The sequence below is a fragment of the Achromobacter sp. T5-5 genome (genome assembly GCF_055397965.1).
Genome location: NZ_AP027919.1, coordinates 4,849,514 through 4,905,139, shown reverse-complemented (window position 1 = coordinate 4,905,139; position 55,626 = coordinate 4,849,514). Strand labels below are relative to the sequence as shown.

Genomic DNA, 55,626 nt, shown 5'->3' with positions numbered 1-55,626 from the left:
AGTTCTGGGTGACACAGCTCAACTACATCGGTCTGGCCAGCCTGGTCGTGCTGGGTCTCGTCCTGCTGACCGGCGTGGGCGGCCTGACGTCCTTCGGCCAGGCGGCCTTCGTGGGCCTGGGCGCCTACACCACCGCCTACCTGACCACGCAATACGACGTGTCGCCCTGGCTGGCGCTGCCCGCCGGCCTGGTGCTGACCGCCGTGGTGGCCTACCTGCTGGGCGCGATCACGCTGCGCCTGTCCGGCCATTACCTGCCGCTGGGCACCATTGCCTGGGGCCTGTCGCTGTATTACCTCTTTGGCAACATCGACTGGCTGGGCAAGCATGACGGCATTGCCGGCATCGAGCCCATCAGCATCTTCGGCATCTCGCTGGCCAGCGGCCGCCACATCTACTACCTGATCTGGGTGTTCGTGCTGCTGGCGCTGTGGGCCACGCGAAATCTGCTCAACTCGCGTCCGGGCCGGGCCATCCGCGCCCTCAAGAGCGGGGCGGGCATGGCCGAGTCCATGGGCGTCAACACGGCGGCCTACAAGATCGTGATCTTCGTGTGGGCGGCCTTGCTGGCCTGCCTGTCGGGCTGGCTGTATGCCCACATGCAGCGCGCCGTCAGTCCCAGCCCCTTCGGACTGAACTACGGCATCGAATACCTGTTCATGGCGGTGGTCGGCGGCGCCGGCTACGTCTGGGGCGCCTTGCTCGGCTCCAGCGTCATCCTGGTGCTGAAGGACCAGTTGCAGAACCTGCTGCCCAGGCTGCTGGACACCAACGCCAACTTCGAGATGATCGTCTTCGGCGTGCTGTTGATCCTGATGCTGCAGTTCGCCCGCAACGGCCTGTGGCCGATCCTGGCGGGCTGGTGGGGCAGCGTCACCGGCGCGGACGGATCGCGCCGCAACCTGGCGCCGCCCGCATCGGCGCCGGCGCTGCCGTCGCGCGAGCGCCCGCAAGCCGGCCAGGTGGTGCTGGAGGTCGACGCCATCCGCAAGGAATTCGGCGGCCTGGTCGCCGTCAACGACATTTCCTTCAAGGTCAGCTCGGGCGAGATCATGGGCCTGATCGGCCCGAACGGCGCCGGCAAGAGCACCACCTTCAACCTGATCAGCGGCGTGCTGCCGGTGACGCGCGGCCAGGTCACCTTCATGGGCCAGCGCATCGACAACCGCTCGGCGCGCGAAATCGCCAAGATGGGCGTGGGCCGCACGTTCCAGCACGTCCAGCTCCTGCCGGGCATGACCGTGCTGGAAAACGTGGCGCTGGGCGCGCATCTGCGCTCGGACGTTGGCGTGCTGTCCGGCGCCCTGCACTCGGACCGTGCCCGCGAGGCGCAGCTCCTGCATGAAGCTGCCCAGCAGCTCAAGCGGGTGGGCCTGGGCGAATTCCTGTACGAGCAGGCGGGCAACCTTGCGCTCGGCCAGCAGCGCATCCTGGAAATCGCGCGGGCGCTTGCCTGCGATCCGGTGCTGCTGCTGCTGGACGAACCGGCTGCCGGCTTGCGCTACAAGGAAAAGCAGGACCTGGCGCGCGTGCTGGAACAGCTCCGCGCGGAAGGCATGAGCATTCTGCTCGTCGAACATGACATGGATTTTGTGATGCGCCTGACCAACCACCTCGTGGTGATGGATTTCGGCACGAAGCTGGCCGAAGGCGTGCCGGCCGACGTGCAAAAGAACCCGGCGGTGCTGGAAGCCTATCTTGGCGGCATCGACGACGACCTGCCCGAAGCGGACCAGGCCAAGCCCGTGCCCGCGGGAGGCGTGTGATGAACGCAACGACGACTCCCGTTCTCGAAGTCAGTAACCTGTCGGCCCGCTATGGCAAGGTCGGCGCGCTGGCGGGCGCCACGCTCAGCGTGCCGGCCGGCAGCATCGTCACGGTGATCGGCGCCAACGGCGCCGGCAAGTCCACCATGCTCAACGCCATCATGGGCTCCTTGCCGCAGACCGGTCACGCGGCCGGCACGGTGCAGTATGCCGGCGCGGACGTGTCGGGCTGGCAGGTCGAGCGCCGCGTGGCGGCCGGCATGTCGCTGGTGCCCGAACGCCGCGAGCTCTTCGGCACCATGTCGGTGGAAGACAACCTGCTGCTGGGCGGCTTTCGCCGCTACCGCGCCCGCGAAAGCGGCTGGCGCGACACGCTGAACGAAGTGTTCGACCTGTTCCCGCGGCTGCGCGAGCGGCGCGCCCAGCAGGCCGGCACCCTGTCCGGCGGCGAACGCCAGATGCTGGCCGTGGGGCGCGCGCTCATGGCCAAGCCCAGCCTGCTGATGCTGGACGAGCCCAGCCTGGGGCTTGCGCCGCGCATCGTGCGCGAGATCTTCCACATCATCGCGCGGCTGCGCGAGACCGGCGTGGCGATCCTGCTGGTCGAGCAGAACGCCCGCGCGGCGCTGCAGGTGGCCGATTACGGCTACGTGCTGGAAACCGGCGAGGTCATCCTGCACGGCCCGGCGCGCGAACTGGCCGGCGATCCCAAGGTCATCGAAAGCTACCTGGGGCTGGGCAAGGGCGCCGAGGCGGCCTGACCGGGGACCGCACCGCGCGCAAGAACGCCGGCCGCCGAGAGGCGCCGGCGTTTTCTTTGGCCGGCCCGTTCAGGGCAGCGGCGTCCATTGCAGGATCAATTCGTTGCCCATTGCGGGATCCGACGTGGCGTGCGCGCCGGTTTCGATGCGCCCGGCCAGGCGGCGCAGGAAGGCCGCGTCGTCTCCATCGTGCACGCTGATGTCGTACCAACCGCCGCTCGCGGACATGTCCCAGGTGAGCTCGCGCGTCTCGCCGGGAGCCAGCGCGACCTCGGTTGTGCCTGGGTGGCCGTAGGCATTGGCGGCGATGCGGCAGGCGCGCGGCCGCGCGTCGGGATTATGCAGCGACAGTCGCAACAGCGCGCCAGCGCCTGGGTAGTCAGCCGTCACGTCCAGCGCGGGTGACGCGGGCCGGACCTGCCCGGCGCAGTGCAGGTGAAAGCCATTGGGGCCCAGCACCCAAAGGTCATAGCGGCCGTGCGGCGCGGTGTTCCATGCGCCTTCCAGCGCCTTGCCCGCCTCGACCGTATAGCGCCGCGGCCCGCTTGCGAGGTCAAGCCGGTCGTACACGTGCAGCACCGCGCCCGCGGCGCCCGTGTTTTCGAACCGCAGGAACACGCGGCCGTCTTCGACGCGGGCGTGGGCCTGCAGCGCATAGGGCAGGGCGCGCGACGGCCGCACGCCGGGATGCTGGCGTGCCGGCGCGGGCGCGAGCGGCGCCGGCGGCTTGACGGTGCCGGGCAGGGCTGCGGCGCGCGCCGCGCGCTCGGCGGTGGCGGGCAGGGTGCGCAGCAGGTCCTGGTCGTCCGGCGCGGCGAAATCGAACACGGACATGAGGTCGCCGCAGACCGCCCGGCGCCACGGCGAGATGTTCGGCTCGTCCACCCCGAAGCGCTGCGCGACAAAGCGCAGCACCGAGGTGTGATCGAAGACCTCCGAATTGACCCAGCCGCCCTTCGTCCAGGGCGACAGCACGTACATCGGCACGCGCGGACCCAGCCCGTAGACGCCGTGCAGGTGCGCGGGCGTGTCGTCCTGTTCGACGCCGGAAAGATGTTCGTGATATTCGCCCCGGGTGTCGACGGTGGACGCGCCGGCCAGTTCGCCCGCGGCGTTGCGCGAGGGCGGCGCGGGCGGCGGCATGTGATCGAAAAAGCCGTCGTTCTCGTCGAACATCAGCAGCAGCACGGTCTTGCTCCACACCGCGGGATTGGCGGTCAGCGCATCGAGCACGCGCGCGGTGTAGTCCGCGCCCTGGGCCGGGCTGGACGGGCTGGGATGTTCGGAGCCCGCGCGGGTCGCGCAGATCCACGATACCTGCGGCAGCGTGCCGTCCAGCACGTCCTGGCGCAGCAGATCCAGCCCGCGGGTGGTCAGCGCCTTGTCCTTCAATGCCGCGACGGCGCCGGGCAGGCCGCGACACGCGTCGCGGTAGGCCTTGAACCCGGCGGTGGGATTGAGCGAGTAGTTGTCCGCCATGTCCTGGTAGATGCGCCAACTGACGCCGGCGCGTTCCAGCCGTTCGGGATACGTGGTCCAGGTATAGGCGCGCGCCGGATCGCCGCCGGTGAGCTTGTTGTACGCGTTGCCCAGCGCCGGGCCGTTGCCTTGCGCCAGGCCGTCGTTGGTGCCGGTCCAGAGGAACAGCCGGTTGGTGTTGGTGCCGCCGGTGAACGAGCAATGGTAGGCGTCGCACACGGTGAAGGCGCGCGCCATCGCGTACTGGAACGGCAGGTCGGCCTCGCCGTAGTAGGCCATCGAGTGGTTTTTCTTGGCGGCCGGCCAGTTGCCCATGCGGCCGGCGTCCCAGGCGTCCTGCGCGTTGGACCAGGTGTGCGGCGTGCTGGCCAGGCGCATGGCCTCGTAGGCCGCCCGCGTGTCCAGCCGGTACGGCAGCACGGTGCGCGGCGCCCCTTCGTCCGGTTTGTCGTTGTACTGGGCCCAGACGGTGCGGTGACGCGCCTGCGGGCTGTCGGGCACCGGTATCGGAAAGCGGTCGCCAAAGCCACGCACCCCTTCCAGGCCGCCGAAATAATGGTCAAACGACCGGTTTTCCTGCATGAAGATCACGATGTGCTCCACATCGCGGATCGACCCGGTACGGCGGTTGGCCGGGATGGCCAGGGCGCGGCGGATGGCCGCGGGAAACAGCGCCAGCGCGCTGCCGGCGCCTGCCAGGGTGGCGCTGCCGCGCAGGAAATCGCGTCTGCTGTGCATGGGCTGGGCTCGCGGTCCAAAGCCCACAGCGTACGCCCGCCTTCCTGTTATTTGCCTGACGGCCAGCGGCCGCCCAGCGCGCGGGTGGCCTCGGCCGCCGCGTCCTGCACCAGCTTGCCCATTTTCTTGACGGCAGCGGGGGAATAGCGCTCTTTCGGACCGGACAGGGAAATGGCGCCGCACAGGTCCCCATCGGGGCCGAACACGGGGCTGGCCACCGCGGCGCAGTTGGGATCGCGCTCGCCCATGGACGTGAGCATCAGGCCGGCCTCGGCGGGGGATTTGCCGTCGACCAGATAGGCCGTCAGCAGCTTGCCGGCCGCGCCCTTGTCCAACGGCAGCAGGTCGCCGACCCGGATGCGATCCAGCGTGGAGTGGTGCGAATCCACCCGCAGCAGGCACACGCGCGTCTGCGCGTCGTGGTAGACGTGGAACGACGCGCTTTCAGTGCCTTTGTCGACCAGCGCCTGCAGCAGCGGCAGGATGGTTTCGGTCAGGCGATAGGTGGCCTCGTAGGCGCGGCCCAGGTGGTGGGCGTAGGGGCCGAGGGCATAGCGCCCGTCGGCGCGGCGCACCACCAGGGCGGCCTTTTCCAATGAAGCGATGAGCCGCAAGAGCGTGCTCTTGTAGAACCCCGTGGCCCGGGAAAGATCGGCAAGCGTGATGGGATCGGTGCGTTGCGCGACGGCCCCGACGATGGTCAGGGCGCGTTCGACGGCGGCGACGCCGTCGGTGGAATTATCCTGAGTAGGGGTACGACTCATGGGAAAGATAGGGGGTGATTACGTGGGGGTTCCCGACTCCGGATCGATCACCCGGCTGATGACCGGGAAATAGCGGTTGCCGTGCCCCTGGGCGATCGCTGCGTCGAACCAGTGATCCACGTTGCGGGCTCCCAGCGCCTGTACGCCGGTCTGTTCCGCCAGCGCCAGCGCATAGCGCAGGTCTTTGCGGGCGTAGTCCACGGGGAAGGCTTTTTCGGGAAAGTCTGCGGGCAGGATAGCCTTTAAGCCGTGGTTGCGCAACGCGAAGCTGTCCGCCGATCCGCGCGTGAAGGTCTCCAGCAGGACGCGCGGATCGACCCCCGAACGGCGCGCGATCGCACGGGCTTCGGACAGCGCCAGCACGGTTTCGAACAGCACCATGTTGTTCAGGATCTTCACGACCTGGCCGCTGCCGATGGGGCCGCAATGCGTGATTTCGTTCGCAAAGGTCGAGACCAGCGGCTTGACGCGCGCGAACGACGCTTCATCCCCGCCGATCATGACCGACAGCGTGCCGGCCTCGGCCGCGGCGCGCGTGCGGGCCACGGGCGCGTCGATGAAGGTCGCGCCCTTGGCGGCGAACTCGCCGGCCAATTCGCGCGTCACGTCGACAGGCGAGGTGCTCAGGTCCACGATCAACTGGCCGCTGCGCGCGTTCGCCAGCAGCCCGTCGGCCGCGCGGGCAAGTTGCGCCACGACCTCGCCGGACGGCAAGGACAGGAACACCACGTCGCACTCGCGCATGATCTGCGGGGCCGTCGCCGCGGCCACGTTGTGCGGCGCCAGGCGCTGCAAGGGGGCGGGGTCGTTGTCGCAGCCCAGCACGGGCACGCCGCCCTTGGCGGCCAGGTTGCGGCAGATGGGTTCGCCCATGACGCCCAGGCCGATGAAGCCGGCTCGTTGGAATTCAGGCATGAGGATGGTCTCCGATGAGGTAATGGATAGGCCGCGGCGCGCGGCCATGATTGGTCTTGGGAAAAGGCGCGCGGCCTACATGCCGAAGTAGATGCCCTTGGACTGCTGGTACAGGCGCAGCCCGCTCACGCCTTTCTCGCGGCCGATGCCGCTCTGCTTGAAGCCGCCGAAGGGCGTGGAGATGGAGAGCTGCTTGTAGGTGTTGATCCACACGCTGCCCGCTTCCAGGCGTTTGGCAACGCGCCAGGCGCGGCGGTAGTCCGCCGTCCAGATGCCCGAGGCAAGGCCATACGCGCTGTCGTTGGCCTGATCGACCAGGTCGTCCTCGTCCTCGAAGGTCAGCGCGCACAGCACCGGCCCGAAGATCTCTTCGCGGACCACGTGCGCGTCGCGCGACAGGCCGCCGAGGATGGTGGGGCGGTAGAACGCGCCCGCCGCAAGCGCATCGCCTCCGGGTCGTTCTCCGCCCAGCAGGACGTGCGCGCCGTCGCGCCGCGCGGCATCGACCATGCCTTCGATCTTCTCGCGGTGGCCAAAGGATGCGATCGGCCCCATCTGCGCGCCGTCGGCGTCGGGCAGGTCGACCTTCAGGCTGCCGGCGCGCGCCACGAGCCTGTCGATGAAGCCTTGGGCGATGCTGCGCTGGACATACAGCCGCGAGCCCGCCACGCAGGACTGTCCGCTGCCTTCGAAGATGCCCCCGATGACGCCTTCAATGGCGGCGTCCTGGTCCGCGTCTTCGAACACGATGTGCGGCGACTTGCCGCCCAGCTCCAGGGCCACGGGCATCAGCTTTTCGGCCGCCGCATGCGCGATCGCGCGGCCGCTGGCGGTGCCGCCCGTGAACGACACCATGCGCACGCCGGGGTGTTCGACGAGGCGCCGGCCCACCGTCGCGCCGAGTCCGGTCACGACGTTCAGAATGCCCGGCGGCAGCCCGGCTTCGAGCGCGATGCGTCCCAGCGCCAGCGCGGGCGACGAGGTGATTTCGGACGGCTTGAGGATCACGGCGTTGCCCGCGGCCAGCGCCGGCGCGACCTTCTGCGCCTCCATCGTGAGCGGCGAGTTCCACGGCGTGATCGCCACGACCACGCCATACGGGTCGTAATGCGTCATGGACAGGTAATTGCCGCGCGGCGGCGTGACTTCCGCGCCCAGCGTCTCGCACACGCCGGCGTAGTAGCGGAAGGTGGCGGCGGCGCTGGCGACCTGGGCCTTGCATTCGGCCCACACCTTGCCGTTCTCGATCATCTGCAGGCGGGCGAGCAGGGGCGCGTTCTGGTCCATGCCGTCGGCGATGCGGCGCAGGATCGCGGCGCGCTGATGCGGCAGCATGTCGCGCCACGCGGGCTGGCGCTGCGCTTGCCAGGCGGCCTGCACCGCCTGGTCGACCTGGGCCTCGGAGGCCGCGCTGATCAGGTAGTTGCGGGCCCCGGTGGCGGGGTTGACGGATTCGAACGCGGCGTCTTCCTGCGCGATCCATTCGCCGCCGATCAACATGGATTTAAGGGTTTCCGATGATTCGGACATGAAGTGTCGTTCCTCTCTTGATGGGCTCTGTTTCGCCCCGGCGGCAAACGGCCGGGCGCATTTATTCGTTGACAGCCTGGGTTTGAAAAAATATAAAATAGAATAAGCGTTCTGCCTAATGGAACGATAAGAATAAACCGAATCTTCAACCGATGACAAGAGGAGACCTACCCATGCAATGCAATTGGCTGCGCGCGCTGGCTTGTGCCGCGACCCTGTTCGCGGCGACGGCGCACGCCGACACCTATCCCTCGAAACCCGTGACGATGGTCGTGCCCTATCCGGCCGGCGGCGCGACCGACGTCGTCGCGCGCGCCGTGGCCGAACGCCTCACCCAGTCGTGGGGGCAATCGGTCATCGTCGAAAACCGCGCTGGCGCCGGCACGACGATCGGCGCAAGCTCCGTGGCGCGCTCGAAGGGCGACGGCTACACGCTGTTCATGACCACGTCCGCGCACACGATCAGCGGTCATCTGTACAACAAGCTGAGCTACGACCCGGTCAAGGATTTCGCCCCGATCACGCTGGTCACCAAGGTGCCTTTGGTGCTGGTGGTCAACCCAGCCGTTCCGGCGAAGACCTTGCCGGAGTTCCTGGCCTACCTGAAGCAGAACGGCGGCTCGGTGAACTTCGCCTCGCCCGGCAACGGCACGGCGCAGCACCTGAGCGGCGAACTGTTCAAGATCGCCACGCAATCGGGCATCACCCACGTGCCGTACCGCGGCGACGCGCCCGCCTTCACGGATCTCGCGGGCGGGCAGGTGCAGATGATGCTGGCCACCATCACGTCGGCGCTGCCGCTGATCGAATCCGGCAAGCTGCGCGCGCTGGCCGTCGCCAACGGCAAGCGGGTGCAGGCGCTGCGCAACGTGCCTACGTTCGCCGAAGCCGGCATGCCGGGCTTCGAGGCCGCGACGTGGTTTGGCCTGCTGGCGCCGGCGTCCTTGCCGCCGGAACAGGCACAGCGCATCTACGAAGACGTGTCGAAGATCGTCGCGACGCCCGAAATGCAGGCCCGTATCGAAGGGCTGGGCGGGGACGTGGTCAACAGCACGCCCCAGGCGTTCGCCGCGTTCATGAAGCAGGAAGAGGAGAAGTGGGGCCGGGCCGTCAAGGCATCCGGCGCCGTCGCGGCGCAGTAGCGGTCAACGCTTGCGCCGCCCGCCGGGAAGCGGGCGCGTCCCGGCGGTATGCCCGCGTGGGCGCCGCAATGGAAATTGCGGCCGCCACGGGGACGTGAAGCGCGTCTCAGCCCCGGCGGGTGCTTTCCGCGTAATCCATGTACAGCTTGTGGGCGCGGCGCGCCATCGGGCCGTATTCCAGCGTGCGCGATTCGACGCGGTTCACGTGCACCACCTTGCCGTAATTGCCCGACGAAAACACCTCGTCGGCTTCCTCGACGTCGGCGCGCGTCAGGCTGCGCTCCTGGACCTCGACGCCGTCGGCCTTGAGCAGGGCCAGCACGCGGCGGCGGGTGATGCCGTTCAGGAAGGTGCCGTTGTCCACGGGCGTGGACACGACGCCGTCCTTGGCCAGCCACAGATTGCTGGTGGCGAACTCGGCGATGTTGCCGGCGCCGTCCAGCATGATGGCGTTGTCGAAGCCTTTTTCAGCCGCTTCGCGGATGGCGCGCTGGCCGTTCGGGTACAGGCAGGACGCCTTGGCGTCGGTGGGCGCCATGTTGGGCCACGAACGCGCAAAGCTGGAGAAGCAGGCCGAGAATCCCTGGTCGCCGGGCATCGGGACCTTGAAGACGTGCAGCACAAACTGGGTCTTCTCGGCGTCAGGCAGCAGGAAACCGTCGGCGCAGAAGAACATGGGTTTGATGTAGAGCTCAGACCCTTCCGGAAACTTGGCAACGGCCTGCAGGCACAGGTCCTGGATCTCTTCCCAACCCATCTGCGGCTTCATCAGCATCTTTTCCGCCGAGCGCACGACGCGCTGGCAGTGCAGGTCCAGGTCCGGGGTCAGGCCGCGGAATGCGCGCGCGCCGTCGAAGACCATGCTGGCCATCCAGAAGGCGTGGTCGGCCGGGCCGAGCAGTTTGGGGTTTTCGGTGGTCCAGTGACCTTTGTGCCAGAACAAGGCATCCATGATTGTTTTCCTTCGCGTGAATCGGGTTGGCGCTCGCGGCGCCTCGGCGGCCGCGCGCAGGCGGCCCCGCCTCGGCACCCCGCCGAAACGCCAGGATACATGATCCGGGGGGCGCTATTCCTTGGCCAGCGCCGCCTGCACGCGGTCGGCAACGTCCGCGGGCATCCATTGCCGCCAGACCGGGCCGTACTGCTTGAGGAAATAGCGCGCGGCGTCCTCGGGTTCCTTGCCCTCGTTCTCCAGCCAGCCCAGCGTGGCGTCGATGGCCTCGTCGGGCACGGTCAGCTTGGACAGGAATTCCGTGACGCGCGGCGCGGCCTTCGCGAAATCGGCGTTCATGCCCGTGACGACCGGATTGGGCTTGAATTCGGTGGCCACGGGGTTGGCGCACTTGGGATCGGTCATGCAGGTGTAGGCCGCCTGGTCGAACGCCGGCAGTTGTAGCTTCACCAGGTCCAGCGCGCCGACCAGCGACGTGGGCGTCCAGTAATAGAAGACGATGTCGCGCTTGCGCTTGTAGGCCGACACGATGGCGGCCTTTTGGGCGGCGCCAGAACCGGGGGCGAACAGGGTGTAGTCCTTGTCCAGCTTCAGGGCGCGCAGCAGGTTGTCGTTCAGGGTGCCGCAGGCCCAGCCCGCCGGGCAGCCATAGATGCGGCCGCGGCCGGGATCCTCGGGATCGGCAAATACCTCCTTGAAGCGCGCCAGGTCGGCGGCGGACTTCAGGTCCGGGTGCCGTTCGGCCGTGTAGCGGGGGATGTACCAGCCTTCGCCAGCGTCATAGACATGGCCCACGCCCAGTACCTTGCCGCTGGCCAGCGCCTTCTTCCAGGCGCCTTCGATCTGGCCGGGCCACACTTCGGGCGTGACGTCGACGTCGCCGCGCTGTAGCGCGGCCAGCATCGGCAAGGTTTCGCCGATTTCAACCGTGGTCTTGCAGCCGTAGCCGTGTTCCAGCACGTAGCGTTCGATGCCGGCCAGGACCAGGTTGGATTCCCAGTTCAGGCCGCTGAAACGCACGGGGCGGTCGACTTCGCAAGTTGGGGCGGCGGGGGCGGCGTGGGCCGCCAGGGGGGACAGCAGGGCGGCGGCCAGCGCGAGCGCGCCGAGGCCGGAAACGAGATGCGTGTTGCGCATGGTCGGCACCTGTGTAGTGGAGTGCCTGCCATTGTACGGGGCGCTCCCCGCGCGCCCCAATGCAGCGGGGCCGCGCTACGCGGCCCCGTGGGTCATGCTGCGGCGACCGGACCTCAGGCCCGCGCGGCGCGGCGCCGGTTGAACAGCGCGCCCAGTTCGCCCACGATGCCGCGCCGGAAGGCCAGCACGCAGATCACGAAGATCAGGCCGCTCACGATCGTGACGGACTCGCCCAGGCGCAGGAACCATTCCACGCCGGTCAGCTTGGCCATCATCTGGCCGAAATCCCCGACCTTGTTTTCCAGCAGCACGACGATGAACGCGCCCAGCACCGGGCCGGTCAGCGTACCCAGCCCGCCGATCAGCGTCATCAGGATCACCAAGCCCGACATCTGCCAGGTGGCGTCCGACAGCGTGGCGGACACGAACACCAGCGTCTTCGTGGCGCCCGCCAGCCCGGCCAGCGCGGCCGACAGCACGAAGGCCACCAGCTTGAAGCGGTCCACGTCGTAACCCAGCGAAATCGCGCGGGGTTCGTTTTCGCGCACGGCTTGCAGCACCTGCCCGAAAGGCGAGTGCACCGTGCGCCAGATGATGAAGTAGCCAATGATGAAGATGGCCATCACCAGGTAGTACAGGTTCAGGTCGTTGGACAGATCGACGATTCCCAGCAAGGTGCCGCGCGGCACGCTTTGCAGGCCGTCCTCGCCGCCCGTGAAGCCGGCTTGCAGGAAGAAGAAGAACACCATCTGCGCCAGCGCCAGCGTGATCATGGCGAAGTAGATGCCGCTGCGTCGGATGGCAAAGGCTCCCATGGCCAGTCCCAGCAGCGCCGCCACGGCCACGCCGAACAACAGCCCCAGCTCGGTGGGCAGGCCCCAGACCTTGATGCTGTGCCCGGCGGCGTAGGCCGCGCTGCCCAGAAAGGCGGCATGGCCGAAGGACAGAAGTCCCGTAAAGCCCAGCAGCAGATTGAAGGCGCAGGCAAAGAGCGCGTAGCACATGACCTTCATGGCGAAGATCGGGTACACGCCCATGAAGGGGAGCGCGGCCACCACGACCGCCAGGACCGCATAGCCCAGGAATTGACGATTCATTTTTCTTTTCCGAACAGCCCGGCCGGGCGGATCAACAGAACAATGGCCATGATGATGAAGACGACCGTGCTGGACGCTTCGGGCCAGAACACCTTGGTGAGGCCCTCGATCACGCCCAGGCCCAGCCCGGTGACGATGGCGCCGAGAATCGACCCCATGCCCCCGATCACGACCACCGCGAACACGACGATGATGAGGTTGGACCCCATCAGCGGCGAAATCTGCAGCACCGGCGCGGCCAGCACGCCGGCAAAACCCGCCAGCGCGACGCCGAAGCCGTACGTCAGCGTGATCATGCGCGGCACGTTCACGCCGAAGGATTCCACCAGCCGCGGATTTTCGGTGCCGGCGCGCAGCAGGGCGCCCAGCCGCGTGCGTTCAATGACGAACCACGTGGCAAAGCACACGATGATCGAAGCCGCCACGACCCAGCCGCGGTAGTTCGGCAGGATCATGAAGCCCAGGTTGGTCGCGCCGCGCAGGGCGTCGGGCGTGGGGTAGGGCTGGCCAGAGACGCCGTAGAAACTGCGGAACAGCCCCTCGATCAGCAGCGTCAGCCCGAACGTGAGCAGCAGGCCGTACAGGTGGTCCAGCTTGTACAGGTGCTTGAGCAGCAACTTTTCGATGATGATGCCGAACAGCCCCACGATCAGCGGCGCCAGGATCAGCATGATCCAGTAATTCAGGCCGAAGTACGACAGCCCCATCCAGGCGATGAAGGCGCCCAGCATGTAGAGGGCGCCGTGAGCGAAGTTGATGACGTTCAGCAGCCCGAAGATAACGGCAAGTCCGAGCGACAGCATTGCATAGAAGGAACCGTTGACCAGGCCCAGTAACAACTGGCCGAACAAGGCCTGTATGGGGATGCCGAAAATGTCAGTCATCTTGTGAAAATCCTGCGCGGTACGGAAGGAGGCGAGCTAGTCAGGATGAAGGCGGCCGGGCTGTCTGCCCGGACCGCCGCCGGGATCACATCGGCTGGTTTATTTCTTGACCAGCTTGCAGGTGGACTCGGACAACTTGGTGTAGACCTCGTCGCCGGGCAGCGTCGCCACCACCTTGTAGTAGTCCCACGGTCCCTTGGACTCGGCCGGGGTCTTCACTTGCATCAGGTACATGTCGTGGATCATGCGGCCGTCTTCGCGCACAAAGCCGCCCTGGGCGAAGAAATCGTTCACCTTGTTCGACTTCATCCACTTCATGACGTCGTCGCCGTTGTCCGAACCCGTCGCCTTGACGGCATTCAGGTAGAAGGTCGCCGACGAGTAGTCGCCCGCCTGCAGCATGGACGGCTTGCGGCCGACCTTGGACTCGAACTTCTTGGCCCAGGCGCGCGAGGCGTCGGATTGGTCCCAATACCAGCCGTCGGTCAGGTACATGCCCTTGGTGGCTTCCAGGCCGAGCGAGTGCACGTCGTTGATGAACACCAGCAGTCCAGCCAGCTTCATGGTCTGGGTCACGCCGAATTCATTGGCGGCCTTGACCGTGTTGATGGTGTCGCCGCCCGCATTGGCCATGCCCAGGATCTGCGCCTTGGAGGCCTGCGCCTGCAACAGGAAGGACGAGAAGTCGGAGGCGCCCAGCGGTGCGCGGACCTGGCCCTTCACGTCGCCGCCGTTGGCCTTGACGACCGCCATCGTGTCGCGCTCCAGCGCGTGGCCGAAGGCGTAGTCGGCCGTCAGGAAGAACCAGCTCTTGCCGCCGTCCTTGACCACCGCCGACCCGGTGCCGCGCGCCAGCGCCACGGTGTCGTAGGCGTAGTGCACGGTGTAGGGCGAACACTGTGCATTGGTCAGGTCGGACGAGCCAGCGCCGACCGCGATGAACGGCTTTTTCTTTTCGGCGGCAACGGCCGCCATGGCCAGGCTGGTGGCCGAGTTGGTGCCGGCGATGATGACATCGACCTTCTGCTGGTCGAACCATTCGCGGGCGCGGGCCGATGCCACGTCGGCCTTGTTCTGGTGGTCGGCGGAGACCACTTCGATCTTCTTGCCGTTGACCGAGCCGCCGAAATCCTCGATCGCCATGCGGACCGCGTCCAGGCCGGCCTTGCCGTCGATGTCGGAGTAGACGCCCGACATGTCGGTGATGAAGCCGATGCGGATGACATCGTCGGAGATACCTTGAGCGTGGGCGGTTGCCCCCGCGAATCCCAGGCCCGCCATGGCCAGTGCAGCAGTGATGGTGTGCAGCTTCATGGGATGACTCCTCTTCCCTACGGTGTGGTGTTTGCCGGGGTTCCGGCGGATGACAGGTTGTTTTAGACGCCCAACAGTTCGTTGAGCGTGTCCTGTTTTTCTGAAAGTTCGGCCGCTTCGAAATGCTCGACGATCTGGCCGTGCTCCATGACGTAGAAGCGGTCGGCCAGCGGCGCGGCGAAGCGGAAGTTCTGCTCCACCATGACGATCGTGTAGCCGCGCTGCTTGAGCGCGGTGATCATGCGGGCCAGCGCCTGCACGATGACGGGCGCGAGGCCTTCGGAGATTTCATCGAGCAGCAGCAGGTTCGCGCCGGTGCGCAGGATGCGCGCGACGGCGAGCATCTGCTGTTCGCCGCCCGACAGGCGCGTGCCCGGGGAATTCCGGCGCTCCAGCAGGTTGGGGAACATGTCGTAGATCTCGGCCAGCGACATGCCGCCGCCCAGCGAGCCCACGACGGGGGGAAGCAGCAGGTTCTCTTCGCACGAAAGGCTGGCGAAGATGCCGCGTTCCTCGGGGCAGTAGCCCACGCCCAGATGGGCAATCTTGTAGGTGGGCAGGTCGATGGCCTCGGTGCCGTGGATGCGCACGGAACCCTTGCGCGAGCCGGTCAGGCCCAGGATCGCGCGCAACGTCGTGGTGCGGCCGGCGCCATTGCGGCCCAGCAGCGTGACGACCTCGCCCTGTCCCACGCGCATGTCCACGCCGTGCAGGATATGCGATTCCCCGTACCAGGCATGCAGTCCCGAGATTTCGAGTGCGGGGGTGCTCATGCGTGCGCTCCTTGAAGTTCGCCGTCGGTCGTGCCCATGTAAGCCTGCATCACGGCCGGATGGCGGGAGACTTCGGCGTAGGAACCTTCAGCCAGCACCGAACCGCGCGCCAGCACGGTGATGGTGTTGGCAATGGAGGACACGACATTCATGTTGTGTTCCACCATGAGGATGGTGCGCCCGGCGCTGACGCGCTTGATGAGTTGCGTGACGCGATGCACGTCTTCGTGGCCCATGCCCTGGGTGGGTTCGTCCAGCAGCATGAGCTCGGGCTCCATCGCCAGCGTGGTGGCGATCTCGAGCGCGCGCTTGCGGCCGTACGGCAAATTGACGGTGGTCTCGTCGGCGAAGTCGCCCAGGTCCACTTGTTCGAGCAGCGCGCGGGCGGGCTCGTTCAGGACGTCCAGACGCTTGGCGCTTTGCCAGAAGTGATATGACAGGCCCGTCTTGCGCTGCAGCCCGATCCGCACGTTCTCCAGCACGGTCAGGTGCGGGAACACGGCCGAGATCTGGAAAGAACGGATGATGCCGCGCCGGGCGATCTGCGCTGGCCGCTCGCCGGTAATGTCGATACCGTTGAACTTGATGCTTCCCGAAGTGGGAGAGAGAAATTTCGTAAGCAGGTTGAAGCATGTGGTCTTGCCCGCGCCGTTAGGCCCGATCAAGGCATGAATCTCGCCCCGCTTGATACGCAAATCGACCCCATTGACCGCGACGAAGCCGCGGAATTCCTTGGTGAGGCCTTTTGTCTCCAGGATTGTGTCATCCATGTTCGCTGCACCAGCGTTGTATTTATATGGTCTCTACCTGGCGTCGTTGCGTCAGGCCCCCGCAGGGTTGGAAAACTGTCTGCGTGCTCAGTTTTCTTATGAGTTGCCGGCGAGTATGCGGACGTCGCAATCAAAATTCCATGAGGGTTTGTCATAGGTTTTGCACTGCGGAAAGGCCAATTGTCGGCATGCCGACAATGCTGTGCCGACATGGGAAGAAAGCCTTTCCAATATGGAAATGCGATGCAGCAAATACGCATTGACCGTCATCAGGATGACATGCGATCGACGGCCAGGGAAAACCCGGTTTTTTGTTCGTGGCCGCGGGCGTTTGAAATGCAGCGCGGCAATATGCGGGAAGATTCAGGCGGGGGTTTTCTGCTTGAATTCGCAGAGATCGGAGATGCCGCATTGCGGGCATTTGGGCTTGCGCGCCACGCAGACATAACGGCCATGCAGGATGAGCCAGTGGTGGGCATCCAGCAGATATTCGCGGGGCACGAGTTTCTCGAGTTTCAGCTCGACTTCCAGCACATTTTTTCCGGGCGCGATGCCGGTGCGATTCGCGACGCGGAATATGTGCGTGTCCACCGCCATCGTCGGTTGTCCGAACGCGGTATTGAGCACGACGTTTGCGGTCTTGCGGCCCACGCCGGGCAGCGCTTCGAGCGCCTCGCGGGTTTGCGGCACCTGGCCGCCATGCTGCTCGATCAGGATTCTGCAGGTGGCGATCGCGTTCTTTGCCTTGGTGCGGAACAGGCCGATGGTCTTGATGTAGTCGGCAAGGCCTTCTTCGCCCAGCGCCAGCAGCGTCTCGGGCGTGCCGTACTGCGGGAAGAACTTGCGCGTGGCGATGTTGACCGACTTGTCCGTGGCCTGCGCCGACAGCAGCACGGCGATCAGCAGCTGGAACGGCGTGGCGTATTCCAGTTCGGTGGTGGGGGTGGGATTGGCCGCGTGCAGGCGGGCGAAGATTTCTCGGCGTTTGGCGGCGTTCATGACTGCGTGGGATTGCGGCGGGCCCGGGCGCGGGCCAGCGCGGATTCGATGACGGAGCGCTTGCGGTCTTCCTTTTGTGTGTCGTCGGAGGCGGGCGCGGCGGGGGCGGGCGTTTCCGGCGCCATCAGGCGCGCGTTGTCGGCGGCCAGCCGCTCGGCGCGGGCCAGGTGATTGCGATGGCGCTGGCGGCTGATCGCGGCGTCCTGGTCCGTCCAGGCGCGTCCGGCCGGGACCATCTGGATACAGTCGACCGGACAGGGCGCCACGCACAGGTCGCAACCGGTGCACCAGTCGTCCAGCACGGTGTGCATGTGCTTGTTGGCGCCGACGATGGCGTCCACCGGACAGGCCTGGATGCACAGCGTACAGCCGATGCAATGCGATTCGTCGATGCGGGCGACCAGCAGCGGGCCGGGTTCGCCGCGGGAAAGATCCAGCGGCAGGGCGGGAACGTCCAGCAGCGCGGACAGCGCGGCGATGCCTTCGTCGCCGCCCGGCGGGCAGCGGTTGATGGGCGCGACGCCCTCGGCGATGGCCTCGGCATAGGGCCGGCAGCCGTCGTAACCGCACTTGGTGCACTGTGTCTGGGGCAGCAAGGCGTCAACGCGGTCGGCGAGTGAGCGACAGGACATGTAAAGCCAATAATGGAAAAAGGGCCGCTCGGGCCCCGTGGATACGGATCAGGCTGCCGGCGGCGCCGGGCGCTTGCCCGTGCCCCGCCCGGCGGACGGCGCGCTGCCGCCCTTATGCCGATTGCCGGATGAACTCGGCAATTTTAGGACAGATCATTTCGCGCCAGCGGCGGCCCGAGAAAATCCCGTAGTGCCCGCAGTTGGGCGCCGTGTAATGCGACTTGCGGTCGGCCGGGATGTTCTTGCACAGCTCGATGGCGGCGCGCGTCTGGCCCTGGCCCGAGATGTCGTCCAGTTCGCCTTCGATGGTGAACAGGGCGACGTCCTTGATGTCGGCCGGGCGCACCCGCTTGCCTTCGACTTCCCAGGTGCCGCTGGGCAGCGAGAAGTCCTGGAACACCATGCGGATCGTGTCCAGGTAGAACTCCGCGGGCATGTCCAGCACCGCGTTGTACTCGTCGTAGAAGCGGCGATGCGCTTCGGCGTCGCTGTCGTCGCCCCGCAGCAGGTCCAGGTAAAAGTCGTAATGGGACTTCATGTGGCGGTCGGGATTCATGGCCATGAATCCCGCATGCTGCAGGAACCCCGGGTAGACCTTGCGGCCCGCGCCCGGATAGCGGGGCGGCACGGGATGGATCACCTGGTTCTCGAACCAGGAATAGGGCTTGGTCGTGGCCAGGCGATTGACCTGCGTGGGCGACTGGCGCGGGTCGATGGGACCGCCCATCATCACCATGCTGCGCGGCTGGCAGGGATCGTTGGCGGAAGCCATGAGGGACACGGCGGCCAGCACCGGCACGGTGGGTTGGCAGACCGAAATGACATGCACGTCGGGGCCGAGCCGGCGGATGAAGTCCTGCACGTAGCGCACGTAGTCGTTCAGATGGAACGGACCGGCCGACAGCGGCACCATGCGGGCGTCGACCCAGTCGGTCACGTAGACGTCGTGGTTGGGCAGCAGGGCGCGCACGGTATCGCGCAGCAGGGTGGCGTGGTGCCCGGAAAGCGGGGCGACCAGCAGCACCTTGGGGTCGTTCTTGCCGGCCAGGCGGACGTCGCGCTGGAAATGCACCAGGCGGCAGAAAGGCTTGTCCATGGCCACGGCTTCGATCACCCGGACGGATTTGCCGCCGATCTGGGTGGTGGGGAGGTTCCAGGCAGGCTTCTGGTATTCCTTGCCGATACGGGTCATCAGCTCATACCCGGCGGCCAATTGGCGCGAGATCGGGGTATAGGCGAGCGGGCTGTAGGGGCTGGAGAACAGCTGAGAACCGGCGTCCGTGAATGCAGCGAACGGAGTCAGGAAGGCGCGCTGCATTTCGTGCAATTGGTACAGCATTTCGGGGAAGTCCTTCTGGGTCGAGCGTGTGCCCCGATTATTGCTCCGGGGCGTATCGATATATCCAATCAGACTGAAGAATGTCGGGCAAAGTCCCGGTTTCTGTTGCTAAAAAGCGACCCGTCATGTGTTTGGCACCAGTTTAGGGCGGCTTTCATGCCTTGCGGTGATACCAAAAGGAGGATTTATGCACTACGCCGGATCGTACGGCACTACCAGTAGTTTTCTACTGCCAGGTTGCCCGGGATGCCGCGGCGGCCCGGTTTGAACCCACGTTCACCCAGCAATTTTCGTGCCTCGGCCAACATGGCCGGGTTGCCGCAAAGCATGACCTTGGCGCTTTCCGGATCCAGCGGCTGGCCGGCAAGCTGCTCCAGGCGGCCGTCGGCGATGAGCGTGGTGATGCGTTCCTGCGGCATGCCGGGCACGGGTTCGCGCGTGGCGATGGGCAGGTAGACGAGCTTGCCGGGATCGGCCGCGAAGACGTCGGCCAGGGCCGGATCGCGGCGCCAGGATTCGATCTCTTCGCGATAGGCCAGTTCCGCCGCGGTGCGCACGCCGTGCACCAGGATGATGCGGCGGTAGGCGCGCCAGACGGCGGGGTCGCGCAGGATGGACAGGTAGGCCGACAGGCCGGTGCCGGAGGCCAGCAGCCACAGGTCACCCCCGGGCGCAAAGCGTTCCAGCGTCAGGAAGCCGTAGGGCGCCTTTTCGACATAGAGCGGATCGCCGGGCTGCAGGCGCGCCATGCGCGGGCTGAAGAGGCCCTCCGGGACGACGATCGAATAGAACTCCAGCCAGGGCTCGTGCGGGGCAGAGACCATGGAATAGGCGCGCCATATCGTGGGAGGACCGCTGGGGTCGTCCGCGCCAGGCAGGCCGACGCGGGCGAACTGGCCGGGCAGGAACGCAAACGCGTCATCCCGCGTCACGCGCACGGAGAAGAGCTTGTCCGGCACCCAGGTTTGGACGCTGGTGATGGTCTGGCGCGTATATTTGGAATCGTCGGTCATCGGGGCATCGCACGAAGCGCCGGCCGCGTTGCGGCGGGCGCCTGCGGATTACTTTTCCAGGTATTGCAGCTTGTCCTGCTTGCCGTTCCATTCGTCGGCGTCGGGCAGGGGCTTCTTGGCGCGGCTGATGCTGGCGAATTCCGGTGAAAGTTCGGCGTTCAGCGCGATGAAATTCAGTTGGTCCTGCGGCACGTCTTCTTCGGCGTAGATCGCGTTGGCGGGGCATTCGGGGATGCAGACCGCGCAGTCGATGCATTCGTCCGGGTCGATCACGAGGAAATTCGGACCCTCACGAAAACAGTCCACCGGGCACACGTCTACGCAATCGGTGTACTTGCACTTGATACAGTTTTCGGTGACTACGTGGGTCATTCAGGAACTCCGGGGATCGGCGGCAGATGTGTCTTGATGTGCGATTTTACCCAATGCCGCGCTGATGTGTCGGCAATACCCGTATTGACAGCGTGGCCCATCGTGCCGAAGGGCGTGTTCTCTATGCTATGGTGTCGCGAAACGAAACGCGCAATCATGATTATTACTTCGCTGCTCGACACCGACCTGTACAAGTTCAGCATGATGCAGGTGGTGCTGCATCATTTTCCCGCTGCCCAGGTCGAGTACCGGTACAAATGCCGAACCCAGGGCGTCGACCTGCGCCCCTATCTGGACGAAATCCGCCAAGAAGTGCACCAGCTTTGTCAGTTGCGCTTCACGGAAGACGAACTGAAATATCTGGGCAGCTTGCGCTTCATCAAAAGCGACTTCGTTGATTTTCTGGGCCTGTTCCACATGCCCGAGCGCTGCATCCACATCGCCGAAGGCGAGGGGCCCGGCGAGATCAGCATCGAGGTCAAGGGACCGTGGCTGCACACGATCCTGTTCGAGATCCCCGTGCTGGCCATCGTCAACGAGGTCTATTTCCGCAACACGCGCAAGCATCCGGACTGGGAAGAGGGCCGCAAGCGGCTGCAGTCCAAGATGCACCTGGTGCTGGACGATCCCGCGCTGGCCGATTTCCGGGTGGCCGAATACGGCACACGGCGCCGCTTCTCCAAGGCCTGGCACGAAGAAATCGTCTCGACCATGAAGGCCGAGATGGGCCCGCACTTTGCCGGCACCAGCAACGTGCTGCTCGCCAAGGAACATGACGTGCTGCCGCTGGGCACCATGGGCCATGAATACCTTCAGGCCTGCCAGGCGCTGGGGCCGCGCCTGCGGGATTCGCAGGTGTTCGCGCTGGAGGTCTGGGCCAAGGAATACCGCGGCGATCTCGGCATCGCGCTGTCCGACGTCTACGGCATGGATGCGTTCCTGCGCGATTTCGACATGTACTTCTGCAAGCTGTTCGACGGCGCGCGTCACGATTCCGGCGATCCCTTCATCTGGGGCGAGCGCCTGCTCGAGCACTACCGCAAGAACCGCGTGGATCCGCGCGCCAAGACGCTGGTGTTCTCGGATGCGCTGACCTTTCCCCGCGCCATCGAACTGGCGCGCCAGTTCTCGGGCCGCTGCAAGGTGTCGTTCGGCATCGGCACGAACCTCACCAACGACCTGGGCCACGAGCCGCTGCAGATCGTCATGAAGATGGTCCGCTGCAACGGACAGCCGGTGGCCAAGGTGTCCGACGCGCCGGAAAAGACGATGTGCGACGATCCCGCCTACCTGGCCTACCTGCGCCAGGTGTTCCAGTTGCCGCCCGCCTGACGACGCCTGGGCGTCGCGCGCGGGCATGTTTGCCCAGTTCCACCCACTCCACTCGACTCTAGGGGAATTTTCATGAGCAGCATCAAGCGCTTTCACGTGGCCAAGCGCCTGTCGGACATGGCCGTGTACAACGGCGTTGCCTACCTGGCGGGCCAGGTGCCGGACGACGCCACGCTGGACATCACCGGCCAGACCGAGCAAGTGCTGGCCACGATCGACCGCCTGCTGGCCGAAGCCGGCACCGACAAGACCAAGATCCTGATGGCCCAGATCTACGTGGCCAACATGAAGGAATTCGACGGCATGAACAAGGCCTGGGATGCGTGGGTCGCCGACGGCAATTCGCCTCCGCGCGCCACCGTCGAGGCCCGCCTGGCCAATCCCGACTACAAGGTCGAGATCGTGGTGACGGCCGCCCTCTGATTGCGCGGCCATGGCCGGCTGCGGCCGGCGCAGCGAAAAAGCCCTCTGGCGCACGCCGAGGGCTTTTTTGTCGCGCAGCGCAGGGCGGCAGGACCAGGTGTCCAGGTGTCTGACACCCTTTGAGACGCCGTCGCAAGCCAGGGTGTCAGACACCGCGCCCACCGTGCCACACCGCGCCGCTTCCCTACGCGCCCATCAGCACTATCCCCGCCAGCAGCCCGCCCAGTTCCTCGCAGCGTGCCAGGTCGGCGGCCGCCACCGTCTTGGGCGCCAGGATCTGCGCGGCGGTCTGCGCGCCCATGTTGACGATCAGCGCCGGCGCGATGGCGGTCAGGCGCCAGCCCGTGCAGATGCGTTCGACCTGCCGCGCCGCGCCCGAGCCGTCGCTGCCGGCGCTGATCATGGCGGCGTAGGGACGGCCCTGGATTCGGTCCAGCACGGCGTAGTAGTTGCGGTCAAAGCATTCCTTCATCTCGCCGCTCAGGCTGGCAAGATTCTCGGGGGCGCAGAAAAGATAGCCCTGGCTGGCCAGCAACGCGTCGGCATCGGCGTCCTGCGCGCGCCGCAATTCGATCCGCAGATCGTCCGCCTGTTCCAGGGCCGCGGCCGCCGCCGCCGCGCCGCGCGCCGCAGCCTGGGCCATCTGCTGCGCCGCGCCGGTGCGCGAATGCCAGACGATCAGCAGCTGTTTCATGCGTAACGTTCCGCCGGGTCCTGCCGGTAGTAGGCCCGCAGCAGGGCATACCACTCGGGCAGGGCCTGCTGCATGGGGTGGGGGTCCACGAAGAAGTGTTCCGAGCTGACGGCAAAGAACTCCGCTTCGTCCGTGGCGGCATACGGATCCAGGGGCAACTGGCCATACCAGGCGTCCGCGTCCTCGCTTTCCGGGTCCACGTCGCGCGGAATGGCGGCTTCCACGGCGTCGACGGCGGCAATGAAACGGTCCAGGCTGTCGTCCAGCACCCGGCGCCAGGCGCGCGGATCGAGTTCGGGATGCGCCGCCAGCGAAGGCATGCCGTCCGCATCGCCCGAACGCAGGTCCAGCTTGTGCGCGAATTCGTGGATGACCACATTGAAGCCGCCTTCGGACAGTTGCGTGTCTTCCCAGGACAGGACCAGCGGTCCGCCTTCCCAGGCCTCGCCCGCGGCGTCTTCGATGTATTCATGGACGACGCCGTCCTCGTCCTGGCGCGACCGGGGGATGCGGAAGCTGGCCGGATACACGATGATCTCGTCCCAGCCTTCGTACAGTTCTGGCGCGAGGTTCAGGATGGGCAGGCCGGCCTGCGCCGCGATGGACAGCCGCATGAAATCCGAGACCGCCAGGCCCTGCGCGCCGTTGATGGTCTTGCTGGCCAGCAGCCAGGCGGCGCGCGCCTGCAGCTGGGCAGTTTCGTCGGGGGTCAGCGCCGCCAAAAATGGGTAGGCGTCCAGCACCTGCCTCCAGAGTTCGGGCGGGATGCGGGCCTGCATGTCGGCCACCGCGGACGGGCGGGCGCCCCGGCCCTTCAGCCAGCGCAACATAAGCTTTGGTTCCTACGATATGCCGCGATGCGGCAGTGGGTTCAGAGTGACTGAACCCTAGTGTAGAGTGTCGGGATATTCAACCAAACCCCCCGCGCTACGTCCGTTATGTCCGCCCCGCCTGTTCCCGATGCGCCTTCGCCATTCGACGCTTCCTGGCGGCAGCAAGCCGGAGCCGGGCTGGATGACGACGGCCTGGCGCTGATCGACCGTGCGGTGCAGTGGGCCGTGCCTCGCTTCGAGGGGCAGCAGGCGCTTACGGGCGAGCCGCTGGCAGAACACGGCGCCGGCGTGGTCCGTATCCTGGCCGGCCTGCACACCGACGCCGCCACGCGCGCCGCCGCGCTGCTGGCCGCCTTGCCCACCGACCTGATGGCCCCCGCGCCGTCCCTGCGCAATGACCCCATCGCCACGGCATTCGGGGCCGAGATCGCCCGTCTGGTGCAGGGCACCTATGCGCTGTTGCGGCTGGGCGTGGTGGCCCGCCAGGCCAGCGACGTGTCGGCGGAAAGCGGCTCGCAGAAGGAAATGCAGCGCAAGATGCTGCTGGCGATGGCGGCCGACCTGCGCATCGTGCTGATGCGCCTGGCCTCGCGGCTGCGCACGCTGCGCTGGCACGCCGAGAGCAAGGCGCCATGCTCGCCGGGCTTTGCGCGCGAAACCCTGGACCTGTATGCCCCCTTGGCCAACCGGCTGGGCATCTGGCAGATCAAATGGGAAATGGAAGATCTGTCGTTCCGCTTCCTGGAGCCCGAAAAATACAAGCAGATCGCCCGCCTGCTCGAAGAAAAGCGGGTCGAGCGCGAGGCCTTCATCGCCGGGGCCATCGCGCGCCTGCAGCAGGCGCTGGCCAAGGGCGGCATCGACGCCGAAGTCAGCGGGCGTCCCAAGCACATCTACAGCATCTGGAACAAGATGCGCGTCAAGCGCCTGGACTTCGCGCAGATGTACGACCTGCGCGCGCTGCGCGTCATCGTGGAGGACGTGCGCGCCTGCTATACGGCGCTGGGCATGGTCCATGAAATGTGGACGCCGCTCTCCGACGAGTTCGACGACTACATCTCGCGTCCCAAGCCCAATGGCTACCGGTCCCTGCATACGGTGGTGGCCGATGACGACGGCCGTCCCTTTGAAGTGCAGATCCGCACTCGCGAGATGCACCAGTTCGCCGAATACGGCATGGCCGCGCATTGGCGCTACAAGGAAGCTGGCGCCAAGGGCGGGCAGGTGGCTGCCTCCAGCGAATACGACCGGCAGCTTGCGTGGATGCGCCAGTTGCTCGCCTGGAACAGCGAGGTCGAAGGGGGCGCGGACGCGGCGCCGGAACCGGCCAAGTCCCCGTCCGGCAAGGCCGCCTCCGGCAAGGGCCGCGGCGCCGTCGCGGCGCCCGCGCCGGGCGACGACCGCATCTACGTGCTGACGCCGCAGGCGCGCGTGATCGAGCTGCCCGCGGGCGCGACGCCGGTGGATTTCGCGTATCACCTGCATACCGACCTGGGCCATCGCTGCCGGGGCGCGCGCGTCGACGGCCAGATGGTGCCGCTGCAGACGCGCCTGTCCACCGGGCAGACCGTGGAGATCCTCTCCGCCAAGTCCGGCGGCCCGTCGCGCGACTGGCTCAATCCGCAGCTGGGCTTTCTGGCCAGCCCGCGCGCCCGCGCCAAGGTGCGCATGTGGTTCAACGCGATCGAGCTGCAGCAGCGCATCACGCAGGGCCAGGCCCTGGTCGAAAAAGAGCTGCAGCGCCTGGGCAAGACCGCGGTCAACCTGGAGCAGCTCGCGCAGAATCTGGGCTTTGCCCGCGCCGACGATCTCTACGTCGCGGCCGCCAAGGAAGAATTCAGCCTGCGGCAGATCGACGCGCTGTTCCAGCAGCCGGGACCGGCCACTGAACCCCAGCCCGCCGCGCTGCGCCACGCCAGCGCGGGCAGCGCCGAGAAAAGCGGCAAGAGCGGCGTTCTGGTGGTGGGCGTGGGATCGCTGCTCACGCAGCTTGCCCGCTGCTGCCGGCCCGCGCCGCCCGATGCCATCTCCGGTTTCGTGACGCGGGGGCGCGGCGTGTCCATCCACCGCCGCGATTGCCACAGCTACCTGGCGCTCGCCGCGCGCGAGCCGGAACGCGTCATCGAGGTGGCGTGGGGCGAAACCGCCGACACCTTCTACCCGGTGGACATCAGCGTGCGCGCGCACGACCGTTCCGGCCTGCTGCGCGACCTCTCCGAAGTCTTCGCGCGGCTGCGCCTGAACGTGGTGGGCGTGAACACGCAGAGCAAGCAGTCGCTCGCCCACATGGTGTTCACGGTGGAAGTGCGCGGCGGGGAATCCCTGTCCCGCGCGCTGGATGCCCTGGCCGAGGTGCAGGGCGTGTCGTCGGCGGTGCGCCGCTAGGCTGTGATCCGGCAGCGCGAGCCGCCGCCCGATCATGCCCCGCGGTCGCTGGGGCGGGCCGGGGGCCCGCCGCCGCTTCAGTGTTCCAGCTTCTCGTGCGCGCGGTCGCGCATGTAGAAGGCGGCGATCAGGCCCAGGGCCACGCCAAACATCACGTAGTAGGCGGGTGCCATGGGCGAGCCCGTGGTCTTGATCAGCCAGGTCACGATGAACTGCGCGAAACCGCCGAAGATCATCACGGCCACGTTATAGGCAAGCGACAGGCCCACCGAGCGCACGCGCGCGGGGAACAGTTCCGCCATGACCGTGCTGAACACGCCAAAAAAGGCCGACACGAAAATGCAGACCACGACCTGCACGGTCAGCAGCCGGCCGATCGAGGGCGCGTCCGACAGCCAGAAGTAGAGCGGGTACAGCACGATCAGATAGCCGATCAGCGAGCCGATCACCAGCGGGCGGCGGCCGATGCGGTCGGACCAGGCGCCCATGAAGGGGGTCAGCAGCACCATCAGGCCCGCGCCCACCATCTGCACCAGGAAGGTGTGGTTCAGCGGAAGCTTCAGGATCTGCGTGGAGTAGGTCACCAGATACGTGAAGGTGATGTAGATGGACACCGTGGCCGTCACCACGAGGCCCACGCCGATCAGCGTCTCGCGCGTGTGGGTGCGCAGCATCTGGCCCAGCGTCAGGCGTTGCACCTCGCCACGCGCGGCGGCCTGGCGGTCGGCTTCCTTCATCTGCTTGAAGACATCCGTTTCGTCGACGTTGCGGCGGATATAGATGGCGATCGGCACAATTACCAGGCCGAAGGCGAAAGGCAGGCGCCATGCCCAGTCGGCGATCTGCTGCTCGGTGAAGAACTCGGTGATGAGCGTGCCGCAGCCCGCGCCGATCAGCAGCGCCAGCATCTGGCCCGCCATCTGCCACGAGCCGTAGAAGCCGCGCCGGCCATTGGGCGCCATTTCGATCAAGAGCGCCGTCGAGGTGCCGAATTCGCCGCCCGCCGAGAACCCCTGCAAGAGGCGCGCGATGAGGATGAAGATGGGCGCCAGGATGCCGGCGGCATGGTAGGTCGGGGCGACCGTGATCAGCGCGATGGACACGGCCATCAGCGAGGTCACCATCACCATCGCGGCCTTGCGGCCCTTGCGGTCGCCGTACAGGCCCAGGATGATGCCGCCCACCGGGCGCATGAAAAAGCCCACGCCGAAGATGGCCGTGGTCATGAGGATGGCGTTCAGTTCGCTGCCGGGAATGCTGGGATCGGTGGGAAAGAACAGCTTGGCGATGATCGGCGTCATGAACGCGAACACCAGGAAGTCATACCATTCGAGGGCGTTGCCTATCACTGCTGCCACGATGTTGCGCGTGGGGACTGCTTTGTGCTGCACGGGTTCTCCTTGGGGGGCTTGTCAAATGCGGCCGACATTCTAGGCGTTTACCGCGAGGGCGGTCCCGCACGCCGTCCGCGACGCGGGCGCGCGCTGGCTTTACACTGCGTCTTTTCCCCACGAGAGTAGTGACATGAACGCGCGCACCTGGCTGGAAACGCTGGTTGGCTTTGACACCACCAGCCGCAATTCCAATCTTGCCCTGATCGAAACCGTCCGTGACTGGCTCAAGGGCCAGGGCGTCGATGCCTGGCTCGCGCACAACCCCGAGCGCACCAAGGCCAACCTGTTCGCCACGCTGCCCGCGCAGGACGGCAACCAGCAGGGCGGCATCGTCCTGTCGGGCCACACCGACGTGGTGCCCGTGGACGGCCAGGACTGGAGCACCGATCCGTTCAAGCTCGTCGAAAAGGACGGCCTGCTGTACGGGCGCGGCAGCTGCGACATGAAGGGCTTCATCGCCGGTTCGCTGGCCTTGGTGCCCGAATTCATGGCCATGCCCCGCAAGAAGCCCATCCACCTGGCGTTCTCCTACGACGAGGAAGTCGGCTGCGCGGGCGCGCCGTACATGCTGGCCGACCTGCTCGAGCGCGGCATCCGTCCCGAAGGCTGCGTGGTCGGCGAGCCCACCGGCATGCAGGTGGTGGTGGCCCACAAGGGCATCAATCTCTTTCGCTGCAAGGTCCACGGCAAGGCGGCCCATTCGTCGCTGACGCCGCGCGGCTGCAACGCCATCGAGTACGCCGCCCGCCTCATCTGCCGCATCCGCGACCTGGCCGACAGCTTCAAGGCCAACGGGCCCTACGACCAGTTCTACGACGTGCCTTTCTCCACGATGACCACCAACCAGATCCGGGGCGGCATCGCGGTCAACACCATTCCTGAGCTCTGCGAATTCACCTACGAATTCCGCAACCTGCCGGGCATGCGCCCCGACGACATCCAGGCCGAAGTCGAAAAATACGTGCGCGAAGAACTCCTGCCGCGCATGCAGGCCGAATTCGACGGCGCCCGCATCGACATCGAGACCGGCGCTGCGGCGCCCGCGCTGGAAGCCTCGGAAGAAGCCGCCATCACGCAGCTCGTGCGCGCCCTGACCGAGGACCGCGCCACGCGCAAGGTCGCCTACGGCACCGAGGCCGGCCTGTTCCAGGGCATCGGGATCCCCACGGTGGTCTGCGGCCCCGGCCATATCGAACAGGCCCACAAGCCCAACGAATACGTGGCCCTGGACCAGCTCGCCGCGTGCGAGACCTTCCTGCGGCGCATGGGGCAGTCGCTCTGAGGAGCGGGACGCCCCGGGGGCGGGCGGCGCGCCGGTGCCGCCCGCGTCAGGTAAAATGACGGGTTGCAAACCGGATTTGCGGCGGGCATTGGCCTATCCGCGTTCCGGGGGAGATGCTTTGGTGAAACCTTACGACTTTCCGGATGCCAAGGGCCATTTCGGGCCTTATGGCGGTGTTTTCGTGGCGGAAACGCTGATGCACGCGCTCGACGAGCTGCGCGCGGCCTATGACCGTTACCGGGTCGATCCCGCCTTCCTGGAAGAGTTCAATTACGAACTCAAGCATTTCGTGGGCCGGCCCAGTCCGGTCTACCACGCCCGCCGCTGGTCCGAGCTCGTGGGCGGCGCCCAGATCTGGTTCAAGCGCGAAGACCTGAACCACACCGGCGCCCACAAGGTCAACAACTGTATCGGCCAGGCCCTGCTCGCCAAGCGCATGGGCAAGCCGCGCGTCATCGCCGAGACCGGTGCGGGCCAGCACGGCGTGGCCACCGCCACGGTGGCGGCCCGCTACGGCATGGAATGCGTGGTGTACATGGGCAGCGAAGACGTGCGCCGCCAGGCCTCCAACGTCTACCGCATGAAGCTGCTGGGCGCCACGGTGGTGCCCGTGACCTCCGGTTCGCGCACCCTGAAGGACGCGCTGAACGAAGCCATGCGCGACTGGGTCACCAACATCGAAAACACGTTCTACATCATCGGCACGGTGGCGGGTCCGGACCCCTATCCCCGCATGGTGCGCGACTTCCAGACCGTGATCGGCAACGAATGCCTGACGCAGATGCCCGAGGCCATCGGCCGCCAGCCCGACTACGTGGTGGCGGCGGTGGGCGGCGGTTCCAACGCCATGGGCATCTTCCATCCCTACATCCCGTATGAAAACGTGCGCCTCATTGGCGTCGAGGCCGCCGGGGAAGGCATGGACAGCGGCAAGCACGCCGCATCGCTGGCCGCCGGCCAGGTGGGCGTGCTGCACGGCAACCGCACCTATGTCATGCAGAACGCAGACGGCCAGGTCCAGGAAACGCATTCCGTCTCCGCCGGCCTGGACTATCCCGGCGTCGGTCCCGAACACGCCTGGCTCAAGGACTCGGGCCGCGCCGAATACGTGGGCATCACGGACGACGAAGCCCTGAAGGCCTTCCACGACTGCTGCCGCATCGAAGGCATCATGCCGGCCCTGGAATCCTCCCATGCAATCGCCCACGCCGTGAAGTTGGCCGCCACGCTGCCGCGCGACGCCGTGATCCTGGTCAATCTGTCGGGCCGGGGCGACAAGGACATGCATACCGTCGCCGAACGCGCCGGCCTCGAGCTCTGACACCATGACAACCCGCACCGATCGCATTGCCGCGGCTTTCGCGCGCACCGCTGAATCCGGCCGCGCCGCGGCCCTGATTCCCTACATCGCCGCCGGCGATCCTTCCCCCGCCGCCACGGTTCCGCTGATGCACGCGCTGGTCCAGGCCGGCGCCGACGTCATCGAACTGGGCGTGCCGTTCTCCGATCCGATGGCCGACGGCCCCGTGATCCAGCGCGCCGCGGACCGCGCCATTGCGCAGGGCGTGGGCCTGGCGCGCGTGCTCGACCTGGTGGCCGAATTCCGCCAGCGCGACACCGACACGCCCGTGGTCCTGATGGGCTACGCCAATCCCATCGAGCGCATGGGTCAGGCGGAATTCGCCAGCCGTGCCGCGCAGGCCGGCGTGGACGGCGTGCTGGTCGTGGACTATCCGCCCGAAGAAGTCATCGAATTCGCCGCCACGCTGGGTGGGCACGGCATTGCGCCGATCTTCCTGCTGGCGCCCACGTCCACCGAAGACCGCATCAAGGCCGTGTCCGGCGTTGCGCGCGGCTATGTCTACTACGTCTCGCTCAAGGGCGTGACGGGCGCCGGCTCGCTCAACACCGACGACGTCGCCGAGCGCGTCGCCGTGATCCGCCGCCACGTGCGCGACATCCCGGTCGGCGTTGGATTCGGCATCCGCGATGCCGAAAGCGCCCAGCGCGTGGCGCGCGTCGCCGATGCGGTCGTCATCGGCAGCAAACTGATCGAAACCATGGAACAGGCGGTCGCCAATGCGCCGGCCGCCCAGCAAACCGACGCCGCAGTCGCCGCCGCCAGCGGCTGGCTGCGCACCATCCGGCAGGCGCTGGATCAAGTCAAACGCGAGAACGCGTCGGCCTGAGCGGCCGGGCGCGATCTCAAACGGGATGAATAATCAATGAGCTGGATCGATAAACTCCTGCCTCCTCGCATCAATAAAACCAGCGACAGCGGCGCCCGCCGCGTTCCCGAAGGCCTGTGGGTGAAATGCCCGTCGTGCGAATCGGTGCTGTATAGCGAAGACCTGGCAGCCAATCTTCACGTCTGCCCCAAGTGCGACCACCACATGCGGATCGGGGCTCGCGCCCGCATCGATTCGCTGCTCGACATGGAAGGCCGCGTGGAAATCGGCCAGACCACGCGTTCGGTCGACACGCTGAAGTTCAAGGACACGCGCAAGTATCCCGAGCGCCTGCAAGAGGCCGTCAAGGCGACGGGCGAATCCGACGCGCTGGTGGTCATGAGCGGCTCGATCCGCGGCGTGCCCGCCACGCTGGCCTGCTTTGAATTCGAATTCATGGGCGGCTCCATGGGTTCGGTGGTCGGCGAGCGCTTCGCGCGCGGCGCGCAGGCCGCCCTGGACAACAAGACCCCCTTCATCTGCGTTGCCGCTTCCGGCGGCGCGCGCATGCAGGAAAGCCTGCTGTCGCTGATGCAGATGGCCAAGACGAACGCCATGCTGACCCGCCTGTCGGCGGCCGGCCTGCCGTTCATCAGCGTGCTGACCGATCCCACCATGGGCGGCGTGTCGGCCAGCTTCGCCTTCATGGGCGACGTGGTCATCGCGGAGCCCAAGGCGCTGATCGGCTTTGCCGGCCCGCGCGTGATCGAGCAGACCGTCCGCGAAAAGCTGCCGGAAGGCTTCCAGCGCGCTGAATTCCTGCTGCAAAAGGGCGCGATCGACATGGTCGTCGACCGCCGCCAACTGCGCGAGGAAATCGCCCGCCTGCTGGCCCTGTTGACCAACCAGCCGGCGGACGTGGTCACCGCCTGAGAATGCTGCCTGGACACCCGGCCCCAGCGGTCGGGCCGTCCAGTGACACATGCCGCCGGCAGCCTCGCGCTTCCGGCGGCATTTTTCTGCGCGCGACGCGGTGCTTGGGAACGGCGCTTGCTACGGCCGCCTAGCGCGATGTCGCAGGCCTGAAACACGCGATTTTCGGAACAGTCTTTTTCATGGCAATTTGTTGCCAGATTGCGACAGGCACTACGCCAGTTGATCCGGATTTTGCTATGGTCTCCCGTTAGTCCAGAAACACATGGAGTTATTCCAATGCAGTCGACGAAGAAGAAAATGCTGACGCGCCTTGCCGGCCTTGCCCTGGCAGGGGTTGCCACCTTCGCGAGCGCCCAGTCGTCCGAAGGCACCCAGGGGGGCGTGAGCCTGCACTACGGCATTGGCGACCACTACAAGCGCCTGACCCTCAACTACGAAACCGCCTCGCTCTGGACTTATCAATTCGGCGGCAATTGGGGACGCCTTGATCTGACGCCGGAATTCGGTGCCTCGTACTGGCAGGCCGACGGTTCCCGCTCGCCGGGCCACGTGTGGCAATTCAGCGCCATCCCGATGTTCCGCTGGTGGACGGGCGAACGCTTCTACATCGAAGCGGGTATCGGCGCCACGCTGTTTTCCAGCACGCGCTTTGCCAACGAGAACATCAGCACGGCCTTCCAGTTCGGCGACCACGTCGGCCTGGGCTTTCTGGTCACCCCGAACAACCGCATCGGCCTGCGTTATTCGCATTTCTCGAACGCCAGCATCAAGCGTCCGAATCCGGGCCTGGACGTCGTGCAGCTTACCTACACGTACCAGTTCTGATTGCTGCCTGCATGGACGCGGGGCGCGCTCGCCTGAGCGGGCGCCCTGCGCGCAGATCCTGCAAAACCACCCGTCAGGGTGGTTTTTTTTGCCCTGCGCCGGGGTCTGCTCTATTTCCCGGCCTCCTGTCCTGCCTGCCGCAGGGGCGCTGCCCGACGATTCAACACCTCAAAAAGATTATGTTCTGACTGCGTTTCCACGTACTTGTTGGTGTGGAGTGCTATGCCCAGAATGCCCTGGCGACACCCAAAACCACAACGAGCCGTCGCAGGGCCCTGATCGCCGCATCCCGCGCGGTCGCCCAGGCGCCCGGGAGTACGGCACACGGAGACGTCAGATGAAATACCCCTGTATGCAGGCGCGCCGCATGGCGCGCATGGCCGGCGCCGCCGGCCTGGCTATTGCCCTCGGCACCGCATCCTCCATCGCGCTGGCCGACGAATTCCCGAACAAACCCTTGCGCATGGTCGTGGGCTTTGCGCCCGGAGGCGGCGCGGACATCGTGGCCCGCCTGGTGGGCGCGAAGATGGCCGAAAACCTGGGGCAGCAGGTGGTCGTCGAGAACCGCGCCGGCGCCACGGGCACGATCGCCGCCGACAACGTGGCGCGCTCGCCGGCCGACGGCTATTCGCTGTTCCTGGGGTCGCAGTCCACCATGGTGGTCGCGCCGTCCTTGTTTCCCACCTTGCCCTTCACGCCCGAGAAGGACTTCACGCCGGTCTCGCAAGTGGTCACCATGCCGTTGATCCTGGTGGTCAATCCCGCCCTGATCGACGTCAAGAGCGTCGGCGAGCTCACCGAGCACATCCGGAAGGCCGGCAACGGCGCGCTCAGCTATGCCTCCTCAGGCCAGGGCGGCCCGCAGCACATCGCCGGAGAGCTGTATGCCCACATGGTGGGCACCAAGGTGACGCACGTGCCTTACAAGGGCGAATCGGCCGCGATCGCCGACGTGCTGGGCGGACATGTGCCCTACATGTTCGCGAACCTGCCGGTGGCGCTGCCGCACATCAGCTCGGGCAAGCTGCGCCCGCTGGCCATCACCAGCCTGAAACGCGACCCCAAGGCGCCCCAGATCCCCACGCTGGCCGAATCCGGCTTCAAGGACTTCGAGGTCTCGACCTGGTACGGCGTCTTCGCGCCGGCCAAGACGCCCAAGGCCGTGGTCGACAAGCTTTCCACCTCGATCCGGTCCGCGCTGGACCAGCGCGATATGCAGGCCAAGCTCAGCGAGCAGGGTTTCACGGTGGTGGGCAGCGATTCGGCCGCCTTCAGCCGCTTCGTGGGCGCCGAGCTGCCGCGCTGGTCGGTGCTGATCCGCGACATCGGCATCAAGCCCGAGTAGGGCGGACCTGCCGGGCGTTCGGAGCCGGTCGCCCGACGCCGGTCGCCCGATGCCGGTCGCCCGATGCCGGTCGCCCGCAGCCGGTCGCCCCCATTTTTCCTTCCCGAGACTATCTATGATCGATTTCACCGAAAAGCGCGCCGCCGGTCCCGTCATCCGGCTGCACTCCGCGGACAACGTCGTGGTGGCGCGCGTGCCGCTGGGCATCGGCACGGCCGTGCCTGCCGAAGGCCTCGTCAGCCGCAGCCAGGTCCCGGCCGGGCACAAGATCGCGGCGCGCGACCTGCGCGCGGGCGAACCCATCCTCAAGTACAACGTGTGCATCGGCTTTGCCGCCACGGACATACCGGCCGGCACCTACGTCCACTCGCACAACATGGACTTCCAGGAGTTCGACCGCGACTATGCGCACGCGCGCGATTACGTGCCGACCCGCATCCTGCCCGAGTCCGAACAGGCGCAATTCCAGGGCATCGTGCGCGCCAACGGGCAGGTGGGCACGCGCAACTACATCGGCATCCTGGCCACCGTGAACTGTTCCGCCACGGTGGTGCATCGCATTGCCGCGGCGTTCACGCAGGAGGCGATGGCGGCCTATCCCAATGTGGATGGCGTGGTGGCGCTGAGCCATGGCATGGGATGCGGCATGGAAATGTCGGGCGAGCCGATGGACCTGCTCCGGCGCACGATGGGCGGCTATGCCTGTCATGCGAACTTTGCCGGGGTGCTGATCGTCGGGCTGGGCTGCGAGCGCAACCAGCTCGATGCGCTGCTCAAGGACCAGGGACTTGAAGCGGGCGCGCGGCTGCGGACCTTCATCATGCAGGAGACCGGCGGCACGCGTAAAACCATCGAAGCGGGCATCGATGCCGTGAAGGCCATGCTGCCGCAGGCGAACGACGTGCAGCGTGTGCCGGTGCCTGCGCGGCATCTGAAGATCGGCCTGCAGTGCGGCGGATCGGACGGGTTTTCGTCGATCACCGCGAATCCGGCGCTGGGCGCGGCCATGGACATCCTGGTGCGCCACGGCGGCACGGCCATATTGTCGGAAACCCCGGAAATCTATGGGGTGGAGCACACGCTGACCTCGCGCGCGCGCAGCCGCGAGGTGGGCGAGAAGCTGGTGCGGCGCATCCGCTGGTGGAAGGAAGAGTACTCGCCGGGCCGTGACGTGCAGATCAATGGAAAGGTCAGCCCGGGCAATCAGATGGGTGGTCTGGCCAATATCTTCGAGAAATCGCTGGGTTCCTCGATGAAGGGCGGCACGACGGGCTTGATGGAGGTGTATCGCTACGCAGAGCCCGTCCGGCAGCCGGGCATGGTGTTCATGGACACGCCGGGCTTTGATCCCGTGTCGGCGACGGGGCAGATCGCGGGCGGCGCGAACATGATCTGTTTTACCACCGGCCGCGGCTCGATGTTCGGCGCCAAGCCGGTGCCTTCGATCAAGCTCGCGACCAATACGCCGATGTTCGAGCGCCTGACCGAGGACATGGACGTCAATTGCGGCCAGATCCTGGACGGCACCGCCACGCTGCAAGAGGTGGCGCAGCGGATCTTCGAAGAGATCCTGCGCGTGGCCTCGGGCGCCCGCAGCAAGAGCGAATTGCTGGGACTGGGGGACCACGAGTTCGTGCCCTGGAACATTGGTGTCGTGAGCTGATCCGCATGGCGCGGACCGCGCCGGCGCGGACGGTCAAGCGGGACCGTCCGCGCTTCGCGGGCAGGAATCAGACAGCGATCAGGCAGCGATCAGGCGTCGGCCAGCGCGGCCGCGCCGGGCATGTCAAAGCCGTTGGCCTGAAGCGCAGCCTTCAGGGCATCGGTCTGCGCGGCGTTCAGCTCGACGAGCGGCGCGCGCACCGTGGCCCACGCGGCGTCGCCCGATTTCCAGGCGATGGCGGCCTTCATGGCGGGAATCATGGGAAATTGCTGGAACACGTTGCGCGTGGCGTTCAGGCCCGCCTGGCGCTCGTCCGCATCCGCGTCCTGCCAGCGCTGCTGCAGCGCGACGATGGGGCCCGGATTGACGTTGCCGGTCGCCGTGATGCAGCCCACGCCGCCCGCGCGCAGCGTCTGCAGCAGGAATGCCTCGCTGCCCGCATAGACCTGGAAGCCGCACGGCGCAAAGCGTTCGATCATCGCCGCCGTGTTGGCCCAATCGCCGCCGCTGTCCTTCACGCCCGCGACGATGCCGGGGTAGCGGTCCAGCAGGCGGTCGATGAGATCCAGGCTGAGGGGCACCTGGCTGACGGGCGGGATGTGGTACAGGTACATGCGCAGCGCGTCGTCGCCCACGCCCTCGATCAGTCCGGCGTAGTAGCGGAAAAGACCTTCGTCGCTGACGCCTTTGTAGTAGAAGGGCGGCAGCACCAGCACGCCCATGCTGCCGCTGCGCACCGCATGCTGGGTGAGCGCAATGGCGTCCGGCAGCGCGCACGCGCCCGTGCCGGGCATCAGCGCCGACGGTTCCACGCCCGCGTCGAGCAGCGCGTCCAGCAGGGTGTGCTTTTCGGCCAGGGACAGCGAATTCGCCTCGGAATTGGTCCCAAATATGGCCAGTCCGACGGACTGCTCGCGCAGCCAGCGGCAATGCTTCACGTAGCGGCCCAATGCCGGACGATGGCGCTCATCGAACGGTGTCAGCACCGGGGAAAAAACGCCGGGAATGCGGGCAGGGGTCGTCATGTCTCTACTCGTTATCGGTTGGGGGAAGAAACGCGCCGCGGCCGCGCGGCTGCGATCCCCGATTCTGGCATTGATCCGGCCTGCAAACATCTGCTGTTTAATGGGTTCAATCCATAAAATTATTGTGGTTTGCCATCGGTCAAGCCACGCATCGACAAGGGGGAGACGGTGGATACGCGATATGTGCAGAGCTTTGTGTCGGTGGTCGAATGCGGTTCGCTGGCCGAGGCGGCGCGGCGGCTCGACCTGACGCCCGCCGCCATCGCGGCGCGCGTGCGCACGCTGGAGGAGGAACTGGGCGCCACGCTGGTCAAGCGCGTGGGGCGCAGCGTCAAGGCGACCGAAGCCGGCCTGAAAGTGCTGGAACGCGCCCGCGGCGTCCTGCGCGAAGTACGCGACCTGCGGGCCAGCGCCGCGGACGATGCGCCGCTGGGCGAGCTGCGCCTGGGGGTCTCGGCATCGGGGCTGACGGGCATCATGCCCATCGTGCTGGCCCGCCTGTACCGCCGGCTGCCCAAGCTGGCGGTCTTCATGGAGCCGGGCACCTCCAATCACCTGTACCACCGGGTGATCAACGGGGACCTCGACGCGGCGTTCATCGTCAAGCCGCAATTCAACCTGTCCAAGGGCTACGCCTGGAAGCTGTTGACCGAGGAGCCGCTGGTCGTTCTTGCGCCGCCCGGCACGCCGGGGAACGACGCCCACGAACTGATGCGCACGCAACCCTTCATCCGCTACGACCGCAACGTCTGGGGCGGCCGCCTGGCCGACCAATACCTGCGCCAGCATGGCATCGCGCCGCGCGAGCGGCTGGAGGTCGATGGCCTCATGGGCATTGCCTGCATGGTCTCCGAGGGCCTGGGCGTGTCGCTGGTGCCGGACTGGGCGCCGGACTGGCTCGACAGCCGCCGCGTCAAGCGCGTGCTGCTGCCCGGGCGTGCGCCCCTGCGCCGGATGGGCATTCTGTGGGCGCGGCACATGCCGCATTCGGCGCTCGCCGAGGCCTTTGTGGAGGAGGCGGGCAGGGCCTTGAATCCGCTTGCGCGCCGCGCGTAGGGCGACGGGGCCTAAGCTCCCTTCCCGAGGGCGCGGCGCGGCCCCCGTGAATCCGCCCGTACCATGAAAAACACCCCGCAGTCCGGATTCGAATCCGGCGTGCGGGGTGTTGCGCCTTGTCAGGCCAAGCCCTTGCGGGCTTGCCGTTTAGTGGCGGGTTTCGACCTGGACCAGCGGCTCGTTCGAGACGGGCGTCACCGGCTTGCGCTCGCGGCCCAGGCGGACCGGCGCGTACGAAGCGGCGATGCGCTGCTGGGTCTGCGCGTGGCGTTCCGGATCGGTTTCCACCCACTGCAGGCCGGCGGCATTAACCACGTCGTGCAGGGCCTGCGCCTTGGCGGCCGGGGCAGCGGCAGGCACCACGATGGGCTGCGCGCTGGCCGGGGCCGACGGTGCGGGCGCCGGGGCGGCGACCGGGGCTGCCGCGGGAGCTGCTGCCGGTGCGGGGGCGGCGACGGGCGCTTCGACCACGGGTTCCACGGCGGGCGCTTCCACGGGGGCTTGCACCGGTTCGGCGGCAACGGAAACTTCGCTGGCGGGCGCCACGGCGACGGGCTGGGCGGCTTCACGCGGCGCCGTCTGCACGGGCTGGGCGACGGGCTCGGCCTCGGGCTGCGTCACCGGCTCGGCAACGACCTGCGCGGACTCGGACTCGGGCTTGGCGGTTTCGACCTGGCCGGACGCGGCTTCCTGCACGGGAGCAGCTTCCTGCACCGGTGCGGGTTGCGCGGCGGCCTGCTCGGGCTGTGCGGCCGGAGCGGCTTGAACCTGCTGCGCGGGGGCGGCTACGGTCTGGGCGGCAGCCGGTTGCGCGGGCTCGGCAACGACGCCGTCGGCCTGCGGTTCGCCGGCTTCGTCCGTGCCGTCTTCCAGCAGCTCGTCGCTGCCGGCCACGCCTGCTTCTTCCTGGCTGCGGCGGCCACGGCGGCTGCGGCGGCGGCGGCGCTTGCGTTCGGGATCGGCCGCGCCTTCGGCGCCTTCACCCTGCAGGCCATCGGCGGACTGCTCGACGGCGTCGGCGTCCAGGTTGGCTTCGGCGGCGGGCTGCTGTTCAGATCGGGCGTCGGGCAGCGCGGTGGCGACCGTCTGGGCCAAAGCGGCGACCATGCTTTCCTGTTCGCTCATCGGCGCGTCGGCCTGGCCTTCCTCGCGGCGGTTGCGGCCACGGCCACGGCGGCGGTTGCGGCCGGCACCGGTGTCTTCACCGTTGAGCTCGGGTGCCTGATCCGGACGGCTCGATGCCAGGGCGGCTTGCGTGGCGGATTGCGTATCGCGCTCGCCGCGGGCTTCACCGCGACCTTGGCGCTCGCCGCGTTCGGCGTCGGAGCGGCGGTTGCCGCGCACGTGGTGACGTGCGCCTTCCGTGCCCTCGGCGCCTTCGCCGCGCGCTTCGCCGCGACGGTTGCGGTTGCGGTCGGAACCGTGGCGTTCGCCTCGGCGCTCCTGGCCGTCATGGCTGCCGCGGCCCTTGCCGCGGGTGGGGGCGGCACGCTTGGCGGTTTCTTCGGCGGGGGCGGGCGCGGGCTTGGCGGGTTCGGAACCGCCGGTCAGCCAGCCGACCAGACGCTTGAACAGGCCGCCCAGACCGGCGCCCGTGGCGGGCGCGGCGGGGGCCGCGGCCGGTGCGGCGGGGGTCGAGACCGGAGCAGGCTGCGACGGCGTGATGCCCTTGACCAGGGCTTCCGGACGCGACTTGATTTCGCTTTCGCGCGGCTGCCAGGGGGCGTCGGTGGCCGGGGCTTCGACCAGCTCGAAGCTGGTCTTCACTTCTTCCAGGCGCGGATCGTCGTGGCGCAGGCGCTCGATGTGATGGTGCGGCGTTTCCAGATGCTTGTTGGGGATCAGCATCAGGTTGACCTTCAGGCGCGCTTCCATCTTGGTGATGTCGGCACGCTTTTCGTTCAAGAGGTACGTGGCCACGTCGACGGGCACCTGGGCGTGGACCGCCGCGGTGTTTTCCTTCATGGCCTCTTCCTGCAGCAGGCGCAGGACGTGCAGGGCGCTGGACTCGGCATCGCGGATCACGCCGGTGCCGTTGCAGCGCGGGCAGGTGATGTGCGAGCCTTCGTTCAGGGCCGGACGCAGGCGCTGGCGCGACAGCTCCATCAGGCCGAAACGCGAGATCTTGCCCATCTGGACGCGGGCGCGGTCGAAATGGAGGGCATCACGCAGGCGCTGTTCGACGGCGCGCTGGTTCTTGCTGTCTTCCATGTCGATGAAGTCGATGACGATCAGGCCACCCAGGTCGCGCAGGCGCAACTGCCGGGCCACTTCGTCGGCCGCTTCCGAGTTGGTGCGCAGCGCGGTTTCCTCGATGTCGGCGCCGCGGGTGGAGCGGGCCGAGTTGACGTCGACGGAAACCAGCGCTTCGGTGTGGTCGATCACGATGGCGCCGCCCGAGGGCAATTGCACCGTGCGCGAATAGGCCGTCTCGATCTGGTGTTCGATCTGGAAGCGCGAGAAGAGGGGGATGTCGTCACGGTAGCGTTTGACGCGCTGGACGTTGTCCGGCATCACCACGCTCATGAAGGCGGTGGCCTGGTCGGCGATCTCGTCCGTGTCGATCAGGATCTCGCCGATCTCGGGCGAGAAATAATCGCGGATGGCGCGGATGACGAGGCTGGATTCGAGGTAGATCAGGATGGGCGCGGCATTGTCGCGCGCGGCGCCGTCGATGGCGGTCCAGAGCTGCAACAGGTAGGACAGGTCCCACTGGAGTTCTTCGACGTTGCGGCCGATGCCTGCGGTGCGGGCGATGATGCTCATGCCCTGGGGCAGGTCGAGCTGTTCCATCGTGTCGCGCAGTTCCTGGCGGTCCTCGCCCTCGACGCGGCGCGAAACACCGCCGCCACGGGGGTTGTTGGGCATAAGGACCAGATAGCGGCCGGCCAGCGAGATGAACGTGGTGAGGGCTGCGCCCTTGTTGCCGCGTTCTTCCTTTTCGACCTGGACGATCAGTTCCTGGCCTTCGCGCAGGGCGTCCTGGATGCGGGCGGTGCGCACATCCACGCCTTCCTTGAAGAAGCTGCGGGCAACTTCCTTGAAAGGCAGAAAGCCGTGGCGGTCCTCGCCGTAATTGACGAAGCAGGCTTCAAGGCCGGGTTCGATCCGGGTGATGACACCTTTGTAGATGTTGCCTTTGCGTTGTTCGCGGCCGGCAGTCTCGATGTCGAGGTCGATGAGTTTTTGCCCATCGACGATAGCGACGCGTAATTCTTCCTGATGCGTCGCATTGAACAGCATGCGCTTCATGAGAGGGTTTCTCCGTTGTCATGACGCGCCGATATCGGCGCGTGACCTCGGGCCACTCGGGCTGCGGCTGAAGCGGGCAAGAAGTTGCGGACCGTACCTGGGCGGCGCCCAGGCGTATCCGCCGCGGGTCAGGCGGGCACGTCGTGCCGTGGGGCACGGGGTTCTTTCAGCAGGAGGGTCAGCTTCACTGAATGTGGTTTGACGGAGTGTGCTGGGAACGGCAGCTGCGGTCGGATTGGTTGCCTACACGCAGCTGGTGCTTTAAATATGCGACGATTCTTGCAGTGCTTCAGAGCCGCTTGCGGCATGCAACGGACCTGCCGGGAAAGCGGGCAAGATGAATGCCACACCACTATCCCGCAGGGCTCGGTTGCGCCGGCGACCAAGAGACCCAGGGGTTGAATGAGCAGGCAGTACAATGGCGGCCCGCGCGCTCGACGGAGTTGCGTGTTGGTTGCATCTCTACGCCAGGCGGCTTGTTCAGCCCCTTAAGGCTGTCCCGATTATATGTCGCTTTCCGCAATGCGCAAAGAAACTTCCTCCCCTGAATTCGCCTCAAAAGCAGCGCCCGCCGTCCGGATGGTCGAAGTGGGCGCCGAGCACGCCGGCCAGCGTCTGGACAACTTCCTCATGCGCTTGTGCAAGGGGGTGCCCAAGACGCACATCTACAAGGCCATCCGCGGCGGCGAGGTGCGCGTCAACAAGGGACGCATCCAGGTCGACTACCGGGTGGAAGAAGGGGATGTCGTGCGCATTCCGCCGCTGCGCCTGCCCGATCCGGGCAAGCCCAGGCCCGTGCCGGCCGCCGAATTCCCCATCGTGTTCGAGGACGACGCGATGCTGGTCGTGGACAAGCCCGCCGGCGTGGCCGTCCACGGCGGCAGCGGGGTGTCGTTCGGCGTGATCGAACAATTGCGCGCCGCTCGCCCGCAGGCCAAGTTCCTGGAATTGGTGCACCGGCTCGACCGCGAGACCTCCGGGCTGCTCATGGTCGCCAAGAAGCGCAGCGCGCTGCTGGCCCTGCACGCCATGCTGCGCGAGGGCAGGAGCGACAAGCATTACTTTGCGCTGGTCGAGGGCGATTGGGTCAACGATCGCCAGCACATCAAGCTGTCGCTGGCCAAGTGGACCACCCAATCGGGCGAGCGCCGCGTCAAGGTGGATCCGGACGGGCAGACGGCGCACACCATCGTCACGCTGAAACAGCGGTTTGGCGGTTACAGTCTGGTCGACGCCGAGTTGCGCACCGGCCGTACCCACCAGATCCGCGTCCACCTGGCGGCCAGCGGCTTTCCCATCGTCGGGGACGACAAATACGGCCACGACGAGGTGCGGGCCCGGTTCGCGCGGCAGGGCTTCAATCGCATGTTCCTGCACGCCCACAGTCTCACCTTCCCTCATCCGCTCACGGGCGAGGTCATGACCCTTACCGCCGAGCTGCCGCCCGCTTGCCGGAACATACTGAAATCACTGGAGTCGGTCTGATATGTCGTATTCGCTGGTCGTCTTTGACTGGGATGGCACCTTGATGGATTCCACCCACAGCATCGTGGCCGCCATCCAGGGCGCCTGCCGCGACCTGGAGCTGGCGGTGCCGTCCGCGTCCGAGGCGAGCTGGGTCATCGGTCTGTCCCTCGAAAGCGCCTTGCGCCGCGCCGTCCCGGAACTGACGCAGGCCATGCTCCCGCGTTTTCTGGAGCGCTACCGCACGCATTACCTGTTGCGCGATCCCGAGCTGCGCCTGTTCGAAGGCATTCCCGAGCTGTTGACCGAACTTGCCGGCCAGAACGTGCGCCTGGCAGTCGCCACCGGCAAGAGCCGGGTCGGGCTGACCCGGGCGCTCGCGGCCACGGGCCTGGGGCCGCTGTTCGACGCCACCCGTACCGCCGACGAAACCTTCAGCAAGCCGCATCCGGCGATGTTGCACGAGCTGATGCAGGAGCTGGACGTGGATCCGGCCGGGGTCGTCATGGTGGGCGACACCTCGCACGACTTGCAGATGGCCTGCAATGCGGGGGTGCATGGCCTGGGCGTGACGTACGGCGCTCATACCCTGAAGGAACTTCAGGGATGTGCCCCGCAAGCCGTGTTCGACAGCGTGCCGCTGATGCGCGAATGGCTGCTGCCGCGCGTGGGCGCGGGCGCCTAGCTCCAAAGCGCGTCCAGTGGCCGCGGAACGTCGGCCCTGCAGGCCGGTCTATCGGAAAGGCGCCTCCCGTTCTTCTCGTTCTTCTCGTTCTTCTCGTTTTGTGGGCGGGCGCCGCGGAATAACATAGGCTCGTCCAGCGTCCATGAAGGGCGCGGGGCGCGCTCAGGGCGCCTGCGCCTTCCCGGAGACTACGATGCTGATACGCAAGCCAGACGACCTTCTTTCTTCCGAGATCACCTCCGAGGCCGTGTGGCGGTCGCGCCGCGAGCTGATGCTCCGGGCCGGCGCTGCCGCTGCCGCCGTCGGGTTGCCGGGATGGGCCACGCGCGCAGCCCATGCGCAGGAGGCGGGCGCATTGCCGGGCAAGGCCAATCCCGCCTTCAGCGTGATGGACAAGCAGACGTCCCTGTCGGACGTCACCTCCTACAACAATTACTACGAGTTCGGCGTAAATAAGGACGATCCGGCGGCCAATGCCGGCAAGTTGCAGACACGTCCCTGGACCGTCAGCGTCGAAGGCGAGGTCAACAAGCCGCGCACCTTCACGATCGAAGAGCTGCTCAAGCTGGCCCCGATGGAAGACCGGGTGTATCGCCTGCGTTGCGTCGAAGGCTGGTCGATGGTCATCCCCTGGGTGGGCTATTCGCTGTCCGAAGTGCTCAAGCAGGTCGAGCCCAACGGCAACGCCAAATACGTCGAGTTCGTCACCGCCGTGCAGCGCGAAAACATGCCGGGTGTGCGGGCCGCCATCCTGGAGTGGCCCTATGTGGAGGGGCTGCGTATCGATGAGGCGATGCATCCGCTGGCCATGCTGGTGTTCGGCGTCTATGGGCGCGTGTTGCCCAACCAGAACGGCGCGCCGCTGCGGCTGGCCGTGCCCTGGAAATACGGCTTCAAATCGGGCAAGTCGCTCGTCAAGATCCGGCTCGTCGAAAAGCAGCCGATGACCTCGTGGGTGAAGTCCGCGCCGCAAGAGTACGGCTTCTACGCCAATGTGAACCCCAACGTCGCTCATCCTCGCTGGAGCCAGGCGACTGAACGCCGGATCGGCGAGGACGGGTTGTTCAGCCCCAAGCGCAAGACCTTGATGTTCAATGGCTATGGCGATCAGGTGGCGTCGCTCTATCAGGGCATGGACCTGAAGGCCAATTACTGAGGCTCCCCATGTCCGTCGGCGCTCCTCGCGCGGCTTCTGCCCCGGTGTCGGGCAAGGCGCAACTGTCGGCCAAGACGGTTGCGCGCTTCAAGCCGCTGCTTTTCTTGCTGGGCCTGGCGCCTTTTGCGCGCTGGATCTGGCTGGGTCTGAACAACGGCCTGACGGCCAACCCCGTTGAATTCCTGACCCGTTCGTCCGGCACGTGGGCCCTGGTGTGCCTGCTGGTCACCCTGGCGATCACGCCGCTGCGGCGCCTGCTCGGACAGCCCGCGCTGGTGCGCGTGCGGCGCATGTGCGGCCTCTTCGCGTTTTTTTACGCGGCCATGCATTTCATGGCGTGGGTCTGGTGGGATCGGGGGTTCGATCCGGTGGGAATGGTGCGCGACATCGGTGAACGCCCCTTCATCATGGTGGGATTTTCGGCGTTCGTGCTGATGACGGCCCTGGCCGCAACCTCCACGCAGTGGGCGATGCGCAGGATGGGAAAGCGTTGGCAGACCCTGCACCGGGCCATTTACGCCATCGGCTTGCTGGTCATCCTGCATTACTGGTGGCACAAGGCCGGCAAGAACGACCTGACGCAGCCGGCGATATACGGCGCGGTCCTGGCGGTGTTGCTGGGCTGGCGCGTGGTGGCTTGGTGGCGGCGCCGGCCTTAGCGGGCGCCGCGGGTCGTCACAACATGGACAGCATGATGGCGGCGGTCTCAGCGTCCGGCTGGCCATCGTGCAGGGCAGGGCGGTAGTGCATCTGGAATGCCGCCAGCGTATTGATGGTTTCGCGATCCAGCGTGCCGTGTTGCGGACAGGCGTAGCCTAGCCGCTGCAATTGCTTCTGGAACCACGCCACGTCCGGTGTGCCTTCGGCTTGCAGGCGAGCCAGGTGCTCGGCGGCGCCGGCTTCGTTGTACCAGCGGCCGATGCCGGCGTCCGCCAGCGCCTTCCAGGGAAAGAGCGGGCCGGGGTCCACCTTGCGCTGCGGCGCGATGTCGCTGTGGCCCACGACGTTCTCGGCGGCGATCCCGTGGCGCTGGATGATGTCGCGCAGCAGAATCGTCAGCGCGCGCACCTGGCGCGCGTCGTAAGGATGCCAGACGCGCTTGCCGTCCTCGCCCTCCGTCCAGCCCGGATTGACGATCTCGATGCCAATCGACGTGCTGTTCATCGCGATATTGCCGTACCAGGAACTCGCTCCGGCATGCCACGCGGCGCGGCTTTCATCGACCAGGCGGTAGGCGCGTCCGTCCAGGTCCAGCAGATAGTGGGCGCTGACCTTGCCTTGGGAAAGCAGGTGCAGCGATTTGGCGTCGTCCACGGTCGTGTAGTGCACGACGACGGCGCGCACCCGGCTGCTCTGGCTGACGGCGGTGATCGAGGTGTCCAGGTCGAGTCCGGCGGGACCCCGCGAGGCGCAACCCGCCAGGGCCGCCGCGGCCAGCAGCGTGCAGATCAGGCGGATCATGTCAGCGGGCCAGGTAAAGGAACAGCGTGGGCAGCTTGTCCAGTTGCGGCGCGGGCAACTTTTTCCAGTCGGCCACCGTGTGCGTCACGACCCATTCGTCGTCGGTCGTCACCGAGCGCGCCACGCACAGCTTGGTGTCGCCCTTCAGGGTGGCCACCAGCGTCGCGAACATGGCGGCGTTGCGATAGGGGGTCTCGATCAGCAACTGGGTCTGGTTGTGGCGGGCGGAGTGCTGCTCCCAGGCGCGCAACTGCTTGGCGCGTTCGGCCGGATCCACCGGCGCGTACCCGTGGAAGGCGAATCGCTGGCCGTCCAGGCCGCTGGCCATGAGACCCAGGAGAATGGACGACGGGCCCACCCACGGCTTGACGGTGATTCCCAGGCGGTGGGCCGCGTCGACCACCTTGGCGCCGGGGTCCGCGACGGCGGGGCATCCGGCCTCGGACACCAGGCCGATCTCGGCGCCTTGCTTCACGGGTTCGAGCCACGCCTTGATCTGCGCGGCGTCGGCCTTGTCGGTCAGGGTGTGGATGGTGATTTCCTGCAGTGGCCGGGAGGTGCCGATAAGCTTGAGGAAGGCGCGGGCCGTCTTGGCGTTTTCGGCGATATACGTGTCCAGCCTGCCGGCGAGGGCGCGCACGTCCGCGGGCAGCCAGCGTTCGGGAGGTGCGTCGCCCAGGCTGACGGGGATCAGGTGCAGGGCGCCGCTCATGCGGGCGCTCCGGGGGCGTCGAGCGGATCCAGTCCGAAAATGGCCAGCATGCGCGTCAATTCGATCAGGGGCAGGCCTATGATGGCGGTGGGGTCGTCGCTCTGGATGCTTTCCATCAGGGCAATGCCCAGGCTTTCCGCCTTGGCGCTGCCTGCGGTATCGTAAGGTTCCTCGGCGCGCAGATAGGCGTCGATGGCGCGGTCCGGCAGCTGGCGGAACCGGCAGCGGGTAATGATGTCGGCCTTTTCCACTCGTTGGCCGTCCGTTACCGCCAGGGCGCTGTGAAACTCCACCAGTTGGCCCGACAGGGCGCGCAACTGTGCCTGTGCCCGCAGAAAATCGCCCGGCTTGCCGATGGGCGCGCCGTCCACCGTGGCCACCTGATCCGACCCGATCACGATGCTGCCCGGTTGCCTGGCCGCCACGGCCATGGCCTTGGCGACAGACAGCCGCAAGGCCAGCGCCTCGGGCGCTTCGCCGGGTTGTGGCGTTTCGTCGACATCGGGCGAAATCGCGATAAAGGGCAGGCGCAGCCGCGACAGCAATTCTTTGCGGTAGGGCGAGCTGGACGCGAGGATCAGACTAGGCTTCTGGGGCATTCGGCATTTGACGATGATACGTAAGTCACAGTATTATCTAACGTTTTGCGGCATTTTTGCAGGAACATCAACATGACACCCAAGGGAAAGCCTGGCGACGATAGTCGCCGCGCGGGCGGATCGGCAGGTGCTAAGAAAGGTGTGACTGCGGGTATGGATGCGGGCATGAATGCGGGTATGAAGGCGACCGCGGCTGCGTCAGCAGGCGCCAGGGATGCCGTCATGAAACCCATCGATGCGTTTGCGTTTGCCCGCATGCGCAAGACGGCGCAGGGATCCATTGCCTTGGTGCGGCTTGCACGCGTGGTGGATGGTTTGCCCGAGCAGCCTGCGGGCGAAGCGGGTCTTGTGACCTGGTCCGTGCAAGGCGACGAAGGCAAGACCGGCCTGGTGATGGGTCAGCCGCTTCTGCGCCTGCACGTGCAGGCCAATCCGGTCGTCATATGCCAGCGGTGCAATGCGCCGTTTGCGTACCCGATCGACAGCGAAGTGGTGCTGCAACTGGTCAAATCCGAAGACGACCTCGACGATGGCTATTCCGTTGCTGAACAAGGCGACGGTGACGACGACGAGGACGACGACGGCGTAGGAAAGGATTCGGTGGCCTCCCTGCCTGAAAAGGTGGTGGGGTCGCATCATTTTGATCTGTTGGCCCAGATCGAAGATGAGCTCATTCTGAGCATTCCGTATGTGCCCAAGCATGATGTATGCCCGGGCGCGCAGGCCAAGGCCAGCGAAGCTCTTGAAGAGGAGCCCGCTGTCAAGCGTCCGTCGCCGTTTGCGGTGCTGGAACAACTGAAGCACAAAGATTGAGATCAACATCGGGCCGCATCGCGTACAATGCGCCCCGTTTCTAGGAGTCATCATGGCCGTTCAACAAAACAAGAAGTCCCCCTCCAAGCGCGGTATGCACCGTTCGCACGATTTTCTGGTGGCCCCGTCGACCGCCATCGAACCGAACACCGGTGAAACGCACCTGCGTCACCACATCAGCCCCAACGGCTTCTACCGTGGCCGCAAGGTCCTGAAGACCAAGGCCGACGAATAAGGCCCCCGGGCCGAACTCGTACTCGGACCATTTCGGCTGAGCGCTGATACCTGGCACCCGTGATACGCATCGCCATAGACTGTATGGGCGGAGACTTCGGTCTGCCCGTCACGATTCCGGCTGCGATCGAGTTCGCCCGGCAATTTCCGGATACCCGGCTGTTGCTGGTCGGGCTTCCCGACGCTATCGAAGCGGCGCTCTCCGAGCACCGCAACGTGGCGCGCGATCGCATTGAGATCGTGGCGGCTTCCGAAGTCGTCACCATGGACGACCCGGTCGAGGTCGCCCTGCGCCGCAAAAAAGACTCCTCCATGCGCCTCGCTGCCCAGTCCGTCAAGGATGGGCGGGCGGACGCCTGCGTTTCCGCGGGCAATACCGGCGCCTGGATGGCCATTTCCCGCTACGTGCTCAAGACGCTGGACGGCATCGACCGCCCGGCCATCGCCACGTCCATTCCGAACCAGACGGGCCGCGCCACCACGGTGCTGGACCTGGGGGCGAACGTGGACTGCACGGCCGAGCACCTGCTGCAATTCGCCATCATGGGCGCCGCGCTGTCGCAGGCGGTGGACCATCGCGACAATCCCACGGTGGGTTTGCTCAACATTGGCGAAGAAGTCATCAAGGGCAACGAAGTCGTCAAGGAAGCCGCCGAGCTCCTGCGCGGCAGCCCGCTGAACTTCTACGGCAACGTCGAAGGCAATGACATCTTCAAGGGCACGGTCGACGTCGTCGTCTGCGACGGCTTTGTCGGCAACGTCGTGCTCAAGTCCGTCGAGGGCTTGGCGAAGATGCTGTCCAGCATCATTCGCGAAGAGTTCAAACGCAATCTGATCACGCTGATCGCCGGCGCTGTGGCCAAGCCGGTGCTGAACCGCCTGCGCAACCGCGTCGACAACCGCCGCTACAACGGCGCAGCCTTGCTGGGCCTGCGCGGCGTGGTCATCAAGAGCCACGGCTCCGCGGACGTTTACGCCTTCGGTTTTGCCTTGCAGCGCGCCCGCGAAGCCGTAGTGAGTAAACTGCTGGAGCGCACCGCTCAGACGGTCGCCCAAATTACCAAGCGCGTTCAATCCGGCGATCGCCCATCGGCGGCGTCGCCTAACGTGGCTGGGGACACCGCTTGATGGATACCGCAATGAAATATTCCGTGATCGCGGGCACCGGCAGCTTCCTGCCGGAACGCGTGGTTTCGAATGACGAACTGGCTGCGGAACTGGCGACGCGCGACATCGCCACCTCCGACGAATGGATTGTCGAGCGCACGGGCATCCGTCAGCGCCATCTGGCCGAGCGTGGCGTGACCACCAGCCAGTTGGCCACCGAGGCATCTCGCCTTGCGCTGGCCGATGCAGGCGTCGACGCTTCCGAAATCGATCTCGTCATCGTGGCCACGTCCACCCCCGATTTCGTGTTTCCCAGCACGGCCTGCCTGGTGCAGGCCAACATCGGCGCCAAGGGGTCGGCCGCGTTCGACGTGCAGGCCGTGTGCAGCGGCTTCGTCTACGCGCTCACCACTGCCGACAGCTTCATCCGGGCGGGCCGCGCGCGCTGCGCGCTGGTGATCGGCGCCGAGGTGTTCTCGCGCATCCTGGACTGGAATGACCGCAGCACCTGCGTGCTGTTTGGCGACGGCGCGGGCGCCGTCGTACTCAAGGCGTCGGACAAGCCTGGCATCATGGCCGCACAACTGCACGCCGACGGCAGCCAGATGAAGATCCTCAGCGCCGCTGGCAACGTGGCCTACGGCGACGTGACGGGCGATCCCTTCCTGCGCATGGACGGCCAGGCCGTCTTCAAGCAGGCCGTCACCGTGCTGGACCGTTCCGCGCGCGACACGTGCGCCGAAGCCGGCGTCACCGTTTCGGATGTCGATTGGCTGATCCCGCATCAGGCCAACGTGCGCATCCTGAATTTCCTGGCACGCAAGCTGGATGTGCCGGTCGAGAAGGTCGTCATCACGGTCGACAGCCACGCCAATACGTCCGCGGCCAGCGTGCCGCTTGCGCTCGACGCCGCGCGCCGCGACGGCCGCGTCAAGCCGGGTCAGCTCATCCTGATGCAAGGCGTGGGCGGCGGATTCACCTGGGGCTCGGTACTGGTCCGCATGTAAGGGCGCGGCCCTGGTCGCGGCGGCCTGCGTGCCGCTGCCGGCCGGAGAGCACGCCTGGCATTTCAGCCTGCATCTCACACAGACACTGAATCAATCCACACGCTCAATCATGAAAATCGCTTTTGTCTTTCCTGGCCAAGGTTCGCAGGCTGTCGGCATGCTGGACGCCTGGTCCGGCGTGGCGGCGGTCACCGACACCGTGTCGCGGGCCTCGCAGGCCCTGGGACAGGACCTGGGCGCGCTGATCGCGCAGGGTCCCGCGGATCAGCTCAACCTGACCACCAACACCCAACCGGCCATGCTGACCGCCGGCGTTGCGTTCTACAACGCCTGGTGCGCGGCGGGTGGCCGCAAGCCTGACGTCGTGGCGGGCCACAGCCTGGGCGAATACGCCGCGCTGACCGCCGCGGGTTCGTTGTCGCTGGAAGATGCCGTGCGCCTGGTTCGTGTGCGCGCCGACGCCATGCAGGCCGCCGTGCCCGTCGGCACGGGCGCCATGGCCGCGATCCTGGGGCTGGACGACGATGCCGTGCGCGCCGCGTGCGCCCAGGCCGCGCAGGACGAGGTGGTCGAGGCCGTGAACTTCAATGCCCCGGCCCAGGTCGTCATTGCCGGGACCAAGGCTGCGGTCGAGCGCGCCTGCGAATTGGCCAAGGCCGCGGGCGCCAAGCGCGCCTTGCTGCTGCCGGTTTCCGCGCCGTTCCACTCCAGCCTGCTCAAGCCGGCCGCGGACGTCCTGGCGGCCGCGCTCGCCGGTGTGACGGTGAATGCGCCGCAGGTGCAGGTCATCAACAACGTCGACGTCGCGTCGCCCACCGAACCCGGGGCAATCCGGGATGCGTTGGTGCGCCAGGCATGGCATCCTGTCCGCTGGGTCGAAACCCTGCGCGCCATGAAGGCGCAAGGCGTCACGCACGTCATCGAATGCGGTCCGGGCAAGGTGCTCGCCGGCCTGACCAAGCGCATCGACCCGGAACTCACCGGCCTGGCCATCACCGATCCCGCTTCGCTGGACGCGGCATTGGCCGCCGTCAACGGAAACTGAACACATGGACAATACCTCGACCGAATTGCAGGGCAAGATCGCGCTGGTGACCGGCGCCACCCGCGGCATTGGCCGGGCCATCGCCCTTGAACTGGCGGCGCGCGGCGCAACGGTCGTCGGCACCGCCACGTCCGAATCGGGCGCCGCCGGCATCACGGAAGCGCTGGCGCCGTTCGGCGGCCGGGGCGTGGTGCTCGACGTGACCGACGCCGCGGCCTGCGATGCGTTGATCGACGCGCTGGGCAAGGAAGGCGGCGGTCCCCACATCCTCGTCAATAACGCCGGGATCACCCGTGATACGCTGGCGATGCGCATGAAGGACGACGACTGGTCCGCAGTCATCGACACCAATCTGGCCTCGGTCTTCCGCCTGTCGCGCGCGGTGTTGCGCAGCATGATGAAAGCCCGTTGGGGACGCATCATCAATGTCACCTCGGTGGTGGGTTCCAGCGGCAATGCCGGCCAGGCCAATTACGCGGCCGCCAAGGCCGGCGTGGCGGGCATGTCGCGCGCGCTGGCGCGTGAGCTCGGCAGCCGCAACATCACCGTGAACTGCGTGGCCCCGGGCTTCATCGACACCGACATGACGCGCGCACTGGGCGAAAACCAGACTGCGGCGCTGCTGCAGCAGATTCCGCTGGGCCGTCTGGGTTCGCCGTCTGATATTGCTCATGCCGTGGCCTTTTTGTCCGGGCCGCAGGCGGGTTACATTACCGGCACCACCCTGCACGTCAACGGCGGGATGTACATGCAATAAGTCACGAATCGCGCGTCGCGGCGGGGCAACCGGCCAGGCGCCGCGCGATTCTCCGGAAACGCCGTACATGGGTCTTCCTGCGCCGCTCTCGGCGACAGAACGCATGCGCGGTGTTATTTTTGTCACGGTCAGGCGTTGCATCACTCCGCGCTTGGCTATAATTCGCGGGATTTTTCCCCAATTGGAGATCTGCATGGAAAGCATCGAACAGCGCGTCAAGAAGATCGTCGCTGAACAACTTGGCGTCAACGAAGCCGAGATCAAGAACGAGTCCTCCTTCCTTGACGACCTCGGTGCCGATTCGCTCGACATGGTCGAACTGGTCATGGCTCTCGAAGACGAATTCGAGACCGAGATCCCCGACGAAGAGGCCGAAAAGATCACGACCGTGCAACAAGCGATTGACTACATCAATTCGCACGGTAAGCAGTAAGCTCAGCCTATATCGTCCTGGTTGCCCGAGATGACCTCGGCCAACCCGGAATCAGGGCGGTTTCTGGAGTGCCGTGTGGTCCACCGGCGGGAAGGGCGTTGTAGTGCCCGACTTGCTTTCATGTGGTCCACACGCGCAGCGCATCCCGAAAACCGCCTTTCTTTTGTCTGTTTGAGGAGTCATCCGTGAAGCGACGTGTCGTCATCACCGGCCTGGGTATCGTTTCTCCCGTAGGAAACGATCTGACCACCGCTTGGGACAATATCGTCAACGGACGTTCTGGCATCAGCCGCATCACCCGTTTCGATCCCTCGGCCATCACCACCCACATTGCTGGCGAAGTCAAAGACTTCGACATCAGTACCTATATTTCGGCCAAGGAAGCCCGCCAGATGGATACGTTCATCCATTACGGCCTGGCTGCCGGAATGCAGGCATGGCGCGATTGCGGCCTGGAAGTCACCGAAGAGAATGCCGAGCGCATCGGCGTGATCGTGGGTTCCGGCATCGGCGGCCTGCCGCGCATCGAAGAAACCCAGGTCGAATACATGGCCAAGGGACCGCGGCGGATTTCGCCGTTCTTCGTCCCGGGTTCGCTGATCAACCTGATTTCCGGCCATCTGTCGATCGCCTATGGCATGAAGGGCCCCAGCTACGCCGTGGTGTCGGCGTGCACGACCGGCCTGCACTGCATCGGCGACGCCGCGCGTCTGATCGAATACGGCGATGCCGATGTCATGGTGGCGGGCGGCGCTGAATCGACCGTGTCGCCGCTGGGCATTGGCGGCTTTGCCGCGATGCGCGCGCTGTCGACCCGCAACGATGATCCTCAGACCGCGTCGCGTCCCTGGGACCGCGATCGCGACGGCTTCGTGCTGGGCGAGGGCGCAGGCGTCCTGGTGCTGGAAGAATACGAGCACGCCAAGAAGCGCGGCGCTCGCATCTACGGTGAATTGGCTGGCTACGGCATGAGTTCCGATGCCCACCACATCACCGCCCCGGACAAGGACGGTCCGCGCCGCGGCGTCATCAACGCGCTGCGCAATGGCGGCCTGAATCCCGAAGACGTCCAGTACGTCAACGCGCACGGCACGTCGACGCCCCTGGGCGACAAGAACGAAACCGACGCGCTGAAGCTGGCGTTCGGCGACCACGCCAAGAAACTGGTGGTCAACTCGACCAAGTCGATGACCGGCCACCTGTTGGGCGCGGCCGGCGGCATCGAAGCCGTGTTCACGACCCTGGCCGTCTACAACCAGGTCTCGCCTCCGACGATCAACATCTTCAATCAGGATCCGGAATGCGATCTGGATTACTGCGCGAACGAAGCGCGGCAGATGAAGATCGACGTGGGCTTGTCCAATTCGTTCGGTTTTGGCGGCACCAACGGCTCGATGGCCGTTCGCCGGGTCTGATTTGGAAGGCTCGGTCGGGGGGCGTTGGTCGTTCCGCGTACCTGTCTCGCAGCCCAGGGGCGTCGCTGCGCTCTTCGGGCTGGCCCTCGCCGCCGCGGCCGCCAGCGTGCTGACTGCGGCGTCCTGGCAGGGCCATGGCTGGGAGGCGGGCGCGCTGCTTGCGTTTTCGCTCCTCTTGGCCGGGCTGTTACACTCGGCCCGGAGGACCCCGTCCCCGGTAACGGCGCTACGTACCGCGACCGGGACTGGCCGTTGGCAGTTGCGCCGGCCGCAAGGCTGGCAGGATGCGCTGCTGATCGACCAGCATCGGGGTCCAGCGTGGCTGACGCTTACCTTGCAGCCCTTGCCCACCGGGAGTACGGCCTTTACCACTAGCAAAATCACCCTTACCGTTTGGCGGCAGACGCTGCGACCGGAATCCTGGCGCCGTCTGCGCCTGCTCGCGGGCGCCGCGCGGCAGGCACGACCGGCGCTCCGCCCGCAGGAGGCCTCATGAGCGAGCGTGAAGTCGACGCCCAGCTCGTCGAGCGCGTCCAGCGGGGCGACAAGAAGGCGTTCGACCTGCTGGTGCTCAAGTACCAGCGCAAGATCCTGCGCCTGCTGGCCCGCATGATTCGCGATCCGGCCGAGATCGAGGACGTGGCGCAAGAGGCCTTCATCAAGGCCTATCGCGCCTTGCCCCAGTTCCGGGGCGAAAGCGCCTTCTACACCTGGCTGTACCGTATCGCCATCAATACGGCCCGGAACTGGCTCGCCTCGCAGGGGCGACGGCCCAGCGCGCCCAACGCGATTGAAACGGAAGACGGTGAAACTTTTAACGAAACCGACAACCTAACGGATATAAGCACGCCGGAATCCATGGTTGCCAGCCGCGAAATCGCCGAGACGGTGAACGCGGCCATTGAGGAATTGCCTGAAGAATTGCGCACCGCAATTGTCCTGCGTGAAATCGAAGGTATGAGTTACGAAGACATCGCCCAGAGCATGGATTGCCCGATCGGTACGGTGCGCTCCCGCATTTTTCGTGCGCGCGAAGCCATCGCCACCAAGTTGCGTCCACTGCTCGACACCGATGTCGAGCGTCGCTGGTAAGGAGTGGCAGTCATGCAAACAGCAGCCAAATCCGTTGAGATCGCCGAGTCCTCCTGGGAGGAATCGGTCTCCGCCTGGATGGACGGAGAGGATTCCGACGATATCTTTCCCAGTCTGTTGTCCAAAGAGGGACGTCAGACCTGGGACACCTATCATCTGATTGGTGATTCCCTGCGCAATGCCGATCTGGCGCTGACGCCGAGCGCGGCCTTCCAGGCCCGTCTGGCACGGGCGCTGGACGCGGAATTGCCTATCGTAGCGGCGCCCCGGCGCCGCTCGCCTTTGCGCATGGGCCTTTCCGGCCTGGCCGTGGCTGCGGCCGTGGCCACGGTCGCCTGGGTGGCGCAGCCGTACGTGACCGGCACGCCGGCCACTGAAGTCCGTGTGCTGGCCGATGCCAGCCTGTCGGCCTCGGCCTCGGCCTCGGCGTCCGACGATTCGGGCCTGCGCGACTACCTGGAGGCCCATCGCCAGATGGCCGGCCCCAGCGCGGTGCGGCAGGTGTCGTTCGAAGTCGGAGCGGGACGTTGATGGCGCTTGTGCTTCCGTCACGCTGGCCAGTGTTGGGACGTGCTGCCTCGTGGCAGGCTCACCGCGCCGGCTGGTTCGCCGCCACGCTCCTGACTGCCTTTCTGGCCGCGCATGGTCCCGCGTCC

General features: G+C 66.4%; 53 protein-coding genes (2 of these 53 only partly in view). 29 read left to right on the top strand and 24 right to left on the bottom strand.

The features are described 5' to 3' along the window. Positions 1-1,766, top strand: the 3' portion of a protein-coding gene (locus tag ACZ50Q_RS22260; RefSeq protein WP_464079573.1) for a branched-chain amino acid ABC transporter ATP-binding protein/permease. The gene continues 70 nt to the left of window position 1, outside the view; 1,766 of the gene's 1,836 nt are visible here — the last part of the coding sequence; the start codon falls outside the window, past its left edge; its stop codon occupies positions 1,764-1,766. After that, positions 1,766-2,527 (top strand): ABC transporter ATP-binding protein, encoded by a 762-nt coding sequence (locus tag ACZ50Q_RS22255; RefSeq protein ID WP_464079572.1) that lies wholly within the window; start codon positions 1,766-1,768, stop codon positions 2,525-2,527. Before ACZ50Q_RS22260 ends, ACZ50Q_RS22255 begins: the two co-directional genes overlap by 1 nt. A gap of 69 nt (positions 2,528-2,596) precedes the next feature. Here the strand turns inward: ACZ50Q_RS22255 and ACZ50Q_RS22250 are convergent, their stop codons facing one another. The 4 genes from ACZ50Q_RS22250 to ACZ50Q_RS22235 form a co-directional block, all read right to left on the bottom strand. Next, positions 2,597-4,744 (bottom strand): phosphocholine-specific phospholipase C, encoded by a 2,148-nt coding sequence (locus tag ACZ50Q_RS22250; RefSeq protein WP_464079571.1) that lies wholly within the window; start codon positions 4,742-4,744, stop codon positions 2,597-2,599. Between the two features lie 47 nt (positions 4,745-4,791). Beyond that, positions 4,792-5,508: an IclR family transcriptional regulator gene (locus ACZ50Q_RS22245; protein ID WP_076519326.1), complete on the bottom strand. Its 717-nt coding sequence runs from the start codon at positions 5,506-5,508 to the stop codon at positions 4,792-4,794. Positions 5,509-5,526: 18 nt separating this feature from the next. Further along, positions 5,527-6,423, bottom strand: coding sequence for an NAD(P)-dependent oxidoreductase (locus tag ACZ50Q_RS22240; RefSeq protein WP_464079570.1), 897 nt, complete (start codon positions 6,421-6,423; stop codon positions 5,527-5,529). A gap of 75 nt (positions 6,424-6,498) precedes the next feature. After that, on the bottom strand, positions 6,499-7,953 hold the full coding sequence (locus tag ACZ50Q_RS22235; protein WP_464079569.1) for an aldehyde dehydrogenase: 1,455 nt from the start codon (positions 7,951-7,953) through the stop codon (positions 6,499-6,501). 173 nt (positions 7,954-8,126) lie between these two features. On the opposite strand from ACZ50Q_RS22235, the gene ACZ50Q_RS22230 reads away from it, so the two are divergent. After that, on the top strand, positions 8,127-9,095 hold the full coding sequence (locus ACZ50Q_RS22230; protein ID WP_464079568.1) for a Bug family tripartite tricarboxylate transporter substrate binding protein: 969 nt from the start codon (positions 8,127-8,129) through the stop codon (positions 9,093-9,095). Positions 9,096-9,201: 106 nt separating this feature from the next. Here ACZ50Q_RS22230 and ACZ50Q_RS22225 read toward each other — a convergent pair whose 3' ends face one another. From ACZ50Q_RS22225 to fdxA, 12 genes are all read right to left on the bottom strand, one after another. Beyond that, on the bottom strand, positions 9,202-10,047 hold the full coding sequence (locus ACZ50Q_RS22225) for a branched-chain amino acid aminotransferase (protein ID WP_076519346.1): 846 nt from the start codon (positions 10,045-10,047) through the stop codon (positions 9,202-9,204). 114 nt (positions 10,048-10,161) lie between these two features. Continuing rightward, complete coding sequence (locus ACZ50Q_RS22220) at positions 10,162-11,184, bottom strand: ABC transporter substrate-binding protein (RefSeq protein WP_076519347.1); 1,023 nt, start codon at positions 11,182-11,184, stop codon at positions 10,162-10,164. Positions 11,185-11,297: 113 nt separating this feature from the next. Further along, positions 11,298-12,281, bottom strand: coding sequence for a branched-chain amino acid ABC transporter permease (locus ACZ50Q_RS22215; RefSeq protein WP_464079567.1), 984 nt, complete (start codon positions 12,279-12,281; stop codon positions 11,298-11,300). Next, the gene (locus ACZ50Q_RS22210) at positions 12,278-13,165 is read right to left on the bottom strand and encodes a branched-chain amino acid ABC transporter permease (protein ID WP_076519349.1); all 888 of its coding nucleotides are present in this window, start codon (positions 13,163-13,165) and stop codon (positions 12,278-12,280) included. Before ACZ50Q_RS22210 ends, ACZ50Q_RS22215 begins: the two co-directional genes overlap by 4 nt. 99 nt (positions 13,166-13,264) lie before the next feature. Beyond that, a complete protein-coding gene (locus ACZ50Q_RS22205; RefSeq protein ID WP_076519350.1) occupies positions 13,265-14,479 on the bottom strand; it encodes an ABC transporter substrate-binding protein in 1,215 nt (404 codons plus the stop codon). A 62-nt stretch (positions 14,480-14,541) separates the two neighbouring features. After that, positions 14,542-15,252, bottom strand: coding sequence for an ABC transporter ATP-binding protein (locus ACZ50Q_RS22200; protein WP_076519351.1), 711 nt, complete (start codon positions 15,250-15,252; stop codon positions 14,542-14,544). Beyond that, the gene (locus ACZ50Q_RS22195; protein ID WP_076519352.1) at positions 15,249-16,022 is read right to left on the bottom strand and encodes an ABC transporter ATP-binding protein; all 774 of its coding nucleotides are present in this window, start codon (positions 16,020-16,022) and stop codon (positions 15,249-15,251) included. The genes ACZ50Q_RS22200 and ACZ50Q_RS22195 overlap by 4 nt, the downstream gene beginning before the upstream one ends. A gap of 363 nt (positions 16,023-16,385) precedes the next feature. Then, complete coding sequence (gene nth, locus ACZ50Q_RS22190) at positions 16,386-17,021, bottom strand: endonuclease III (RefSeq protein ID WP_464079566.1); 636 nt, start codon at positions 17,019-17,021, stop codon at positions 16,386-16,388. Next, the gene (gene rsxB / locus ACZ50Q_RS22185; protein WP_464079565.1) at positions 17,018-17,653 is read right to left on the bottom strand and encodes an electron transport complex subunit RsxB; all 636 of its coding nucleotides are present in this window, start codon (positions 17,651-17,653) and stop codon (positions 17,018-17,020) included. The genes nth and rsxB overlap by 4 nt, the downstream gene beginning before the upstream one ends. Positions 17,654-17,765: 112 nt before the next feature. Next, entirely contained in the window at positions 17,766-18,992 is a 1,227-nt protein-coding gene (locus ACZ50Q_RS22180) for a polyhydroxyalkanoate depolymerase (protein ID WP_076519355.1), read from the bottom strand. Between the two features lie 212 nt (positions 18,993-19,204). Then, positions 19,205-20,005, bottom strand: a complete 801-nt coding sequence (locus tag ACZ50Q_RS22175) for a ferredoxin--NADP reductase (protein WP_464079564.1) — start codon at positions 20,003-20,005, stop codon at positions 19,205-19,207. 48 nt (positions 20,006-20,053) lie between these two features. Beyond that, on the bottom strand, positions 20,054-20,377 hold the full coding sequence (fdxA, locus tag ACZ50Q_RS22170; RefSeq protein ID WP_006389264.1) for a ferredoxin FdxA: 324 nt from the start codon (positions 20,375-20,377) through the stop codon (positions 20,054-20,056). Between the two features lie 156 nt (positions 20,378-20,533). On the opposite strand from fdxA, the gene pncB reads away from it, so the two are divergent. Both pncB and ACZ50Q_RS22160 read left to right on the top strand, forming a co-directional pair. Beyond that, a complete protein-coding gene (pncB, locus tag ACZ50Q_RS22165; RefSeq protein ID WP_076519357.1) occupies positions 20,534-21,709 on the top strand; it encodes a nicotinate phosphoribosyltransferase in 1,176 nt (391 codons plus the stop codon). Between the two features lie 72 nt (positions 21,710-21,781). Next, positions 21,782-22,132, top strand: coding sequence for a RidA family protein (locus tag ACZ50Q_RS22160; protein WP_076519358.1), 351 nt, complete (start codon positions 21,782-21,784; stop codon positions 22,130-22,132). Between the two features lie 184 nt (positions 22,133-22,316). Here ACZ50Q_RS22160 and ACZ50Q_RS22155 read toward each other — a convergent pair whose 3' ends face one another. Beyond that, on the bottom strand, positions 22,317-22,826 hold the full coding sequence (locus ACZ50Q_RS22155; protein ID WP_464079563.1) for an NAD(P)H-dependent oxidoreductase: 510 nt from the start codon (positions 22,824-22,826) through the stop codon (positions 22,317-22,319). Further along, positions 22,823-23,656, bottom strand: a complete 834-nt coding sequence (locus tag ACZ50Q_RS22150) for a M90 family metallopeptidase (RefSeq protein WP_076519360.1) — start codon at positions 23,654-23,656, stop codon at positions 22,823-22,825. The genes ACZ50Q_RS22155 and ACZ50Q_RS22150 overlap by 4 nt, the downstream gene beginning before the upstream one ends. A 108-nt stretch (positions 23,657-23,764) precedes the next feature. Here ACZ50Q_RS22150 and ACZ50Q_RS22145 point away from each other — a divergent pair, with 108 nt between their 5' ends. Beyond that, positions 23,765-26,044 (top strand): RelA/SpoT family protein, encoded by a 2,280-nt coding sequence (locus tag ACZ50Q_RS22145; RefSeq protein WP_464079562.1) that lies wholly within the window; start codon positions 23,765-23,767, stop codon positions 26,042-26,044. A 77-nt stretch (positions 26,045-26,121) separates the two neighbouring features. On the opposite strand, the gene ACZ50Q_RS22140 is transcribed toward ACZ50Q_RS22145, so the two are convergent. After that, positions 26,122-27,435, bottom strand: coding sequence for an MFS transporter (locus ACZ50Q_RS22140; protein WP_464079561.1), 1,314 nt, complete (start codon positions 27,433-27,435; stop codon positions 26,122-26,124). Between the two features lie 133 nt (positions 27,436-27,568). On the opposite strand from ACZ50Q_RS22140, the gene argE reads away from it, so the two are divergent. The 7 genes from argE to ACZ50Q_RS22105 all read left to right on the top strand — a co-directional run bounded on the left by argE (position 27,569) and on the right by ACZ50Q_RS22105 (position 35,657). Continuing rightward, positions 27,569-28,720 (top strand): acetylornithine deacetylase, encoded by a 1,152-nt coding sequence (gene argE, locus ACZ50Q_RS22135; protein WP_076519363.1) that lies wholly within the window; start codon positions 27,569-27,571, stop codon positions 28,718-28,720. 121 nt (positions 28,721-28,841) lie between these two features. Continuing rightward, a complete protein-coding gene (gene trpB / locus ACZ50Q_RS22130) occupies positions 28,842-30,041 on the top strand; it encodes a tryptophan synthase subunit beta (protein WP_092578055.1) in 1,200 nt (399 codons plus the stop codon). A gap of 4 nt (positions 30,042-30,045) precedes the next feature. Further along, entirely contained in the window at positions 30,046-30,909 is an 864-nt protein-coding gene (gene trpA / locus ACZ50Q_RS22125; RefSeq protein ID WP_076519364.1) for a tryptophan synthase subunit alpha, read from the top strand. Positions 30,910-30,945: 36 nt separating this feature from the next. Then, positions 30,946-31,821, top strand: a complete 876-nt coding sequence (gene accD / locus ACZ50Q_RS22120; protein ID WP_056321862.1) for an acetyl-CoA carboxylase, carboxyltransferase subunit beta — start codon at positions 30,946-30,948, stop codon at positions 31,819-31,821. A gap of 279 nt (positions 31,822-32,100) precedes the next feature. After that, the gene (locus tag ACZ50Q_RS22115) at positions 32,101-32,649 is read left to right on the top strand and encodes an acyloxyacyl hydrolase (protein WP_464079560.1); all 549 of its coding nucleotides are present in this window, start codon (positions 32,101-32,103) and stop codon (positions 32,647-32,649) included. Between the two features lie 337 nt (positions 32,650-32,986). Next, positions 32,987-33,994 carry a Bug family tripartite tricarboxylate transporter substrate binding protein gene (locus tag ACZ50Q_RS22110; protein ID WP_464079559.1) on the top strand — a complete coding sequence of 336 codons (1,008 nt, stop codon included), beginning with the start codon at positions 32,987-32,989 and terminating at the stop codon, positions 33,992-33,994. A 115-nt stretch (positions 33,995-34,109) separates the two neighbouring features. Next, entirely contained in the window at positions 34,110-35,657 is a 1,548-nt protein-coding gene (locus ACZ50Q_RS22105) for a UxaA family hydrolase (RefSeq protein ID WP_076519368.1), read from the top strand. A gap of 89 nt (positions 35,658-35,746) precedes the next feature. On the opposite strand, the gene ACZ50Q_RS22100 is transcribed toward ACZ50Q_RS22105, so the two are convergent. Then, positions 35,747-36,682 (bottom strand): dihydrodipicolinate synthase family protein, encoded by a 936-nt coding sequence (locus tag ACZ50Q_RS22100; RefSeq protein WP_464079558.1) that lies wholly within the window; start codon positions 36,680-36,682, stop codon positions 35,747-35,749. A gap of 168 nt (positions 36,683-36,850) precedes the next feature. On the opposite strand from ACZ50Q_RS22100, the gene ACZ50Q_RS22095 reads away from it, so the two are divergent. Beyond that, the gene (locus tag ACZ50Q_RS22095; RefSeq protein ID WP_092577805.1) at positions 36,851-37,738 is read left to right on the top strand and encodes a LysR family transcriptional regulator; all 888 of its coding nucleotides are present in this window, start codon (positions 36,851-36,853) and stop codon (positions 37,736-37,738) included. Between the two features lie 147 nt (positions 37,739-37,885). Here ACZ50Q_RS22095 and ACZ50Q_RS22090 read toward each other — a convergent pair whose 3' ends face one another. Continuing rightward, positions 37,886-40,990, bottom strand: a complete 3,105-nt coding sequence (locus ACZ50Q_RS22090; RefSeq protein WP_464079557.1) for an Rne/Rng family ribonuclease — start codon at positions 40,988-40,990, stop codon at positions 37,886-37,888. 522 nt (positions 40,991-41,512) lie between these two features. On the opposite strand from ACZ50Q_RS22090, the gene ACZ50Q_RS22085 reads away from it, so the two are divergent. The 4 genes from ACZ50Q_RS22085 (at position 41,513) to msrQ (ending at position 44,954) form a co-directional block, all read left to right on the top strand. Continuing rightward, entirely contained in the window at positions 41,513-42,475 is a 963-nt protein-coding gene (locus tag ACZ50Q_RS22085; protein WP_369825571.1) for an RluA family pseudouridine synthase, read from the top strand. Between the two features lies 1 nt (position 42,476). Then, on the top strand, positions 42,477-43,139 hold the full coding sequence (locus tag ACZ50Q_RS22080) for an HAD family hydrolase (RefSeq protein ID WP_464079556.1): 663 nt from the start codon (positions 42,477-42,479) through the stop codon (positions 43,137-43,139). Between the two features lie 193 nt (positions 43,140-43,332). Beyond that, positions 43,333-44,295, top strand: a complete 963-nt coding sequence (gene msrP / locus ACZ50Q_RS22075; protein WP_092577814.1) for a protein-methionine-sulfoxide reductase catalytic subunit MsrP — start codon at positions 43,333-43,335, stop codon at positions 44,293-44,295. A gap of 8 nt (positions 44,296-44,303) precedes the next feature. Then, positions 44,304-44,954: a protein-methionine-sulfoxide reductase heme-binding subunit MsrQ gene (msrQ, locus tag ACZ50Q_RS22070; protein WP_464079555.1), complete on the top strand. Its 651-nt coding sequence runs from the start codon at positions 44,304-44,306 to the stop codon at positions 44,952-44,954. 16 nt (positions 44,955-44,970) lie between these two features. Here the strand turns inward: msrQ and ACZ50Q_RS22065 are convergent, their stop codons facing one another. From ACZ50Q_RS22065 to ACZ50Q_RS22055, 3 genes are read right to left on the bottom strand one after another with little or no spacing between them, the layout of a single operon-like run. Then, complete coding sequence (locus ACZ50Q_RS22065; protein ID WP_464079554.1) at positions 44,971-45,756, bottom strand: N-acetylmuramoyl-L-alanine amidase; 786 nt, start codon at positions 45,754-45,756, stop codon at positions 44,971-44,973. 1 nt (position 45,757) lies between these two features. Continuing rightward, complete coding sequence (locus ACZ50Q_RS22060; protein ID WP_464079553.1) at positions 45,758-46,468, bottom strand: SAM-dependent methyltransferase; 711 nt, start codon at positions 46,466-46,468, stop codon at positions 45,758-45,760. Continuing rightward, positions 46,465-47,067: a Maf-like protein gene (locus ACZ50Q_RS22055; RefSeq protein ID WP_092577825.1), complete on the bottom strand. Its 603-nt coding sequence runs from the start codon at positions 47,065-47,067 to the stop codon at positions 46,465-46,467. Before ACZ50Q_RS22055 ends, ACZ50Q_RS22060 begins: the two co-directional genes overlap by 4 nt. Positions 47,068-47,244: 177 nt before the next feature. Here ACZ50Q_RS22055 and ACZ50Q_RS22050 point away from each other — a divergent pair, with 177 nt between their 5' ends. The 11 genes from ACZ50Q_RS22050 to ACZ50Q_RS22000 all read left to right on the top strand — a co-directional run. Continuing rightward, positions 47,245-47,880 (top strand): DUF177 domain-containing protein, encoded by a 636-nt coding sequence (locus tag ACZ50Q_RS22050; protein WP_083714267.1) that lies wholly within the window; start codon positions 47,245-47,247, stop codon positions 47,878-47,880. Between the two features lie 52 nt (positions 47,881-47,932). Beyond that, the gene (gene rpmF, locus ACZ50Q_RS22045) at positions 47,933-48,115 is read left to right on the top strand and encodes a 50S ribosomal protein L32 (RefSeq protein WP_006218037.1); all 183 of its coding nucleotides are present in this window, start codon (positions 47,933-47,935) and stop codon (positions 48,113-48,115) included. A 59-nt stretch (positions 48,116-48,174) separates the two neighbouring features. Beyond that, positions 48,175-49,242 (top strand): phosphate acyltransferase PlsX, encoded by a 1,068-nt coding sequence (plsX, locus tag ACZ50Q_RS22040; protein ID WP_076519380.1) that lies wholly within the window; start codon positions 48,175-48,177, stop codon positions 49,240-49,242. Continuing rightward, positions 49,242-50,228, top strand: coding sequence for a beta-ketoacyl-ACP synthase III (locus tag ACZ50Q_RS22035; RefSeq protein WP_076519381.1), 987 nt, complete (start codon positions 49,242-49,244; stop codon positions 50,226-50,228). The genes plsX and ACZ50Q_RS22035 overlap by 1 nt, the downstream gene beginning before the upstream one ends. 109 nt (positions 50,229-50,337) lie before the next feature. Beyond that, entirely contained in the window at positions 50,338-51,273 is a 936-nt protein-coding gene (fabD, locus tag ACZ50Q_RS22030) for an ACP S-malonyltransferase (protein WP_464079552.1), read from the top strand. A gap of 4 nt (positions 51,274-51,277) precedes the next feature. Beyond that, positions 51,278-52,030: a 3-oxoacyl-ACP reductase FabG gene (gene fabG / locus ACZ50Q_RS22025; RefSeq protein ID WP_076519383.1), complete on the top strand. Its 753-nt coding sequence runs from the start codon at positions 51,278-51,280 to the stop codon at positions 52,028-52,030. A 193-nt stretch (positions 52,031-52,223) separates the two neighbouring features. Next, positions 52,224-52,463, top strand: coding sequence for an acyl carrier protein (gene acpP / locus ACZ50Q_RS22020; protein ID WP_003813816.1), 240 nt, complete (start codon positions 52,224-52,226; stop codon positions 52,461-52,463). A gap of 185 nt (positions 52,464-52,648) precedes the next feature. Beyond that, positions 52,649-53,878, top strand: coding sequence for a beta-ketoacyl-ACP synthase II (gene fabF, locus ACZ50Q_RS22015; RefSeq protein WP_092577827.1), 1,230 nt, complete (start codon positions 52,649-52,651; stop codon positions 53,876-53,878). Between the two features lie 492 nt (positions 53,879-54,370). Next, the gene (gene rpoE / locus ACZ50Q_RS22010; protein WP_076519386.1) at positions 54,371-54,970 is read left to right on the top strand and encodes an RNA polymerase sigma factor RpoE; all 600 of its coding nucleotides are present in this window, start codon (positions 54,371-54,373) and stop codon (positions 54,968-54,970) included. 12 nt (positions 54,971-54,982) lie between these two features. Beyond that, positions 54,983-55,501, top strand: a complete 519-nt coding sequence (locus tag ACZ50Q_RS22005; protein ID WP_464079551.1) for a sigma-E factor negative regulatory protein — start codon at positions 54,983-54,985, stop codon at positions 55,499-55,501. Further along, positions 55,501-55,626 carry the start of a MucB/RseB C-terminal domain-containing protein gene (locus tag ACZ50Q_RS22000; protein ID WP_464079550.1) on the top strand. Its footprint extends 963 nt past the window's final position, so the window shows 126 of its 1,089 coding nt (coding positions 1-126); the start codon lies at positions 55,501-55,503; its stop codon lies beyond the right edge, outside the window. The genes ACZ50Q_RS22005 and ACZ50Q_RS22000 overlap by 1 nt, the downstream gene beginning before the upstream one ends.

Bases quoted from the DNA above. Each gene is read 5' to 3' on its own strand.
- pncB (WP_076519357.1), top strand. From the start codon at position 20,534: ATGATTATTACTTCGCTGCTCGACACCGACCTGTACAAGTTCAGCATG.
- ACZ50Q_RS22145 (WP_464079562.1), top strand. From the start codon at position 23,765: ATGTCCGCCCCGCCTGTTCCCGATGCGCCTTCGCCATTCGACGCTTCC.
- rpmF (WP_006218037.1), top strand. From the start codon at position 47,933: ATGGCCGTTCAACAAAACAAGAAGTCCCCCTCCAAGCGCGGTATGCAC.
- ACZ50Q_RS22060 (WP_464079553.1), bottom strand. From the start codon at position 46,468: ATGAGCGGCGCCCTGCACCTGATCCCCGTCAGCCTGGGCGACGCACCT.
- ACZ50Q_RS22225 (WP_076519346.1), bottom strand. From the start codon at position 10,047: ATGGATGCCTTGTTCTGGCACAAAGGTCACTGGACCACCGAAAACCCC.
- ACZ50Q_RS22230 (WP_464079568.1), top strand. From the start codon at position 8,127: ATGCAATGCAATTGGCTGCGCGCGCTGGCTTGTGCCGCGACCCTGTTC.
- trpA (WP_076519364.1), top strand. From the start codon at position 30,046: ATGACAACCCGCACCGATCGCATTGCCGCGGCTTTCGCGCGCACCGCT.
- rpoE (WP_076519386.1), top strand. From the start codon at position 54,371: ATGAGCGAGCGTGAAGTCGACGCCCAGCTCGTCGAGCGCGTCCAGCGG.
- fabD (WP_464079552.1), top strand. From the start codon at position 50,338: ATGAAAATCGCTTTTGTCTTTCCTGGCCAAGGTTCGCAGGCTGTCGGC.
- ACZ50Q_RS22050 (WP_083714267.1), top strand. From the start codon at position 47,245: ATGAAGGCGACCGCGGCTGCGTCAGCAGGCGCCAGGGATGCCGTCATG.
- ACZ50Q_RS22005 (WP_464079551.1), top strand. From the start codon at position 54,983: ATGCAAACAGCAGCCAAATCCGTTGAGATCGCCGAGTCCTCCTGGGAG.
- ACZ50Q_RS22160 (WP_076519358.1), top strand. From the start codon at position 21,782: ATGAGCAGCATCAAGCGCTTTCACGTGGCCAAGCGCCTGTCGGACATG.
- ACZ50Q_RS22175 (WP_464079564.1), bottom strand. From the start codon at position 20,005: ATGACCGACGATTCCAAATATACGCGCCAGACCATCACCAGCGTCCAA.
- ACZ50Q_RS22065 (WP_464079554.1), bottom strand. From the start codon at position 45,756: ATGATCCGCCTGATCTGCACGCTGCTGGCCGCGGCGGCCCTGGCGGGT.
- ACZ50Q_RS22115 (WP_464079560.1), top strand. From the start codon at position 32,101: ATGCAGTCGACGAAGAAGAAAATGCTGACGCGCCTTGCCGGCCTTGCC.
- fdxA (WP_006389264.1), bottom strand. From the start codon at position 20,377: ATGACCCACGTAGTCACCGAAAACTGTATCAAGTGCAAGTACACCGAT.
- fabG (WP_076519383.1), top strand. From the start codon at position 51,278: ATGGACAATACCTCGACCGAATTGCAGGGCAAGATCGCGCTGGTGACC.
- nth (WP_464079566.1), bottom strand. From the start codon at position 17,021: ATGAACGCCGCCAAACGCCGAGAAATCTTCGCCCGCCTGCACGCGGCC.
- msrP (WP_092577814.1), top strand. From the start codon at position 43,333: ATGCTGATACGCAAGCCAGACGACCTTCTTTCTTCCGAGATCACCTCC.
- ACZ50Q_RS22035 (WP_076519381.1), top strand. From the start codon at position 49,242: ATGGATACCGCAATGAAATATTCCGTGATCGCGGGCACCGGCAGCTTC.
- ACZ50Q_RS22110 (WP_464079559.1), top strand. From the start codon at position 32,987: ATGAAATACCCCTGTATGCAGGCGCGCCGCATGGCGCGCATGGCCGGC.
- ACZ50Q_RS22080 (WP_464079556.1), top strand. From the start codon at position 42,477: ATGTCGTATTCGCTGGTCGTCTTTGACTGGGATGGCACCTTGATGGAT.
- ACZ50Q_RS22055 (WP_092577825.1), bottom strand. From the start codon at position 47,067: ATGCCCCAGAAGCCTAGTCTGATCCTCGCGTCCAGCTCGCCCTACCGC.
- rsxB (WP_464079565.1), bottom strand. From the start codon at position 17,653: ATGTCCTGTCGCTCACTCGCCGACCGCGTTGACGCCTTGCTGCCCCAG.
- ACZ50Q_RS22085 (WP_369825571.1), top strand. From the start codon at position 41,513: ATGCGCAAAGAAACTTCCTCCCCTGAATTCGCCTCAAAAGCAGCGCCC.
- ACZ50Q_RS22255 (WP_464079572.1), top strand. From the start codon at position 1,766: ATGAACGCAACGACGACTCCCGTTCTCGAAGTCAGTAACCTGTCGGCC.
- ACZ50Q_RS22220 (WP_076519347.1), bottom strand. From the start codon at position 11,184: ATGCGCAACACGCATCTCGTTTCCGGCCTCGGCGCGCTCGCGCTGGCC.
- ACZ50Q_RS22210 (WP_076519349.1), bottom strand. From the start codon at position 13,165: ATGACTGACATTTTCGGCATCCCCATACAGGCCTTGTTCGGCCAGTTG.
- ACZ50Q_RS22250 (WP_464079571.1), bottom strand. From the start codon at position 4,744: ATGCACAGCAGACGCGATTTCCTGCGCGGCAGCGCCACCCTGGCAGGC.
- ACZ50Q_RS22235 (WP_464079569.1), bottom strand. From the start codon at position 7,953: ATGTCCGAATCATCGGAAACCCTTAAATCCATGTTGATCGGCGGCGAA.
- ACZ50Q_RS22100 (WP_464079558.1), bottom strand. From the start codon at position 36,682: ATGACGACCCCTGCCCGCATTCCCGGCGTTTTTTCCCCGGTGCTGACA.
- acpP (WP_003813816.1), top strand. From the start codon at position 52,224: ATGGAAAGCATCGAACAGCGCGTCAAGAAGATCGTCGCTGAACAACTT.
- msrQ (WP_464079555.1), top strand. From the start codon at position 44,304: ATGTCCGTCGGCGCTCCTCGCGCGGCTTCTGCCCCGGTGTCGGGCAAG.
- ACZ50Q_RS22105 (WP_076519368.1), top strand. From the start codon at position 34,110: ATGATCGATTTCACCGAAAAGCGCGCCGCCGGTCCCGTCATCCGGCTG.
- ACZ50Q_RS22215 (WP_464079567.1), bottom strand. From the start codon at position 12,281: ATGAATCGTCAATTCCTGGGCTATGCGGTCCTGGCGGTCGTGGTGGCC.
- ACZ50Q_RS22200 (WP_076519351.1), bottom strand. From the start codon at position 15,252: ATGAGCACCCCCGCACTCGAAATCTCGGGACTGCATGCCTGGTACGGG.
- argE (WP_076519363.1), top strand. From the start codon at position 27,569: ATGAACGCGCGCACCTGGCTGGAAACGCTGGTTGGCTTTGACACCACC.
- ACZ50Q_RS22090 (WP_464079557.1), bottom strand. From the start codon at position 40,990: ATGAAGCGCATGCTGTTCAATGCGACGCATCAGGAAGAATTACGCGTC.
- ACZ50Q_RS22155 (WP_464079563.1), bottom strand. From the start codon at position 22,826: ATGAAACAGCTGCTGATCGTCTGGCATTCGCGCACCGGCGCGGCGCAG.
- ACZ50Q_RS22240 (WP_464079570.1), bottom strand. From the start codon at position 6,423: ATGCCTGAATTCCAACGAGCCGGCTTCATCGGCCTGGGCGTCATGGGC.
- ACZ50Q_RS22180 (WP_076519355.1), bottom strand. From the start codon at position 18,992: ATGCTGTACCAATTGCACGAAATGCAGCGCGCCTTCCTGACTCCGTTC.
- ACZ50Q_RS22195 (WP_076519352.1), bottom strand. From the start codon at position 16,022: ATGGATGACACAATCCTGGAGACAAAAGGCCTCACCAAGGAATTCCGC.
- accD (WP_056321862.1), top strand. From the start codon at position 30,946: ATGAGCTGGATCGATAAACTCCTGCCTCCTCGCATCAATAAAACCAGC.
- ACZ50Q_RS22150 (WP_076519360.1), bottom strand. From the start codon at position 23,656: ATGTTGCGCTGGCTGAAGGGCCGGGGCGCCCGCCCGTCCGCGGTGGCC.
- ACZ50Q_RS22245 (WP_076519326.1), bottom strand. From the start codon at position 5,508: ATGAGTCGTACCCCTACTCAGGATAATTCCACCGACGGCGTCGCCGCC.
- ACZ50Q_RS22205 (WP_076519350.1), bottom strand. From the start codon at position 14,479: ATGAAGCTGCACACCATCACTGCTGCACTGGCCATGGCGGGCCTGGGA.